Source organism: Luteipulveratus mongoliensis (genome assembly GCF_001190945.1).
In the GTDB taxonomy this organism is placed as follows: domain Bacteria; phylum Actinomycetota; class Actinomycetes; order Actinomycetales; family Dermatophilaceae; genus Luteipulveratus; species Luteipulveratus mongoliensis.
Genome location: NZ_CP011112.1, coordinates 5,216,582 through 5,274,252 on the forward strand (window position 1 = coordinate 5,216,582; position 57,671 = coordinate 5,274,252).

At 68.2% G+C, this 57,671-nt stretch carries 50 protein-coding genes (1 of these 50 cut by a window edge); 26 read left to right on the top strand and 24 right to left on the bottom strand.

Going from position 1 to position 57,671, the window contains the following annotated elements:
* On the bottom strand, positions 1-1,124 hold the 5' portion of the coding sequence (locus tag VV02_RS24855) for an ABC transporter substrate-binding protein (RefSeq protein WP_052596039.1). Its footprint begins 427 nt before the window's first position; 1,124 of the gene's 1,551 nt are visible here — the first part of the coding sequence; its start codon is at positions 1,122-1,124; its stop codon lies off the left edge, out of view.
* Between the two features lie 241 nt (positions 1,125-1,365).
* Positions 1,366-2,706 (bottom strand): HNH endonuclease signature motif containing protein, encoded by a 1,341-nt coding sequence (locus VV02_RS24860; RefSeq protein ID WP_169787753.1) that lies wholly within the window; start codon positions 2,704-2,706, stop codon positions 1,366-1,368.
* 284 nt (positions 2,707-2,990) lie between these two features.
* On the opposite strand from VV02_RS24860, the gene VV02_RS24865 reads away from it, so the two are divergent.
* The 7 genes from VV02_RS24865 (at position 2,991) to VV02_RS24895 (ending at position 11,946) form a co-directional block, all read left to right on the top strand.
* Positions 2,991-3,614: a DUF6318 family protein gene (locus tag VV02_RS24865; protein ID WP_052596042.1), complete on the top strand. Its 624-nt coding sequence runs from the start codon at positions 2,991-2,993 to the stop codon at positions 3,612-3,614.
* A gap of 161 nt (positions 3,615-3,775) precedes the next feature.
* Positions 3,776-4,528 (top strand): hypothetical protein, encoded by a 753-nt coding sequence (locus VV02_RS24870; protein WP_157063556.1) that lies wholly within the window; start codon positions 3,776-3,778, stop codon positions 4,526-4,528.
* A gap of 153 nt (positions 4,529-4,681) precedes the next feature.
* The gene (locus VV02_RS24875) at positions 4,682-6,586 is read left to right on the top strand and encodes a lysophospholipid acyltransferase (protein ID WP_052596046.1); all 1,905 of its coding nucleotides are present in this window, start codon (positions 4,682-4,684) and stop codon (positions 6,584-6,586) included.
* Complete coding sequence (locus tag VV02_RS24880) at positions 6,583-8,019, top strand: HAD-IB family hydrolase (protein ID WP_052596048.1); 1,437 nt, start codon at positions 6,583-6,585, stop codon at positions 8,017-8,019. The genes VV02_RS24875 and VV02_RS24880 overlap by 4 nt, the downstream gene beginning before the upstream one ends.
* Complete coding sequence (locus VV02_RS24885) at positions 8,019-9,035, top strand: NAD(P)H-dependent glycerol-3-phosphate dehydrogenase (RefSeq protein ID WP_052596050.1); 1,017 nt, start codon at positions 8,019-8,021, stop codon at positions 9,033-9,035. Before VV02_RS24880 ends, VV02_RS24885 begins: the two co-directional genes overlap by 1 nt.
* The gene (locus VV02_RS24890) at positions 9,032-10,459 is read left to right on the top strand and encodes a wax ester/triacylglycerol synthase domain-containing protein (RefSeq protein ID WP_169787754.1); all 1,428 of its coding nucleotides are present in this window, start codon (positions 9,032-9,034) and stop codon (positions 10,457-10,459) included. Before VV02_RS24885 ends, VV02_RS24890 begins: the two co-directional genes overlap by 4 nt.
* Positions 10,460-10,542: 83 nt before the next feature.
* Complete coding sequence (locus tag VV02_RS24895; protein WP_218917473.1) at positions 10,543-11,946, top strand: amidase; 1,404 nt, start codon at positions 10,543-10,545, stop codon at positions 11,944-11,946.
* A 21-nt stretch (positions 11,947-11,967) separates the two neighbouring features.
* Here the strand turns inward: VV02_RS24895 and VV02_RS24900 are convergent, their stop codons facing one another.
* Entirely contained in the window at positions 11,968-13,314 is a 1,347-nt protein-coding gene (locus tag VV02_RS24900) for a bifunctional metallophosphatase/5'-nucleotidase (protein ID WP_052596053.1), read from the bottom strand.
* Between the two features lie 115 nt (positions 13,315-13,429).
* On the bottom strand, positions 13,430-14,773 hold the full coding sequence (locus tag VV02_RS24905; protein ID WP_052596054.1) for a bifunctional metallophosphatase/5'-nucleotidase: 1,344 nt from the start codon (positions 14,771-14,773) through the stop codon (positions 13,430-13,432).
* Positions 14,774-14,927: 154 nt separating this feature from the next.
* Between VV02_RS24905 and VV02_RS24910 the strand changes: the two genes are divergently transcribed.
* Complete coding sequence (locus VV02_RS24910) at positions 14,928-16,781, top strand: acyl-CoA dehydrogenase (RefSeq protein ID WP_052596056.1); 1,854 nt, start codon at positions 14,928-14,930, stop codon at positions 16,779-16,781.
* A gap of 87 nt (positions 16,782-16,868) precedes the next feature.
* A complete protein-coding gene (locus VV02_RS24915) occupies positions 16,869-18,266 on the top strand; it encodes a hypothetical protein (protein ID WP_052596058.1) in 1,398 nt (465 codons plus the stop codon).
* Here VV02_RS24915 and VV02_RS24920 read toward each other — a convergent pair.
* Genes VV02_RS24920 through VV02_RS24930 form a run of 3 tightly spaced genes read right to left on the bottom strand, consistent with a single transcriptional unit; the run spans position 18,263 to position 21,215 of the window.
* Complete coding sequence (locus tag VV02_RS24920; protein ID WP_052596059.1) at positions 18,263-19,093, bottom strand: ABC transporter ATP-binding protein; 831 nt, start codon at positions 19,091-19,093, stop codon at positions 18,263-18,265. The two genes, VV02_RS24915 and VV02_RS24920, sit on opposite strands and share 4 nt — an antisense overlap.
* Positions 19,090-20,127 (bottom strand): FecCD family ABC transporter permease, encoded by a 1,038-nt coding sequence (locus VV02_RS24925; RefSeq protein WP_157063557.1) that lies wholly within the window; start codon positions 20,125-20,127, stop codon positions 19,090-19,092. The genes VV02_RS24920 and VV02_RS24925 overlap by 4 nt, the downstream gene beginning before the upstream one ends.
* 41 nt (positions 20,128-20,168) lie before the next feature.
* Complete coding sequence (locus VV02_RS24930; RefSeq protein WP_052596063.1) at positions 20,169-21,215, bottom strand: FecCD family ABC transporter permease; 1,047 nt, start codon at positions 21,213-21,215, stop codon at positions 20,169-20,171.
* Positions 21,216-21,319: 104 nt separating this feature from the next.
* Between VV02_RS24930 and VV02_RS24935 the strand changes: the two genes are divergently transcribed.
* Both VV02_RS24935 and VV02_RS24940 read left to right on the top strand, forming a co-directional pair.
* On the top strand, positions 21,320-22,393 hold the full coding sequence (locus VV02_RS24935) for an iron-siderophore ABC transporter substrate-binding protein (RefSeq protein ID WP_052596065.1): 1,074 nt from the start codon (positions 21,320-21,322) through the stop codon (positions 22,391-22,393).
* Positions 22,394-22,483: 90 nt separating this feature from the next.
* Positions 22,484-23,857, top strand: a complete 1,374-nt coding sequence (locus VV02_RS24940) for an alkaline phosphatase PhoX (protein WP_052596067.1) — start codon at positions 22,484-22,486, stop codon at positions 23,855-23,857.
* A 77-nt stretch (positions 23,858-23,934) separates the two neighbouring features.
* Here the strand turns inward: VV02_RS24940 and VV02_RS24945 are convergent, their stop codons facing one another.
* From VV02_RS24945 to VV02_RS24955, 3 genes are read right to left on the bottom strand one after another with little or no spacing between them, the layout of a single operon-like run.
* Positions 23,935-25,479: an AMP-binding protein gene (locus VV02_RS24945; protein ID WP_052596069.1), complete on the bottom strand. Its 1,545-nt coding sequence runs from the start codon at positions 25,477-25,479 to the stop codon at positions 23,935-23,937.
* Between the two features lie 3 nt (positions 25,480-25,482).
* Entirely contained in the window at positions 25,483-26,610 is a 1,128-nt protein-coding gene (locus VV02_RS24950) for a DUF5938 domain-containing protein (RefSeq protein WP_052596071.1), read from the bottom strand.
* A 9-nt stretch (positions 26,611-26,619) separates the two neighbouring features.
* Positions 26,620-27,414: an SDR family NAD(P)-dependent oxidoreductase gene (locus VV02_RS24955; RefSeq protein ID WP_052597544.1), complete on the bottom strand. Its 795-nt coding sequence runs from the start codon at positions 27,412-27,414 to the stop codon at positions 26,620-26,622.
* A gap of 154 nt (positions 27,415-27,568) precedes the next feature.
* Here VV02_RS24955 and VV02_RS24960 point away from each other — a divergent pair, with 154 nt between their 5' ends.
* Entirely contained in the window at positions 27,569-28,195 is a 627-nt protein-coding gene (locus VV02_RS24960; protein WP_052596073.1) for a TetR/AcrR family transcriptional regulator, read from the top strand.
* Positions 28,196-28,314: 119 nt separating this feature from the next.
* Here the strand turns inward: VV02_RS24960 and aroQ are convergent, their stop codons facing one another.
* On the bottom strand, positions 28,315-28,752 hold the full coding sequence (gene aroQ / locus VV02_RS24965) for a type II 3-dehydroquinate dehydratase (protein ID WP_052596075.1): 438 nt from the start codon (positions 28,750-28,752) through the stop codon (positions 28,315-28,317).
* 86 nt (positions 28,753-28,838) lie between these two features.
* Here aroQ and VV02_RS24970 point away from each other — a divergent pair, with 86 nt between their 5' ends.
* Together VV02_RS24970 and VV02_RS24975 are read left to right on the top strand one after the other, a co-directional pair.
* Entirely contained in the window at positions 28,839-29,090 is a 252-nt protein-coding gene (locus VV02_RS24970) for a type II toxin-antitoxin system Phd/YefM family antitoxin (protein WP_052596077.1), read from the top strand.
* Positions 29,087-29,347, top strand: a complete 261-nt coding sequence (locus VV02_RS24975) for a Txe/YoeB family addiction module toxin (protein WP_052596079.1) — start codon at positions 29,087-29,089, stop codon at positions 29,345-29,347. The genes VV02_RS24970 and VV02_RS24975 overlap by 4 nt, the downstream gene beginning before the upstream one ends.
* Positions 29,348-29,350: 3 nt before the next feature.
* Here VV02_RS24975 and VV02_RS24980 read toward each other — a convergent pair whose 3' ends face one another.
* Both VV02_RS24980 and VV02_RS24985 read right to left on the bottom strand, forming a co-directional pair.
* Entirely contained in the window at positions 29,351-29,821 is a 471-nt protein-coding gene (locus VV02_RS24980) for a group II truncated hemoglobin (RefSeq protein WP_052596080.1), read from the bottom strand.
* Positions 29,818-30,339: a hypothetical protein gene (locus tag VV02_RS24985; protein ID WP_052596082.1), complete on the bottom strand. Its 522-nt coding sequence runs from the start codon at positions 30,337-30,339 to the stop codon at positions 29,818-29,820. The genes VV02_RS24980 and VV02_RS24985 overlap by 4 nt, the downstream gene beginning before the upstream one ends.
* Before the next feature lie 99 nt (positions 30,340-30,438).
* On the opposite strand from VV02_RS24985, the gene VV02_RS24990 reads away from it, so the two are divergent.
* Positions 30,439-32,883 (top strand): phosphoketolase family protein, encoded by a 2,445-nt coding sequence (locus VV02_RS24990; protein WP_052596084.1) that lies wholly within the window; start codon positions 30,439-30,441, stop codon positions 32,881-32,883.
* Positions 32,880-33,698, top strand: coding sequence for a pentapeptide repeat-containing protein (locus tag VV02_RS24995; RefSeq protein ID WP_083450418.1), 819 nt, complete (start codon positions 32,880-32,882; stop codon positions 33,696-33,698). The genes VV02_RS24990 and VV02_RS24995 overlap by 4 nt, the downstream gene beginning before the upstream one ends.
* Positions 33,699-33,990: 292 nt before the next feature.
* Here VV02_RS24995 and VV02_RS25000 read toward each other — a convergent pair whose 3' ends face one another.
* Positions 33,991-35,199, bottom strand: a complete 1,209-nt coding sequence (locus tag VV02_RS25000; protein ID WP_052596087.1) for an acetate kinase — start codon at positions 35,197-35,199, stop codon at positions 33,991-33,993.
* On the bottom strand, positions 35,196-37,274 hold the full coding sequence (pta, locus tag VV02_RS25005) for a phosphate acetyltransferase (protein ID WP_052596089.1): 2,079 nt from the start codon (positions 37,272-37,274) through the stop codon (positions 35,196-35,198). Before pta ends, VV02_RS25000 begins: the two co-directional genes overlap by 4 nt.
* A gap of 92 nt (positions 37,275-37,366) precedes the next feature.
* Between pta and VV02_RS25010 the strand changes: the two genes are divergently transcribed.
* Complete coding sequence (locus tag VV02_RS25010; RefSeq protein ID WP_052596091.1) at positions 37,367-37,726, top strand: DUF427 domain-containing protein; 360 nt, start codon at positions 37,367-37,369, stop codon at positions 37,724-37,726.
* Positions 37,727-37,751: 25 nt separating this feature from the next.
* Here VV02_RS25010 and VV02_RS25015 read toward each other — a convergent pair whose 3' ends face one another.
* A complete protein-coding gene (locus VV02_RS25015; protein ID WP_052596093.1) occupies positions 37,752-39,011 on the bottom strand; it encodes an SPFH domain-containing protein in 1,260 nt (419 codons plus the stop codon).
* On the bottom strand, positions 39,004-39,441 hold the full coding sequence (locus VV02_RS25020) for an NfeD family protein (RefSeq protein WP_052596095.1): 438 nt from the start codon (positions 39,439-39,441) through the stop codon (positions 39,004-39,006). The genes VV02_RS25015 and VV02_RS25020 overlap by 8 nt, the downstream gene beginning before the upstream one ends.
* Before the next feature lie 79 nt (positions 39,442-39,520).
* On the opposite strand from VV02_RS25020, the gene VV02_RS25025 reads away from it, so the two are divergent.
* On the top strand, positions 39,521-41,377 hold the full coding sequence (locus tag VV02_RS25025) for an NHL domain-containing thioredoxin family protein (RefSeq protein ID WP_425412291.1): 1,857 nt from the start codon (positions 39,521-39,523) through the stop codon (positions 41,375-41,377).
* A 221-nt stretch (positions 41,378-41,598) separates the two neighbouring features.
* Here the strand turns inward: VV02_RS25025 and VV02_RS25030 are convergent, their stop codons facing one another.
* Positions 41,599-42,411 carry a carbon-nitrogen family hydrolase gene (locus tag VV02_RS25030; protein WP_052596097.1) on the bottom strand — a complete coding sequence of 271 codons (813 nt, stop codon included), beginning with the start codon at positions 42,409-42,411 and terminating at the stop codon, positions 41,599-41,601.
* A 2-nt stretch (positions 42,412-42,413) separates the two neighbouring features.
* Positions 42,414-44,417: a bifunctional copper resistance protein CopD/cytochrome c oxidase assembly protein gene (locus tag VV02_RS25035; RefSeq protein WP_245633186.1), complete on the bottom strand. Its 2,004-nt coding sequence runs from the start codon at positions 44,415-44,417 to the stop codon at positions 42,414-42,416.
* A 94-nt stretch (positions 44,418-44,511) separates the two neighbouring features.
* Here VV02_RS25035 and VV02_RS25040 point away from each other — a divergent pair, with 94 nt between their 5' ends.
* Positions 44,512-45,372, top strand: coding sequence for a maleylpyruvate isomerase family mycothiol-dependent enzyme (locus VV02_RS25040; protein ID WP_052596099.1), 861 nt, complete (start codon positions 44,512-44,514; stop codon positions 45,370-45,372).
* Between the two features lie 7 nt (positions 45,373-45,379).
* Here VV02_RS25040 and VV02_RS25045 read toward each other — a convergent pair whose 3' ends face one another.
* Positions 45,380-45,949 (bottom strand): dihydrofolate reductase family protein, encoded by a 570-nt coding sequence (locus VV02_RS25045; protein WP_052596101.1) that lies wholly within the window; start codon positions 45,947-45,949, stop codon positions 45,380-45,382.
* Between the two features lie 195 nt (positions 45,950-46,144).
* On the opposite strand from VV02_RS25045, the gene VV02_RS25050 reads away from it, so the two are divergent.
* Positions 46,145-46,642, top strand: coding sequence for a MarR family winged helix-turn-helix transcriptional regulator (locus VV02_RS25050; protein WP_052596103.1), 498 nt, complete (start codon positions 46,145-46,147; stop codon positions 46,640-46,642).
* Positions 46,639-48,447, top strand: a complete 1,809-nt coding sequence (locus tag VV02_RS25055) for an MDR family MFS transporter (RefSeq protein ID WP_083450420.1) — start codon at positions 46,639-46,641, stop codon at positions 48,445-48,447. Before VV02_RS25050 ends, VV02_RS25055 begins: the two co-directional genes overlap by 4 nt.
* A 59-nt stretch (positions 48,448-48,506) precedes the next feature.
* Here the strand turns inward: VV02_RS25055 and VV02_RS25060 are convergent, their stop codons facing one another.
* Complete coding sequence (locus tag VV02_RS25060; protein ID WP_052596105.1) at positions 48,507-50,270, bottom strand: hypothetical protein; 1,764 nt, start codon at positions 50,268-50,270, stop codon at positions 48,507-48,509.
* 191 nt (positions 50,271-50,461) lie between these two features.
* Between VV02_RS25060 and VV02_RS25065 the strand changes: the two genes are divergently transcribed.
* Positions 50,462-51,055, top strand: coding sequence for a hypothetical protein (locus tag VV02_RS25065; RefSeq protein ID WP_052596107.1), 594 nt, complete (start codon positions 50,462-50,464; stop codon positions 51,053-51,055).
* Between the two features lie 57 nt (positions 51,056-51,112).
* Here the strand turns inward: VV02_RS25065 and VV02_RS25070 are convergent, their stop codons facing one another.
* The gene (locus tag VV02_RS25070) at positions 51,113-52,033 is read right to left on the bottom strand and encodes an SGNH/GDSL hydrolase family protein (protein WP_245633236.1); all 921 of its coding nucleotides are present in this window, start codon (positions 52,031-52,033) and stop codon (positions 51,113-51,115) included.
* Between the two features lie 5 nt (positions 52,034-52,038).
* On the bottom strand, positions 52,039-52,491 hold the full coding sequence (locus VV02_RS25075) for a winged helix-turn-helix transcriptional regulator (protein ID WP_052596110.1): 453 nt from the start codon (positions 52,489-52,491) through the stop codon (positions 52,039-52,041).
* Between the two features lie 112 nt (positions 52,492-52,603).
* On the opposite strand from VV02_RS25075, the gene VV02_RS25080 reads away from it, so the two are divergent.
* The 3 genes from VV02_RS25080 (at position 52,604) to VV02_RS25090 (ending at position 55,132) form a co-directional block, all read left to right on the top strand.
* Entirely contained in the window at positions 52,604-52,987 is a 384-nt protein-coding gene (locus VV02_RS25080) for a TIGR03618 family F420-dependent PPOX class oxidoreductase (protein WP_052596112.1), read from the top strand.
* Between the two features lie 39 nt (positions 52,988-53,026).
* Positions 53,027-53,551 (top strand): pyridoxamine 5'-phosphate oxidase family protein, encoded by a 525-nt coding sequence (locus VV02_RS25085; RefSeq protein WP_052596114.1) that lies wholly within the window; start codon positions 53,027-53,029, stop codon positions 53,549-53,551.
* Between the two features lie 66 nt (positions 53,552-53,617).
* Positions 53,618-55,132: an SDR family NAD(P)-dependent oxidoreductase gene (locus tag VV02_RS25090; RefSeq protein WP_052597550.1), complete on the top strand. Its 1,515-nt coding sequence runs from the start codon at positions 53,618-53,620 to the stop codon at positions 55,130-55,132.
* A gap of 4 nt (positions 55,133-55,136) precedes the next feature.
* Here the strand turns inward: VV02_RS25090 and VV02_RS25095 are convergent, their stop codons facing one another.
* Positions 55,137-55,688, bottom strand: coding sequence for a Uma2 family endonuclease (locus tag VV02_RS25095; protein WP_052596115.1), 552 nt, complete (start codon positions 55,686-55,688; stop codon positions 55,137-55,139).
* Between the two features lie 240 nt (positions 55,689-55,928).
* Here VV02_RS25095 and VV02_RS25100 point away from each other — a divergent pair, with 240 nt between their 5' ends.
* The gene (locus VV02_RS25100; protein WP_169787755.1) at positions 55,929-57,473 is read left to right on the top strand and encodes a carboxylesterase/lipase family protein; all 1,545 of its coding nucleotides are present in this window, start codon (positions 55,929-55,931) and stop codon (positions 57,471-57,473) included.
* The last annotated feature ends 198 nt before the right edge of the window (positions 57,474-57,671 follow it).

Sequence of the window (57,671 nt, forward strand, 5' to 3'; positions counted from 1 at the left end):
GCGGGGAGACGCAAGCGGATCGTCGTACCGGCCTTGCCTGACTGCTTGAGCAGGTCCTTGGCCTTCTGCTGGTCGTAGGGCGTCACCTTGGTGAGGTCCTCGTACCAAGGATCGGTCGGCGGGACCATCGAGCCGATCTGCTCACCATGGCCGGCCCAGCAGGTGTCGATGAGGCCCTTGTGGTTGATGCCGTAGCGGACCGCCTGACGAACTCGCTTGTCGTTGAACGGTGCTCGCGCGTTGTTCATCGACAGGACGATCTCGCCGTTAGTCGTGCCTTCGATGATCTGGTACTTGTCGGGCGAGAACTGCGACAGCGACTCGGGCGCCTGCACGGTGCTGACGACGTTGATCGTCTTGGAGAGCAGCGCGTTGTTGAGGGACGTCGGGTCCTTGAAGTACTTCAGCGTCACCGTCTTGAAGTGCGGCTTGGTGCCCCAGTACTTCTCGTTGCGGGTCAGCACGATCGAGTCGCCGCGCGCCCACTTGGTGAACGTGTAGGGGCCGGAGCCGATCGGCTTGTTGGCGAGGTCGCCGCCGGCCTTGGGGAAGATCGCGCCGATGCGAGTCGTCATGTCGAACAGCCAGTTGTTGCTGGGCTGCTTGAGGAGGACCTGGACCTTCGTCGGGCTGAGCGCCTTCACGGACGCGACGGGGTCCATCTTCGCCTTGAGACCGATGGTCCACTTCGTCTTGACCTGGTTGATCGAGTAGACGACGTCGTCCGCGGTGAGGGGCGTTCCGTTGGAGAAGGTGGCGTTGGCCGGCAGGTCGAACGTGTAGGTCTTGCGGTCCTTCTCGACCGACCGCTTGGTCGCGAGTCCGTTGACGACTTTCCCGTTCTGGTCCTGCTTGACGAGCGTCTCGTAGATGTTGCCCAGCTCGGCCTGCGGGATCGCGGCGCCATCATTCTTGGTGAAGTCGAGGCTGGCCGGCTCAGCGATGAGGCCGATGGTGATGCCGTCGTTGCTCGGTCCGCTCGGCGCGCTCGACCCTGGCGCACCTGATCCGCTGGTGGTCGGCGCGCTGCCCGTCTGGTCGTCCTTGGTGGAGCCGGCCGAACATCCGGCCACCAGGCTGACGCCCAGCACTGCCACCACAACTCGGGTACGACGGAGGGACATCGAGACTCCTTGTCACGGGCGACGCCACCTCGCGCCGCATCGAAAGCCAAGCATGGCGTACGCCGCCCGGTCGCGCAGCGCGTCGCGGGTCACACTTTGGAAAACCTGAGTCAGCCCCCGGCCGGGTCGCCGCTGCGGCGCGGGCCTGGGCGGCGCGGGCCTGGGCGGGGCGGGGCTGGGCGGCGCGGGCCCGGGCATGCGACTGAGCCCGCCACGTTCGGCGGGCTGAGGGGCGGCGGCGTCAGGTATGGCCAACGGCTTGGTCCAGCCGCCAAACAACACCGGTCGGGCTGATGGCCGCGGTCAGGTCGCGGCGGTGGACGAGCGTGTGGTGCCGCTGACACAGCAACGCCGCGTTGGCCAGGTCTGTGCGGCCGCCGCGCGACCACCAGACCACGTGGTGCGCGTCGCACCACTGCGCCGGGATCGTGCACCCTGGGAAGGTGCAGCCCTGATCTCGCTGCCACAGCGTCCGCCGCTGCGCCGGGGTGAACAACCGCACCTCGCGACCCACATCAAGCACCTCACCGGCCGAGCCGAGGACCATCGGCACGATCCCCGCATCACACGCCATCCGGCGTACGACCTGCGCTGACAGCACCTCGCCGGTCGCGGTCGTGCCGGCCCCAGCGCGCGCGGCAACCCCTGCCCCGGCTCCCACCCGAACCCCGGCTCGGCCGAGATCCTCGGCCAGCTCTTCCCACGGCAGCGTGACCACGACCTGCGCCTTAGCGGCCTTCGGCTGCTCGCCCGGCGCGGAGACGCCTCGTCGCACGACCTCGATGAGAGCGTCCGCACGACGCGTGGCGGCAGGGCGCGGGTCGGGTTCGCCGTCGGGACCCGGCACCGGTGCGGACAAGCCGGCGATCGCAGCGTCGATGGTCGCGGCACCTTCGGGATCAAGAAGCACTCGATACTCCGCCAGACCCGCCGGCCCTGCCTGCTTGAACAAGGCCCGACCACGCCCGGCAGCATCCTGCTCCGCATCGAGATCGCGCTCCGGCTTCAACAGCTGACCGGCACGACCGATCGCGACCCGCAGCTCGCGCGGTGTCAGGCCCGCGCGCTCAGGAGTCTCAGCAGCAGCCCCCACCAGGATGTCGACCGTCTCCGCGAGCGGCGCCGGCTCGGCCACGGGCGCGACGTCGGTCACGAACCGCACCAGCTGATCAGCCTTGCCCAGACCCACCGCGCCCGCGACGAACGCCTCCCACACCGGCCGCGCTGCCGTCCGGTCTGCAGCAGCCGCGACCCGGTTGACCCGCGAGACGTGCGACGGATCCGGGGGCAACCCGACCCGCGCCTCGACACCGCGGCGCTGAACGGTGGCCACCCAGTCCACGACCCCGAAGCCGTGCTCCCGATGCAGACCCCGGCCGATGCCCTCACGCAGCACCGCGACCTCGACCCGGTCCAGCACGGCACGCGCTGCACCCGTGAGCGCCAGCAGTTCCTCGACCTGGACTCCCGACAACGACCACAGCCCGTCGCCGTCGATCACATCCAAGGACTCGACCGCAGCCTGGGCAGCACTGACCATCGCCTCTCCTCGAGGCTGCTGATCAGTCGGTTGAACGGCCATGCATCGAACGTACATTCGACCACCGACAACCTCCTCCAAGCCACCAGTCACCAGCAGCACCAACGGCTTCCGACGTCGAGAGGTCAGGCGGCGCGAGCCGACAATCTCGTCGGAGGCGGCTCCTGTGGACAACGGCACAGCGTGCGCGGGGCCACCAAGATGGGCGCATGCGCATCGCCCCGTTCCGTGAGCCGACCGACATTGGTCCGACTCGCAATGCCCCATGCGTGCGGACGGCTCGGCATACTCACGTCGGCATTGCCCGAACCACAGGGGGAACATCCATGCAGGCCAGCCCTTTCCGCGCGACCGCGACCAGCGTTGCGCTGGCTGCACTCGTCGGTACGACGCTCCTCACCGGTTGCGACGACTCCGGTTCGGAGGGTGGCAGCACTCCCACGTCGTCTGCGAGCTCGACGACGTCCGCGCCCTCGTCACCTCCGGCCAGCAGTACGTCCGCCTCACCGACCTCGTCCGCACTCGGCCCCGGACTGCCCGGCGTCCCCGCCAATGCCCGTGCCAACACCGAAGCCGCCGCCATCGCCTTCACCAAGCACTACATCAACCAGGTCAATCACACTCGGATGGCACCAAAGACTGGGGTCATCGAGCCATTCGGGCTGCCCGGCTGCAAATCGTGCACCGCCTTCGCCGGAAGCATCCAGTACCTCAAGGAGAACGGAGAAAGGTACTCGGCTCCACTTCTCCTGGTGTCACGCGCTACCCGGATCACCGGCGAAAGCGGAATGGTCATCCAAGTCGGATTCAACGCGACGACCGTTCCCGTGATCGGCCGCGACGGCACAACGTCACGCACCCAGCGCGCATCTGCCGACTACGTAGCCGTCTACTTCCTCAGGTGGGCAGCCGACGGCTGGCGAGTCAAAGAAATAAAGGAAGCGGCGTGAGGCCCACCACGGTTTCGCTTACGGCACTTGCCGGATCAGTAGCGCTCTCAGCTGTTCTATTGACGAGTCCTGCCCGCGCTGACACGCCGCCACCACCATCTGACTGTGGGCAGGCATGTCAGGGCAACGGAGGCCAATACAACGGGTTGCCACCGACGTACGTGTACAAGACCAAAGGGCCGTGGCCCGGCGGCAAGGGCAGTAAAGGCGGCGGGCAACCGGTCCCGTACGAGTACACGACCCCGATGGCCTGTCCGCGCAGCAGCCCGGACAACCCGAACGACTACGGCTGCGGCAGCGCGCTCACCATGTGCATGCAGCAGGTCCACGCGACCGGCCCGTACTCCCGCGTCTATCGCCGCCTGCTCGGCCCGGACGACACCAAGGGCCCGTGGGAGCTCGTCGGTTCGACGTGCTGGCCGGAGAAGGTCCCGGGCACGCCGGCCAAACCCCGCCTGACCATCGCGATGATCAAAGCCGCGTGGACGCACACGCCCTTCGCCAAACCGACGCTCTCGATCCAGCCGGTCGGCAATCGGACCCTCGTGACTCTCCCGACCTATTTCCAGGTGACGTGGCCGGCGACGGGCAATCAGCCCGACGAGGTCCGCACCGTCACGCTGGTCGGACAGCGCGTCGACATCAAGCCGACGTTCAAAAAGGTGACCTATACGTTCGGCGACGGCACCTCGGCGACCACCACCTCACTCGGCGGGCCCTACCCGACCGGCGACATCAAGCACGCCTACAACAACCCGGGTTCGGTGAGCGTCAGCACGACAGCGACGTACGGCGGGCAGTTCCGTATCGGCGGACAAGGTGAGTGGGTCGACGTACCTGGCACGCTGCCGATCGCCGGACCCGCGCAGCAGCTGCAGATCGTGACCGCGACCAACCGTCTCGTCAACGAGTGAGGTCCACGGTCTCGATACGGGCCTCCGCAAGCTCCGGCCCTACTCGACCGGCGGGAGAGTCCGCCGCAGACGGCCAACCCATTGACCGTTACCGGTGAGTCAACAAGACTGTCCGCACCGTGACGCTCTGCACACGGCGTACCAGGAGGTCCCATGCGAGTCGTACCCGAGTCCGCTGCGATCACTGGTGCCCTGGACCGTGTCCATGCGCGCGGCGTGCTGCAGCACGCCGGCCTGATCGGAGAGAGTCTGACGCCGCTCGCCTCGGACTCCCGTGAGGTCGCCGAGCTGCTCGTCGATCCGGCGTACGACGACACGATGTCCGCCCTCGCGGCCAAGCTCGGGCAGGACGAGACTCGCGTCCGCGAAGAGGCCGCCCAGTACCTCCGCGAGATGTCCGCGACGCACAGCGACCGGGCCAGCGAGAGCTTCCGCAAGTTCGGCCAGTGGATGATGCGTGCGCACGACGTCTTCGTGGACGACGACTCGATCAGCCGGCTGCGCTCGTTGGACCGCCAGTCGTCGCTGCTGTTCTTGTTCTCCCACCGCTCCTACCTCGACGGCGCGATGGTGCCCGAGGTCCTGGCATCGCGCGGCATCTCACCGGCGTTCACGTTCGCGGGCGCCAACCTCAACTTCTTCCCGATGGGCTCGGTGGTCAGCCGCTCCGGGGGCATCTTCATCCGCCGCGACACGCATGACCTGCCGGTCTACCGCGGCGCGCTGCGGGCGTACATCGGTCAGCTCGTCCGCAACCGCGCCAACCTGGCCTGGTCGATCGAGGGCGGCCGCACCCGGACCGGCAAGCTGCGACCACCGGTCTTCGGGATCATGCGCTACGTCGTGGACGCCGTGGACGCCCTCGACCAGGCCAGCGACGGGACCGGCGCGGAGGCGCACGGTGACGCGCTCGTCGTACCCGTCTCGATCGTCTACGACCAGCTGCACGAGGTCGCCCGGATGACGACCGAGGCCCGCGGCGGCAATAAGCGTCCCGAGGACCTGCGCTGGCTCGTCCAGTTCGCCCGCGATCAGCGGCAGCGACTCGGCCGCGCCTACCTCGACTTCGGTGAGCCGTTCTCGCTGCGCGACCGGCTGGGTGAGCTGAGCGCCGGCGAGGCGCCCCACCTGGTCGAACGCATCGCCCTCGACACCTGCCACCGCATCAACCGCGCGACGCCGGTGACCGCGACCGCCATCGTCAGTCTGGCCATGCTCGGCGTCGATCGGGCGCTCAGCCTGGGCGAGGTCATGGAGACCATCGAGCCGCTCGTCGGATACCTCGACAGCCGTGAGTGGCCGGTCGCCGGGGCGGCCAATCTCACCGATCGGTCGACCGTACGTCGGGCGCTCCAGGAGCTCGTCGCCTCCGACGTGCTCACGTGTTACGAGGGCGGCACCGAGACGGTGTGGCGCATCGGCCGGGACACCCACCTGATCGCCGCGTTCTATCGCAACACCGCGATCCACGTGCTGGTCGAGCGCGCCATCGGCGAACTCGCGCTGCTGGCAGCGGCCGAGAAGGGCACCGATCCCGGCCCGACCGTGCGCGAGGAAGCGCTGCGGCTGCGCGAGCTGCTGAAGTTCGACTTCTTCTTCTCCAGCCGTGGTGAGTTCGGGGACGAGCTCGAGGCCGAGCTGCGCCGCTTCGACTCCCACGCCGACGCCAAGGTCGAGGTCGATCCCGGAGACCTGCGCCAGCTGCTGCAGCGCTCGAGCCCGCACGTCGCACACCTGGTCCTGCGTCCCTTCCTGGACGCCTACCACGTCGTGGCCGACCGCCTCGTCACGTGGGAGGACCAGGGATTCGATGAAAAGAGATTCCTCGACGAGTGCTTACGAGTGGGTCGCCAGTGGGCGCTCCAGCGGCGAGTAGCGAGCGACGAGTCGATCTCGCTCGAGCTGTTCCGCACCGCGCTGCGGCTCGCGGCGCACCGCGACCTGCTCGAGTCCGACTCACCTCATCTGACCAAGCGGCGCGAGGACTTCCTCGTCGAGATCCGCGAAGCCGCACGACGTGCAGGAGTCGTTGCCGAGATGGCCCGGACCCACCGATGAGCACACCCGAAGACGTCGTCGAGGCGGTTCTGGCCGGCCCCAAGGGTGCCGATATCGGTGCCTTCTTTGACCTGGACGGCACCATCGTCGCGGGCTACACGGCGACCGCGTTCTGGAACGACCGGGTGCGCAACCGAGAGGTCGGCCTCGGCGAGATGGCGACCACGATCGTCGCGGCGATCGACGGCGCGCTCCTCGGCGGGGATCCCACCAAGATGGGCGACGTCAGCGTGGAGAGCCTGCGCGGCCACAGCGAGGACGAGCTCGTCGAGTTCGGTGAGCGGCTGTTCGTCCAGAAGACCGCGGCGACCATCAGGACGCAGTCTCGTGACCTCATCCGGGCGCACCTGCGGATGGGCCACACGGTCGTCGTCGCGTCGGCCGCGACACGCTTCCAGATCGGGCCGATCGCGCACGACCTCGGCATCACCAACATCCTGTGCACCGAGGTCGAGGTCGAGGACGGCATCTTCACCGGACAGCTCGCCGGCCCGATGCTGTGGGGCGAGCCCAAGGCCCGGGCTGTCCGAAAGTTCGCGCGTGACAATGGTATTGACCTGCCGGCGAGCTACGCCTACGCCAACGGCGACGAGGACATCGCCTTCCTCTCCTCCGTCGGCCAACCGCATGCCCTCAACCCGCAGCGCGGACTGCGTGAGGCCGCCACCCAGCAGAAGTGGACGATCCTGGAGATGCGCGAGCCGAAGCGCGCAGGTCTCCGTGCCCTGGCCAGTACGACGGCCGCCATGGCCGGCGCCGGCACCGGACTCGGCGTGGGCGCAGCCCTCGGAATCCTCCACGGGGACAAGCGATTCGGCGTCAACACCGGGCTCTCGCTCGCCGCCGATACAGCGCTGGCCGTGAGTGGCGTACGGCTGAATGTCATCGGTGAGCCCAACCTGTGGAACGCCCGGCCGGCCATCTTCATCGCCAATCACCAGAGCTCGTTGGACGTGCTCGTCGTCGGCTCACTGCTGCGTCGCGACTACACCATGGTCGGCAAGAAGGAAGCGCGTTACGACCCGCGCGCCCTCCTCGGAGGTCTGCTGATCGACCCGGTGTACATCGACCGGTCCAACCCCGAGACAGCGATCGACGCCCTCAGCCAGCTGCGCGACCGTGTCCAGTCGGGCACCTCGATCGTGGTGTTCCCCGAGGGCACCCGCGCGGCGACGCCCGAGCTCGGCCCCTTCAAGAAGGGCGCCTTCCACATGGCCATGCAGGCGGGCGTACCGATCGTCCCGATCGTGCTGCGCAACACGGGTGAGCTCATGTGGCGACGCTCCAAGCTGGTCAATCCGGGCGTGGTCGACGTGTGCGTCCTCGACCCGATCCCCACTGACGGCTGGACACCTGAGGACATCACCGACGTCACCGAGCAGGTGCGCCAGCAGTTCGTCGACACCCTCGAAGAGTGGCCTGAGGAGGCGTGATGGCAAGCAGAAACCCGCGCGTGACCGTGCTCGGAGGCGGCTCCTGGGGCACCACGATCGGCTCTCTCGCCGCGCGCAACACCGAGACGGTGCTCTGGGCGCGCAACGAGGAGACCGTCACCGACATCAACGAGCGCAGCCGCAATTCCCGCTATCTGCAGGACATTCCGGTCACCAAGACATTGCGTGCAACCACCGACCTGGAGGAAGCGGTGGCCGAGGCGGACGTGCTCGTGCTCGGAGTGCCCTCGCAGCACAGCCGCGGTGTCCTCGAGCAGGTGACCAAGCACGTACGTCCCTGGGTTCCGGTCGTCAGTCTGGTCAAGGGTCTCGAGCAGGGATCCAGCAAACGGATGACCGCCATCGTCGAGGAGGTCATGCCGGGCCATCCGGCCGGCGTACTCGCAGGACCCAACATCGCGCGCGAGGTCCTGCAGGGATACGCGGCCGCCGCGACGATTGCGATGCCCGAGCACCGGCAGGCCGAGATGCTCCAGGAACTGTTCCGTACCAACCTCTTTCGCGTCTACACGACCACGGACGTCACGGGCGTCGAGTACGCCGGGTCGCTCAAGAACGTCTACGCCATCGCGGTCGGAGTCGGTGACGGACTGGAGGCCGGCGACAACACCCGCGCCATGGTCATCACCCGCGCGCTGCGCGAGATGACCCGCCTCGGGGTGAGCCTCGGTGGCGACGCGATGACGTTCAACGGACTGGCCGGGATGGGCGACCTGATCGCCACCTGCACGAGCCCGTTCAGTCGCAACCGGACGGTGGGCGTCGGTCTGGCACAAGGCAAGTCGCTCGATCAGATCGCGGCCGAGATGAACCAGGTCGCCGAAGGCGTCAAGACCGTCGCGACCGTCATGAAGCTCGCCGCCGAGCAGGGCATCGACCTGCCGATCGCCCGCGAGATGGACGCGGTCCTCAACCACGGCCAGCCCGTCAAGGAGACCTATCGGGGACTGCTCCGCCAGGCTCCTGGTCACGAGGTTCACGGAGACGAATGGTGAGCACCCCTTTCTCCAACAACGAAGAAGCCTGGGCCGGCGCGTCCGCGTGGGGCGCCGCCGACCGGATGAACGAGATCGAGGCGCTCATGTGGCGCGCCGAACGTCACCCGCGGCTGTCCTCGACGATCACCTCGGTGCTGCTGTACGACGTCGTCCCCGACTGGGACCGCTTCTACGCCGCGCATGAGTGGGCGGCGCAGCTGCTGCCGCGCTGTCGCCAACGAGTGCTCGAACCCGCCGTACCCGTGGGCACGCCCGCCTGGGTGATCGACGACGACTTCGACCTCAGCAACCACGTCCGGCGCGAACACCTCGCCGGCCCGGGCTCCATGAGCCAGCTGCTCGACCTGGCCGCGTCCATCGCCATCGAGCCGTTCGACCGGACCAAACCCTTGTGGCAGGGCACGCTCGTCGAGGGTTTCGACGGCGGCCGGGCGGCCTACATCCTCAAGCTGCACCACTCGTTGACCGACGGCATCGGCGGCATCCAGCTGATGTCTCTCGTGCAGAGCCGCACCCGCGAGCACACCGAGGACAAGCCCGCCGGTGAGCCGCCCCACGAGGCCAGTGCGGACGCCAACCGCCTCGCCGCGGCCGAGGTCAGCGAGCAGGCCCGTCGACTGCCCGGTCTCATGCGCCGATCCGTCGGCCTCGGCGTACGCGCCGCCCTCCGCCCACAGGGCGCGCTCGCCGACGCCACCCGCTTCGGTGCTTCACTGCGTCGTACGCTCTCGCCGCCGCCCGCAGCGCCCTCGCCTCTGCTGCGCGACCGCGAAGGCACGTCTTGGAAGTTCGGCGTCCTGGAGTGCGAGGTTGCTGCCCTCCGCGCGGCCGGCAAGGCGGCCCGCGGCTCGATGAACGACGCCTACATCGCGGCGCTCCTCGGTGGGCTACGGCGCTATCACGAGCACCACGGTCAACCGATCGACGGTCTGCCGATGGTGATGCCGGTCAGCCTGCGCAAGGCGGATGACCCGATGGGTGGCAACAAGTTCGCCGGCGCCTACTTCGCTGCACCGATCGGGATCGCCGACCCGGCCGAGCGCATCGCCACGATCCGCGGCCTCGTGCTGTCGCTGCGGATCGAGCCCGCTCTCGACACGCTGTCGCTGGCCGCGCCGGTGCTCAACCGCGCCCCGTCAGCGCTCGGCGGTCTGCTGTTCGAACGCATCGGCAGCGCGGCAGACCTCTCGGCGTCCAACATCCCCGGAGTGCCCTATCCGACCTACATGGCGGGCGCCAAGGTCGAGCGGTTCTTCCCGTTCGGACCGCTCCCCGGGGTCGCGATCATGGCGGCGATGGTGTCGCACAACGGCACCTGCTGCATCGGCCTCAACCTCGACGGCGACGCGGTCAAGGACCCGGACATCCTGGTCGACTGCCTCCGACAAGGACTCGACGAAGTCCTTGCCCTCGCTGGTTGAGCCGGGCGAGCGCCCTGGCGCGAGTCCGAGTCGAAACCCGGTGACCGGCGGGGAGACTCGGTCGCGCGCGTCATGATGGACGGGTGACTGACGAACGACTCGCCTGGCTGTCCGCAACCGAGATGTCGCAGGGGTACGCCGCTCGCGACTTCTCCCCGACCGAGGTGCACGACGCGGTCCAGTCGGTCATCGCTCGTCGCGAACCCACCCTCAACGCCTTCTGGCAGCACGACGCCGTGGCCTCGAAGGCGGCCGCAGGCGAGTCCGCGCAGCGCTGGGCGGACGGTGCCGCCCGCGGGCCGCTCGACGGAGTGCCGGTCACGCTGAAGGAGAACATCGCGCGCCGCGGCGTCCCCATGCCCGCCGGCAATGCCGGTGTAACGCCGGTCGAGCCCACCCAGAACGCGCCCATCACCGACCGCCTCGAAGAGGCAGGCGCCATCATCCTGGGCTCCACCGTGATGCCCGACTGGGGCATGCTCTCCTCCGGTGTCTCCAGCCGGCACGGCATCACCCGCAGCCCGCTCAACCCGGCCTGGACGACCGGCGGTTCGAGCTCGGGGGCCGGCGCTGCCGCGGCCGGTGGCTACGGCCCACTGCACGTGGGCACCGACATCGGCGGCTCGATCCGCTTGCCTGGCACCTGGCTCGGCCTCGCCACCCTCAAGCCGAGCGACGGTCGCGTACCCCTCGACAACCCCTACCTCGGGCGTGCAGCGGGCCCTCTCACCCGCACGATCGACGATGCAGCCGCCCTCATGCGCGTCATCTCGCAGCCCGACCCGCGCGACTGGGCCAGCCTTCCGCCCCTCGAATCAGACTGGCAGACAACAGGTTTCGACCCGTGCCGCGCGCGTGTGGCCGTCCTCGCCGACGCCGGCTGCGGCATCCCGACCGACACCCAGGTGCGGCAAGCCATCGACAACGCCGCCGACGCGTTCAGGGAGGCCGGTGCGACCGTCGTACGGCTCGATCCGTGGATGACGCCCGAGCTGCTGGCCGACCTAGACCTGTTCTGGCGAGCGCGGTCGTACGTCGACTTCGCGGCTCTCGACGAGAGCGCGAGGTCCCGAGTCCTCCCGTTCATCCAACGCTGGGTCACCTCCGCGAAGGACACGCCGGGCACCCGACTGATGGAGTGCTACGGCTCGATCAACCGCATCCGCGAGCGCACGGTCGCCGCGACGCAGCCGTTCGACGTCGTGCTCTCGCCGGTCGCGCCGATGGCGGCGTTCCCCGCAGAGTGGCCGATGCCATGGGGCGAGACCGACGAGGGCATGGCCCACATCGGGTTCACCGCGCCCTACAACATGTCGGGTCAGCCGGCCGCGACCGTCAACGCCGGCTTCACCGACGACGGGCGACCCATCGGCCTACAGCTGAGCGGGCGCCGGTTCGACGACGTCGGCGCCCTGGCCGCCGCCAGCTGGTACGAGCAGCACCGCCCCGCAGGTGCAACGGTCGACTGGCGTTCGTACGACAGCTGATTCGGCTGCGTACGCGCGCCGTCAGCTCACGGGGTAGGTCGCTGTGAGGTACTCCTCCAAGAACTCCGGGATGATCGTGGGCACCAGGATGGTCAGGTCGTCCGGGTCTTCACCGACCAGGCGGCCGTAGGTGCTCAGCTCGACATCGGTGCCGACGACGCGATAGCTGCGGTCGTCGACCAGCGGCTCGCCGCCAACCGTGATGACCTCGCCATCGACCGCTGCGCCGGCCAGGTGCAGCCGCCCGAACGGTCGCCCACGGAAGATGCGGGTCACGGTGCTGATGTAGTCCTTGGAGACGGCCTTCGTCAGCATCGCGCGCACCTGCGCCCCGGTCAGGGTGGCGGTCGTCGGGTTGCCTGGTGACGACGTGGCCGCCCAGACCTGACCGCGGGTGACCGTGCCGTCGTCCAACGGTCCCTCGCACTGCGCGGCGAGGACGGCAGCGAAGTCACCTGGCGTGTGTGCGAGCAGCGCCTCGGCGACGAGCGCGGCGACCTCGGAGTGTCCGGTCTCGGAGAATCCGTAGCCCCTGGGCAGCTGAGCCACCGGCTCGACGAGCCAGGCGTCCAGGTCGCGCTCGCACCTGTCGACGGTCGTCAGCACGGCAGGGTCGACGGGCGTCTCTTCCGGCACCGCATCCGCGTTCATCGAACGGATACTGACCTGGCCGTTGGCGATGTCGAGGACGACGCGGCCCAGATGCTCGCCGAACTGCCCGGCCTGGGCGATCGGCACGCCATGCTCACGGTCACCGTCGGGCAAGAGCGTGTGCGAGTGTCCGCCCACGATGACGTCCACAGCACCGACGAGCTCGGCCGCCACCTCACGATCCTCATCGATCCCGCAATGGCTGAGCAGGATCACGACGTCGGCCCCATCAGCACGCAGCTGTTGCGCCTCGGCGAGAACCGCCTCGGCCGTACCGAGACGCACGAGCCCGAAGGCGGCGTACGACGGAATCCAGGCGGTCGCCCCGATGACTCCGATCGACAGCTCCCCTGCCTTGAGCATGGCCGACGGCGATGCGCCGACCGGAACCTCACCATCGAGGCTGACATTGCACACCAGGGGCGAGCTGCCCAGCCCGTCGGCGTATCGCGGCAGCAAGCCGGGGCCGTAACGCAGCATGCCGCCGTTGCCGACGACAGCCGCGTCGACCGCGCACGCCTGCAGCACTCGCCACCCGGCCGCGCCGTACGACAACGCCGACACCCGGACGCTCGCTTCTTCGACGTCCCCGCCGTCGAGGAGCAGCACCGGATGATCGGCCTGCTTCCGTATCCCGTTCGCCTGCGTGCTCAGCCGCGCCAATGCGTCGTAGCGGCCGTGGATGTCGTTCCAATGAAGTAGCTCGAGCGTGCTCACGCAGGTGTCCCCTCTGACCCCGATGTCGATGGTGCGACCGTACTCGGACGCGAAGGGTCAGACGGGCAATCTCAGCAATACCGTTGCAGCACAAGGGTATTCACCGAGAGACGACTCAGGGGTAGGTCGCCCGCAGGTAGGCCTCGAGGAACTCCGGCACGATCGTCGGCGTGTGGATGACCAGGTCGTCCGGAATTTGCCCCACGAGACGGCCCCAGCGCCCGAGCTCGACGTCGGTCGAGACGACGCGGTAGATGCGCTGGTCGTCCAACGGCTCGTCCCTCACCATGACCGTCTCGCCCGCGACCTCCGCACTGGCCAGGTGGAGCTGGCCGTACGGCCGCCCACGGAACACGTCCGACCGGGTCATCGCGTACTCCTGGGACCGGCCCTTGAGGAGCACGGACCGCAGATGCGAGCCCAGCATGGTCGCCGTCGTCGGGTTGGCCGGCGACGAGGTCGCCGCCCACACGTCTCCGCGCGTCACTCGCCCGGACGGCAGCCCGGCGGTGCAGCGCGCGGCGAGCACCATGGACAGGTCGCCGGGGATGTACTCGAGCAGCGCGTGTGCGACCAGCTGAGCGACCTCGGAGTGGCCGGTCTCGGAGTGCCCGAACGCCCTCGGCAGGGTCGCGACCGGCTCCGCCAACCAGGCCTCGAGGTCGCGCTCACACTCCTGTACGACCGCGAGCACCTCCGGGTCCTGCGGTGCTTCCTCCGACACCCGCTCCACCGCGATCGACGGCACCGAGACGCGACCTGCGTCATCGACGTCGAGCCGAATCCGGCCGAGGTGCTCGGCGTACTGACCGGCCTGCGCGACGGGCACCCCGTGGTCGCGGTCGCCCTCCGGGAGCACGAGATGCGTCCGGCCGCCGACGATGACGTCGACCACGCCGGTCAGTCGTGACGCCGCTTCGCGATCCTTCTCGACGCCGCAGTGGCTGAGGAGTACGACGACATCCGCACCTCGCGAGCGCAGGCCCTCGGCCTCCTCGCGGACCACGCCCTCGGTGGCGTGTCGCTCGAGCCCGAAGTCGCCGTACGCCGGCAGCCACCCGGTCACCCCGATCACGCCGACCTTCAACTCGCCGGCCTGCAGCATCCGCGAGCGCGCCGCACCCTGCGGGACGTCGCCGTGCATGGTGACGTTGGCGAGCAGGAGCGGACTGCCGAGCGACTCGGCGTAGCGCGGCAGCAGCATCGGGCCGTAGCGCAGCAGTCCGCCGTTGCCGGTGACAGCGACATCGACGCCGCAGGCGCGCAGCACCCGCCAGCCGGAGACGCCGTACGACAGGGCCGAGACCCGGACCGTCGCCTCTTCGATGTCCCCGCAGTCAAGCAGCAGGGTCGCGTGATCTGCGCGCGAGCGCAGCGTCTTGGCGTAGGCGCTGAGCCGCGCCAACGAGTCGTAGCGGCCGTGGACGTCGTTCCAGTGCAGCAGCTCGAGCGTGGGCAATGGACCCCCTCCATATGGTTCCCGCGGAGCACGCTACCTGCCGCGCCTGGCTGACAGTGGACTCCGAATCGTGAACCCTGGTTTGCCTCCGCTACTCGCAAGTAGGAGAATGTATTACTAGCGAGTAACTTAGGGATTTGGAAGGGGCCACAGCATGGGTCACTACAAGAGCAACGTCCGCGACCTCGAGTTCAACCTGTTCGAGGTCTTCGGCCGCGGGGCCGTCCTGGGCCAGGGCCCGTACGAGGACGTCGACGCCGACACAGCGCGCGAGATGCTGAAGCAGGTCGCGGTGCTGGCGGAGAACGACCTCGCCGCCTCGTTCGACGACGCCGACCGCAACCCGCCGGTCTTCGACCCTGAGACGCACTCGGTGAAGATCCCCGAGAGCTTCAAGAAGAGCTACGCCGCGTACCGCGAGTCCGGATTCTGGAACGTCGACGTCCCGGCCGAGCTCGACGGCACCGTCGTACCGCCCTCGCTGAAGTGGGCCATGAACGAGATGGTCCTGGGCGCGAACCCGGCCATCGCGATGTACGCCGCGTCGTACTCCTTCGCCAAGCTCCTCTACGTCCTCGGCACCGACGAGCAGAAGAAGCTCGCCCGATGGATCATCGAGAAGGACTGGCACTGCACGATGGTCCTGACCGAGCCGGATGCCGGCTCGGACGTCGGCGCCGGCCGCACCAAGGCCAGCCAGAACGACGACGGCACCTGGAACGTGCAGGGCGTCAAGCGCTTCATCACCTCGGCCGAGTCCGACATGGTCGACAACGTCGTCCACTTCGTGCTGGCTCGCCCCGACGGCGCAGTCGCCGGCACCAAGGGCCTGTCGCTGTTCGTGATCCCGAAGTTCCACGTCGACCTCGAGACCGGTGAGCTGGGCGAGCGCAACGGTGCCTACGTCACCAACGTCGAGCACAAGATGGGCCTGAAGGTCTCCACCACCTGTGAGGTCACCTTCGGCGAGAAGGAGCCGGCTACCGGCACGCTGTTCGGCGGCGAGCACAACGGCATCGCCCAGATGTTCCGCGTCATCGAGCACGCGCGAATGCTGGTTGGTACCAAGGCAATTGCCACGCTCTCGACCGGCTACCTCAACGCGCTCGACTACGCCAAGCAGCGCGTGCAGGGCGCCGACATGACCACGCCGGCCAAGGACGCACCGCGTGTCACGATCACCCACCACCCAGACGTACGTCGTTCGCTGATGACCCAGAAGGCGTACGCCGAGGGTCTGCGCGCGCTCGTCATCTTCACCGCGACGCAGCAGGACACGGTCGACACGGAGCAGCTCAAGACCGGTGTCGAGGACATCGCGAACGACTCGCCCGCCGCGCTGGCGAACCGGGTCAACGACCTGCTCCTCCCGATCGTCAAGGGTGTCGGCTCCGAGCGCGCCTGGGTGCTGCTCGGCACCGAGTCGCTGCAGACGTTCGGTGGCTCCGGCTTCCTGCAGGAGTACCCGATCGAGCAGTACGTGCGCGACGCCAAGATCGACACGCTGTACGAGGGCACGACCGCGATCCAGTCCCTGGACTTCTTCTTCCGCAAGATCATCAAGGACCAGGGCCAGGCCATCGGCTGGCTCGCCCAGCAGATCGCCGAGACGGTCAAGAACGGCGGCACCGACGACACGCTGGCCGGCGAGCGCGAGCTGCTCGGCCAGGCCGTCGACAACTTCCAGGGCATCCTGGAGGTCATGGGTGGGCACGCCATGGGCGCGCTGGAGGACCCGAAGGAGGCCTACAAGGTCGGCCTCAACTCGGTCCGCCTGCTGCTCGGTGCGGGTGACGTCGTCATCGGCTGGCTGCTGCTGCGCCAGGCCGAGGTCGCGCAGGCTCGCCTCGACGCGGGCGACGCCGGCAAGGACGAGGCGTTCTACACCGGCAAGGTCGCCGCGGCGAAGTTCTTCGCCCAGACCGTGCTGCCGCGCCTCGCGTCCGACCGCGCCATCGCCGAGAGCGTCAACCTCGAGCTGATGGAGCTGGACGAGTCCGCGTTCTGAACTCCTGACGTACGCCCTGGCTAGGGTCCTGGGGAGCGCGCGGCCGAACGCGCGCGTCCCAGGACCATGTGCGCAGACAGGACTCCGATGACGCTCAGCCGTCGGCAGCTCGGCATCGCCGCGGCCGCTGTCGGAGCCAGCCTGGTCACGGGCTGCTCGAAGTCACCGGAGGACAAGGTCGCCGATGGCAAGAAGTGGCTCCGCCGGCTGAAGGGCGTGGCCGCTCTCACCACTGCTCCGTATGAGGAGGACTCGAAGGACGAGCGGATCGTGCTGACGATGTCCCGGGGGCTCTCCGACAAGGACGTGCGCGCGCTCACGCGTGAGATCGGCAAGGGCTACGACCGTCGGTTCGCCGACACCGAGCACGAGTCGTCCCCGGTCGAGCTCGACATCAACGGCTTTCGCGGTCGGTTCCATCCGGCGACGACGATGCAGACGACCGAGGACGTCGAGCGGGCGCTGTGGCTGCGCCGCGACGGACGAGCGACCTCCGCGGAGTACGGCGACTACCCCGACGTGGTGGTCAAGGCGCCGGATGCGGTCGTCGCGGCAGTCGCGCTCGGCTTCGACACGGCCACTCAAGGCGGTGGACGAGAGCGGTACGCGGTGGAATCACCGTCGCGTGCGACTCGCATCGAGTGGACGCACAGCCCGTCGCTCGGCTTCCGGCTCGATCGGCCTGCCGTGCAGCACCTGGCCGACCTGCAGAAGCGCTACCCGCACACGACTGGCTGGTACGAGGGGCCCGAGCTCAAGGCCGCAATTCACTTCAGCCCCAAGGACATTGGCCTCGACACCTTGCGCGCCTCGCTACCTCGCCTGGTGAACGGCGCCCTGCTGAGCGGGCCGGAGATCGGCTGGGGACCGGCGCGCGCACCGTACAGCCTGTTCTCACGAGCGTTCACCGGCCGAGCGCGCACATTGCTCGACGCACTCGTCACGGTGCCTGGCGTCACCGAGCTGCGCGCGGAAGACAACTCGAACAAGGTGGAGATCGACAGGATCACGGTACGTGACCGGGCCGGCTACCTCGGCGCGGTGGCTGCGGTGCGCAAGCACTGGGGTGATGACTACATGTTGATCGACCTGGTTCGCCGCCCGCCCAAATATGTCGGGCAGCAAGGGGAGGCCGTGTTCAGCACTCACGCGCGGGCCAAGCCTGAGGGCGAGAAGGTGTTCACCGCTGCTGCCGACGCACCGCACGTGACGCAGGTCCAGCTCGCGGAGGTCCGTGGCTCGTTGTCGGTGGAGGCGGCGATCCCGGACGCCGAGCTGACAGCAGTGCTGCGCGCTTTCGCCGCACTGCCGCCGACCTACGAAGACATCGTGCTCCACGAGAGCCTCGAACCCGACGGCGGAAGGCTGCGCCGGATAGGACGACTGTCGAAGCGGAAGTTCGTCGCCGAAGCCGACCCCTCGGGCCGCGCAGACGCCGCACTCATCGCCCGGGTCGAACGGGCGTGGGTGCAGGCGAGCCGTTAACGCTTCGCCGGCTCAACCAGCGAGTTGGACGCCGACGCCTTGGACGCGATCGGCACGATGATCGGTGAGCCGGAGCTCGGGTCCGGCAGCACCACTGCGGCCAGTCCGAAGACTCGATGGAGCAGCTCGACAGTCAGCACGTCCTCAGGCGGGCCTTGCGCGACGATGCGGCCGTCCTGCATGACCACGATCAGGTCGCTGTAGCGAGCGGCCAGGTTGAGGTCGTGCAGCACCATCGCCACCGTCCGGCCGCGCTCCTGGTTGAGGCGGGTCACCAGGTTGAGGACGTCCACCTGGTGCGCCAGGTCGAGGTAGGTCGTGGGCTCGTCGAGCAGCGCGAGATCGGTGTGCTGCGCGAGCGTCATCGCGATCCAGGCCCGCTGCCGCTGCCCACCTGAGAGGGACTCGAGCGGACGGTCCTTGAGGTCACGCACCGAGGTCCAGTCCAGGGCCTCATCGACCGTCGCCTCATCGTCCGGGGACCACTGCCGGAACCACTTCTGGTGCGGGTGTCGACCACGCGCGACCAGGTCGCGCACCAGGAGCCCCTCGGGCGCGACCGGAGTCTGCGGCAGCAGCGAGAGCCGGCGGGCCACCTCGCGGGTCGGCTGGTCACCGATCGGCTCGTCGTCGAGAAGGACCTGCCCGCTCGTCGTCGGGAGCAGACGGGCGAGCGCTCGCAGCAGGGTCGACTTGCCGCAGCCGTTGGGCCCGATGATCGAGGTGACCTTGCCGTCCGGGATCTGCAGGGTGAGGTCATGGACCACGGCGCGGTCGTCGTACGCCACGGTGATGGACTCGGCGCGGAGCCGGGACGTCGTCGTCATGCCGACACCTTTCGGTTGTAGCGCAGCAGCAGAAGGATGAAGTACGGCGCCCCGATCAACGAGGTCACGATCCCGGCCGCGAGCGGCTTGGGCAGCAGTGCTCGGGACACGACGTCGGCCAGCACGACCAGCGTGGCGCCGACCAGGAGCGAACCGATCAGCGGCGGTCGCGCCGTCCGAGTCAGCCGCCGGGCCATCTGCGGAGCGACGAACGCCACGAAGCCCAACGGACCGACCGCGGACACCGCCACCGCAGCCAGGCAGACGGCGGACAGCAGGATCACCACCTGAGCCGGCTGCAGTCGTACGCCCAGGCCGGCGGCGCTGTCATCGCCGAGCTGCAGAGCATGAAGGGTCGGACCGAGGATCAGCACGATCGGGACGAAGACGACGAGCGCGAGCAAGATCGGCACCGCCTCGATCCAGCCGCGGTTGTTGAGCGATCCGGTGAGCCAGATCTGCGCGGTGGCGGCCGACTGCAGCCGCGCGGTCACCAGCAGCCAGGACGTCACCGCGGTGAGCGCGGAGCCGACGCCGATCCCGATCAGCACCAGCCGTTGGCCATCGATGCCGTTGCGCCAGGACAGGATGTAGAGCGTCAGGGCAGTGACCATGGCGCCCGCGAATGCGCAGATCGGCAGGCCCGCCCGGTCGAACCATCCGGTGGCCAGCGCGCCCTCAGAGCTGCCGCGTACGACGATGAACGCGACCGCTCCGGCGGCCGCTCCCCCGTTGATGCCGATGATGTCCGGACTGGCCAACGGGTTGCGGGCGAACGTCTGGACCAAGGCACCGGACAGTCCGAGTGCGGCGCCGGAGAGCACAGCGACCGTGGTCTGCGGCAGGCGCAGGTCGTAGACGACGAAGTCGCTCTCAGCCGTCCCGTGACCGGTCAACGACGCGAGGACGTCCAGCGGCGGGACGATCACATCGCCCATGGACAGGTCAGCAGCAACGGCCACGATCAGGACGATGACGGCGACGCTGGCGACCACAGCCGCTCGAGGATGCAGCCGCCAGGACGTGGCGCCCACGCGAGCTGCCGGGAGCGTACGGGCACGCGTCACCAGGTCTGTCACAACGCCACCGCCTTGCGCCGACGTACGAGGACGACGAAGGCCGGTCCACCGATCAGTGCCATCACGATGCCGACCTGGAGCTCTCGGCCGCCGGCCACGACGCGACCCACGATGTCGGCAGCCGTCAGGATCAACGCACCGATGAGGCCGGCGTACGGGACGAGCCATCGGTAGTCGAGACCGGCGACGTACCGCGCGACGTGTGGCACGACCAGACCGACGAACACGATCGGTCCGCAGGCCGCGACGGCCGCTCCGCTCAGCAGCATGATCGCGCTGATGCCCATCGCCTTCTGCCGGGCGGGGCTCATCCCCAACGACACCGCGACGTCGTCACCGAGCTGGAGCAGGTTGATGCCGGGAGCGGACGCGGCGGCGAGCACCAGCCCGACGACGATGAACGGCAGCACCTGCCACAAGACGTCCAGCCCGCGCCCGGCCGCCGACCCGACGGCCCAGAAGCGGTAGTCGTCCAGCGTCGACACGTCCGAGGTCACGATCGCACTCGTCAACGCAGCGGCCAGCGCGCTGACCGCAGAACCCGCGAGCACCAGCGTCGTCGGGTTCGGCCCGCCGCGCGTCGAGCCGATCGCGAAGACCAACCACGCCGCGAGGCCGGCACCGGCCATGGCGAACCAGGTGTACGCGAGGGCGCTGCTGATGCCGAAGCTGAAGATGCCGATCACGACGGCCAGCGATGCCCCGGCCTCGACACCCAGCAGGCCGGGGTCGGCGAGCGGGTTGCGGGTGTGACCTTGCATGAGCGCGCCGGCCACCCCGAGTGCCGCTCCGACGACGATCAGCAGCAGCGTCCGCGGCAGTCGCAGACCGTGAATGATCGCGGCCGCCTCCGAGCCGTCGGAGTCGACGAGGACGGAGACCACCCGCCCGGGAGCGAGCAGCTTGTTGCCGATCATCAGGCTGAGGAGGGCGACGATGACGACGGCGAGCGCCAGCCACGCAAGGCCGGTCAGCGAACCCTGACGCTGACGCCGGCCGTGCTCAGGGGTCGCCGGAGAAGCCTCGACGGTGCTGGCGGACATCAGTGGTGAATACCTCGACCGGTGGGACGTGCACGGAACAGAGCCCGTACGATTTTAGGGCAGCCTAACCTTAGGCCAGCTGCTCGCTCGTCCGTAGGAGACCCATGGAAACCACCCGTCGCACGTTCCTGCTCAGCGCCTCCGCGCTCTCCGTCGGCGGGCTGCTGTCCGCTTGTCGGGCGACGGACGAAGGCACGTCAGGCCCGTCCTCCCAGGCGGCCGCCACCGCCACGGAGGCCAAGGCGTTCCCCGTCACGATCAAGCACAAGTTCGGCTCGACCACGCTCACGAAGGCGCCGACGCGCGTCGTCTGCGTCGGGCTCGTCGAGCAGGACATGCTGCTCGCCCTGGGCATCGTGCCGGTGGCCGTCACCGAGTGGCTCAAGGCCGCCCCGCACGAGATCTACCCGTGGGTGCAGTCGAAGCTCGGCTCGGCAACTCCGCCGGTCGTCCTGCCCTCCGCTGACGGCATCGCCGTCGAGAAGATCGCCGCGCTCAAGCCGGATCTGATCATCGGGCAGTACGCCGGTGTCACCGCTGCGGAGTACGACAAGCTCAGCAAGATCGCACCGACCGTCGCGCAGCCCAAGGAGTACGTCGACTACGGCGTCCCGTGGGACGTCAACGCGCGCAACGTCGGACTGGCCGTCGGGCAGCCGGCTCGCGCGGAGCAGCTGATCCGCGCCGTCCGGACGAGGTTCGCCTCCGAGCGCGCGTCTCACCCGCAGTTCGCGGGCAAGTCGGCCGCGGTCGTGACGGCGTACGACGGCATCTACATCTACGGACCGCAGGACCCGCGCTCTCAGGTCTTGAAGGAGCTGGGCTTCTCGTTCCCGGAGAAGTTCAAGACGATCGGCGGCAGCAAGGAGTTCGGCGGCACCATCAGCACCGAGCGGACCCGCGAGCTCGAGCTCGACGCGATCGTCTGGCTGGACGATGCGGCCAAGGTGGACAAGACCACCGGCGGCCTCTGGAAGCAGACCCGCACCCAGCGCGAGGGACGCGCGATCTACGTCCCGTACGAGGAGAAGCAGGGGACGCCCGCGGCGACGTACGCCTCCGCCCTCACCATCGTGACGCCGCTGAGCCTGCCGTACCTCCTGGACACCTATGTGCCACAGCTGGCCGCCGCCGTCGACGGCAAGACCAGCACGCCGGTCCCGGCGCCGAGGGGTTGATCCATTCCGGCCACCTGTTGTTCACCGTCCGTTAACGTCGAGGGCTCCGACCGCGGCCGGACCGGCTGCGCGCGACCGGAGGAGCCAACGATGTCTCTGTCCCGCCGTACCTTCCTCGTCACCACCGGAGCGACAGGCCTGTCCCTCGCGCTGACCGGACGAGCCGAAGCGCTGCACTCCGTCCAGGCCGGGCCGTCGACGGGCTACGGCCCGCTGGTGCCCGACCCGGCCGGAGTCCTCGACCTCCCCAAGGGCTTCCGCTACCAGGTCCTGTCGCGCGAAGGCGACCGGCTGCTGTCTGGTCAGGGCGTCGTACCCGGCAGCCACGACGGCATGGGCAGCTTCGACGCCCGGCGGGGAGCCAAGCACAGTCGTACGCACCTGGTCCGCAACCACGAGAACTATCCCGACGCGGTCCACACCGTCCCGACGGACGGGCTGCGGACGACGTACGACCCGGGCGCCGGCGGCGGGACGACCAACCTCGTCCTCGACGCGTCCTTGCGCCCGCGCGAGGAGTACGTCAGCCTCGGCGGCACCGCGATCAACTGCTCGGGCGGCCACACGCCGTGGCACACCTGGTTGACCTGCGAGGAGACCGAGGGCCGGGCCGGCACCAACGGTTACACCAAGGACCACGGCTGGATCTTCGAGGTCGACCCGTTCGACAACCGCCGCAACGCCGACCCGGTGCCGCTCAAGGACATGGGCCGGTTCATGCACGAGGCGGTTGCGGTCGACCCGCGCAAGGGCGTGGTCTACGAGACGGAGGATGCCTTCTCGGGGGCGCCGCTCGGCTCGTTCTACCGGTTCCTGCCCGAGCGGCCGTGCGGCGGTCACGGCAGCCTCCGGGCCGGCGGCACGTTGCAGGCGATGCACGCGCCGGGGTTGTCGGACATGTCCCTGGTGCGCGAGCCCGGGACGACGTTCAAGGGTGTCGAGTGGTTCGACGTGCCGGACCCGACCGCGGCGACGACGCCAGTGCGCGCGCAGGACTATGCGAAGCCGATCGTGCGCGGCCAGAAGCTCGAGGGCTGCTGGTGGGGCGACGTCGACGGCTGCGTCTACTTCGTCTCCTCGTTCGCCCGTCCCAAGGACGGCTCTGCAGCGACACACGACGGCCAGGTCTGGAAGTACGACCCACGCCGCCGCGAGCTCACGCTCGAGATCATCTTCAACGGCACCGACGCCGACGACACGTACGAGTGCCCGGACAACATCTGTATGTCGCCCTACGGCGGTCTGATGATGTGCGAGGACTCCAGCGGCGAGAACTACCTGCTCGGGACGACGCGCGACGGTGAGCCGTTCACGTTCGCGCGCAACCGGCAGGAGCTGTCGCCGGGTGAGACGGGCGAGCTGTCCGGTGTGTCGTTCTCGGCCGATGGGAAGACGTTGTTCTTCAACGTCTACACACCTGGTACGACATTCGCCGTCACCGGCCCCTGGCGTCGCCACGGCTGACCCACTGGCCCTTGGCCAGATAACTGCGTCTCCTGAATCTGACCGGCTTGCAAGTACGTCGGATTCAGGAGACGCAGTTATCTGGCGTGGTGACGCAGGGTGTCCTTGATGTCGGCCTTCAGTACCTTGCCCACCTTCGAACGGGGCAGGTCGGACCAGATCTCGACCTGCTTCGGCGCCTTGACCGACCCGATTCGCTCCTTCACGAAGGTGATCAGGTCCCGGGTGTCGATGCCGTGATGATCAGGCAGGAGCTGCGCAACCGCGACGACGCGTTCACCCCACTTGTCGTCGGGCAGGCCGATCACGGCGCAGTCCTGGACACCGGGATGCTGCATCAGCGCCTGCTCGACCTCCGTCGAGTACACGTTGAACCCTCCGCTGATGATCATGTCCTTGGCCCGGTCGACGATGAAGAGGCAGTTGTTCTCGTCGAGGTAGCCGATGTCGCCGGTGTGGTGCCAGCCGTAGCGGCTCGCCTCGGCCGTCGCTGCGTCGTTCTTGTAGTAGCCCGCCATCACCAGCGATGACCGGATCACGATCTCGCCGCGCTCACTCGAACCGAGAATCTGCCCGTCGTCGTCCATCACCGCCACGGTCACCAGCGGTGACGGTTGTCCGGCCGACGAAAGGCGTTCAGTAGCAACGGTTCCGTCCGCGTTGAAGTGGTCCGCGGGCGCCATCGTGGAGATCATCATCGGCGCCTCGGTCTGGCCGAACAGCTGTGCCATGACCGGTCCGATGCGATCGAGCGCCTCCGCGAGCCGGGTGGCGGACATCGGCGCGGCGCCGTACCAAAAGCATTGCAACGACGAGAGATTCGCGGTCGCCAGGCCCTTCGCGCTGAGCACCATGTAGATCAAGGTCGGCGGCAGGAAGGTGTGCGTCACCCGGTGCTGTCCGACCAGCTCGAGGAACTGGTCGACATCCGGTTTTCGCATGACCACGATCTCGCCGCCCAGCGCCAGGATCGGGAAACACAGCACACCCGCTGCGTGCGTGAGCGGTGCGAGCGCCAGATAGACCGGCCGGCCGTGGAACGGATAGCTCATGAGCGTGATGGCCGACATGGTCTCCAGATTCGTACCGGTGAGCATGACCCCCTTGGGACGGCCGGTCGTACCGCCGGTCCCGACGATCATGGCGAGGTCGTCGACCGCCTCGTGGTCCAGCCGGCCCTGACCCTCGCCTGCCGCAAGGAATTGCGCCCAGGTCAGACAGCCGTCGACCGTCGCATCGAGACAGACCCACGTACGTATGCGGGGCAGGGCGTCGCGGATCTGCGCCACCAGCGGCGCGAAGGCTGCCTGGAAGATCATCAGCTCGCAGTCGAACAGTTCCAGCAGATCCTGGTTCTCGGCAGCCTCGTTGCGAGGATTGACCGGGCACCAGACCAGACCCGCACGCGAGATCCCGAAGACACTCGCGAACGCGATCGGATCGTTGGCGGACAGGATCGCGACGGACCCGCCGTCATCGACACCGACCGCCCTCAGCGCGCCGGCGACCTGACGAGAGACCTGCTGGACGTCGGCGTACGACAGGGTCTCGCCGTCCGTCGTGAGGCACGGCCGGTCCGGTCCGAGCGATGCGCCCTTGTCGAGGTAGTCGACCAGACGCATCGCTCAGTCCTGAACGGTGAGAACGGGTTCGGACACCAGGCCGAAGGTCCGCAGCACACCGAGCAGCTCTCGGTGCCCGAAAGCCTGGCACCCGGACGCGAAGCCGATTCGCTTCGGCGGCTGCTGCAGGAGGGCGTACGCCGCATAGGCCTGGAGGAGCCCGGTCTGCTTGTAGTTGCTGTTGCCGTGGATGACGCAGTGGGCCCGTCCGAGTGGGCCCGAGGCGTGCACCGAGTCCAGCGACTTGTTGATGCGTGGGTTCTCACGGGGTGGCATCTGATCCATGACCTGCCGGGCGGTCGCGGTGAGTGCGGCGTCTCGATCGGCGTCGTTCATGTCCTTCGTCGCCTCCAACGCAGCCGCCACGATCTGCGGTACGCCGTTCATGAGGGCCGCGTTGAACACGCCGCCCTGCGCCTTGACGTTGGCCACCCGCGGGTCACGCCGGAACCACACCGGGTGGGACGTACCACCCCAGGGCAGCGACAACGCGAGCTCGTGCTGCCCAGGCACGACCAGCGAGACGAGACCCTGCTCGGGATCGAAGGGGACGTACGCGTTCTGCTCCAGGTAGTGCGCGGCCGAGGTGGCGGCGTTGACGAGAATCGTGCGCGTCGAGGCAATCGTCGGGCTCCCGCCCCAGAAGACGGCGATGTCGAGCGTGTCGAGTCCGGGCTTCTCCAGCGCGATCTGCGCCGCGATCTCACCGGTCGTGTACATCTGGGCAAGACCGGGTGAGAGCAGCAAGTTCTGCTCGGCGAAGTCGGCGCCGTACTTCTCGTCGCAGGTGATTAGCCAGTCCTGCTCGCCGGTGGTGTCGGCGTAGTGGGTGCCGGCCGCAAGGCAGGCCTCGACCACGGCCGGGCCGAGCTCGGAGAACGGCCCCACGGTGTTGAGGACGACCGATGCGCCTCGGAAGAGCGCGGTCAGCGACTCGACGTCATGATCCACCGTCTGGATCTCGTAGTCGGCGGTCTCGATCCCGGCCACGTGGGCCTCCATCGAGTCCTTCAGCTTTTCCTCGCTGCGCCCGGCCGCGACGAACGGCACGTTGTACTCGCGCAGGTACTCACACACCAGTCGGCCGGTGTAGCCGGAGGCGCCGTAGACGATGACGGGCTTCTCACTCATGCCGTGTCCTCACATTCCCATTCCGCCGTCGACGGGAAGCCCGGCGCCGGTGATGAATCGAGCCTGGTCAGAGGCGAGGAAGACGACCGCGTCGGCCATGTCCTCCACCGTCCCGAGTCGTCCACCCGGGGTCAGCTCGACCACGGCGTTGACCGCATCGCCGGCCGAGGGAAACAGGCCGAGCTCGGCCACGTCGTTGGCCAGACCGGCACCCATCGCGGTCGGCACGAGACCCGGGTAGACGCAGTTCACGCGTACGCCGTAGCCGAGCTTGCCCGACTCCATCGCCGCCACTCTGGTGAGTCGGTCCACCGCTGACTTGGTCGCGGAGTAGACCGCGATGCCCGGGAAGGCGATCGTCGCCGCCACCGAGGCGATGTTGATGATGGATCCGCCGGCGCCTGCGGCACCGTCCGGTCGCATCGCACGCAGCCCGTGCTTGATGCCCAGGGTGGTGCCCAGCACGTTGACCTCGAGCATGCGCCGGATGTCCTCGGCCTTGACGTCGACCAGCAGGGAGGTGATCTCGATGCCCGCGTTGTTGACCAGGATGTCGAGACCGCCGAGCCGGTCGACGGCCACGCCGATCGCGCTCTCCCAGCTGGCGTCGTCCGAGACGTCGAGGTGCACGAACCCGTGCCCCTCGCCGAGATCCTTGGCCGTCGTCGCACCGGCCTCGTCCTGCACATCCGCGATCACCACCTGCGCCCCGGCGGCGGCCAACGCCCTTGCCATGCCTTCGCCGAGCCCTTGAGCTCCGCCGGTGACCAGGGCCTTCCGGCCCCTGAGGTCCATCGATGCCATGTCCGCTCCTTCGTCGCGCCCGGCCGCCACGTTGCGGCCCGCAAGACGTGTGAGCAGGTTCACAGGTGGCCTTGACACTTGTCAAGACCACCTGTCCAGACCAGTCGTCAAGACGGTCTCGCCGAGGAAGGAGGCAGCGCCGTACACTCGCGCCATGTCCACCACGACGGCACCGCAGGACGGTGCACCGTCGCCGGATCGCTACGACGCCCGGCGAGACGAGCTGGCCGAATCGGCCCTGCAAACCCTCGGCGAACGCGGCTATGCGCGCACGAGCCTGCGAGAGATCGCCGCCAACTCACCGTTCAGCCACGGCGTCGTGCACTACTACTTCCGCGACAAGACCGAGCTAATCGTGCACGGCGTCCAGACCTACAAGGCGCGCTGCGTCACCAGGTACGACGACGTGGTCGCGTCCGCGAGCAGTGCCGATGACCTGGCTCGCGCCTTCGGCGACAAGCTGGTCGAGACCATGACCGACGAGGCCCCGATGCACCGTCTCTGGTACGACCTGCGGACCCAGAGCATGTTCGAGGAGCGGCTGCGCCCGGCAGTGCTCGCCATCGACGCGAGCCTGGAGCAGATGATCTGGCGCGTGGTCTCCCGCTACGCCGAGCTCTCGGGTCGCTCGGTGGCCGTGAGCTCAGCGTCGGCGTACGCCATGCTGGACGGCGTCTTCGAGCGCGCCCTGCTGCGTCACCTATGCGGCGACCCCGAGGCCGGGCCTTGGCTGAAGGCGCAGGCCAGCGACGCACTGCCGATGTTGTTCGGCGACGCCTGACCCACTGGCCCCACGCCAGATAACTGCGTCTCCTGAATCTGACCGGCTTGCAAGTACGTCGGACTCGGGAGACGCAGTTATCTGGCGGTGGGACTGCCTTCGGGCGCCGGGGACGGAGCCTACGAGGTCAGGGCGACCAGGCGGCGTACGGCCAGCTCGTAACCCTGGACCCCACACCCGACGATCACGCCTGAGGCGAGATCGGACAGGTAGGAGTTGTGCCGAAACGCTTCTCGCGCATGGACATTCGAGATGTGCACCTCGACGAACGGTGCGTCCAGTGTCGCGAGCGCGTCGCGAATCGCGACGGAGGTGTGGGTGTAGGCGGCGGCGTTGATGATGATGCCGTCGACGCCCTCAGCGGCCAGTCGCTGGATCTCGTCGACGAGCGCACCCTCGTGGTTCGACTGGAACCACGTGAGCTCGCAGCCGAGCTCCTTCGCGACCGTGGCGCAGGAGTCCTCGATCGCGGCAAGGGTCGTGCTGCCGTACGTCTCGGGCTCGCGCTGGCCGAGCAGGTTGAGGTTGGGCCCGTTGAGGACGGCGAACGACGACATGCGGCCAAGTATGGCCGGGAGTGAGGCGCCGTTGCAGATGCCGCGCTCACGGGCGTACAATTTTCTGTACGCGAGGAGGTGCGGCTATGAGGACGATGAGCTACTCAGAGTCACGGGCAAAGTACGCCGAGACCCTGAGCTCGGTGACCGACGACCGCGAGGAGGTGATCATCACGCGCGCCGGACACGAAGACGTCGTGATGGTCTCGCTGGACGACTACGAGTCACTGAAGGAGACCGCCTACCTGCTGCGCAGCCCGGCGAACGCTCGCCGCCTCCTTGCGTCGATCGATCGGCTGGAGAGTGGATCGGGCACCGAGCAGGATCTCGTGGAGTGAAGCTCGTCTGGGATGAGTCTGCCTGGGACGACTACATCGAGTGGCAGTCACAGGACCGCAAGGTCCTCAAGCGGATCAACCTGCTGATCAAGGACGTTGCCCGCAACGGCAACGAAGGCATCGGCAAACCTGAGGCCCTGAAACACGGCTTCTCCGGATATTGGTCGCGACGCATCACCGACGAGCATCGCCTCATCTACAAGATCGAGGGCGGCGAGATCCGCATTGCCGCCTGTCGTTACCACTACGACCGTTGATCGTCAGGGTTGATAGGGCGGTGCGACGCCCCAGCCCCAGCGCGGGACGGGCGCCTCGCCTACGACGTCGGCCCCGGGTTGGGAGTTCGACATCGCCAGGCGGGTGCCCCACTCGATGTAGCCGACGAACGCGGCGCGGAACTCCGGGTCGGCCGGCAAGCCAGCCTCGTCCGCACTGTCGAGGAGCAAGTCCACCCACCGTCGACGCTGCGGCTCGGTGATGCCCTTGTCGATGTGGTGCGCCAGCATCTGCGGGTAGCCGCCGAGCTCATCGGTGTAGCGGGCCGGCCCGCCGAACACCTCACCGAGCCAGATCGCGACGTGCTGCGGATGATCCGGGCTCATGTGCGCGAAGAGCGGCCCGATCACGTCGTCCTTGAGGACCTTGTCGTAGAAGACGCCGGTGAGGCGCTCGAGCGCCTCACCGCCACCTGCCCAGTCGTACAGCGTGGGTGTCGTCGACTCCTCGGTCACGACGCCTGGCCACTCGCCCGGAAGGCCGGGCCCGACCGGCGTACGTCGTGCACGGCTGACAGCGCGTCCTGCAGCTCCTTGATCCAGTCGGCCTCGTGCTCGGCGACCAGACGGACCGACCAGGCAAGCGCCTCGGAGCGCGAGCGCGCGACGCCGGCGTCGACCAACGTGTCAAGCACCTGCCGCTCGGGCTGACGCAGCCGCGTCATCACCGGGATCGACATGTTGGTGAAGATCTGTTGGGTCTCACCGCACTGCGCACCCCAGGCCACCTTGCGGCCGTAGCGACGCTCGGCCTCGTCCGCGATCCGCATCCGCTGCTGGCGGGTGTCCTCACGGAATCGCTTGATCCGGCCCGCCTCCGCGCCTCGCGTGGCAGCGTCGTCCTCGTCCTGTACGTCGGGGGCCGGCAGTGCGCCGACCACGACGATCTCGTCCCGGTCCACAGAGACCTCGGGCTCACCCTCGAACCACTCGTCGGGGAGCCGCCCGACGAGCCAACCGCTCACTTCGCTCATGTGTTGATTACACGCTTACATGATTACGGAGTCAAGACCTTTCCGCTCGCGGGACCTTTTGCCCTCGACCCGGTTGCGATCCGCGGGCAGGGTGGACCCATGACGCCTTCGCGTACGAGGACGAAGCCCAAGCCCCTGTCGAAGTCCGAGCTCGCCGGCCTCAACGCCTGGTTCCGCGCGGCCAACTACGTCTCGGTCGGGCAGATCTACCTGCTCGACAACGCACTGCTGGAGCGTGACCTGACTGCGGAGGACATCAAGCCTCGGCTGCTCGGGCACTGGGGTACGACCCCTGGCCTCAACCTCATCTACACCCACCTCAACCGGCTGATCCGTCAGCGTGACGTCGACGCGATCTTCCTCGCCGGCCCGGGTCACGGTGGCCCCGCAGCCGTGGCGAATGCGTACCTCGAGGGCACGTACAGCGAGGTCTACCCGAGCATCGGCGATGACGGCGATGGCTTGAAGGCGCTGTTTCGCCAGTTCTCGTTCCCCGGTGGCATCCCGTCGCACGTCGCACCGGAGACGCCCGGATCCATCCACGAGGGCGGCGAGCTCGGCTACGTCCTGTCGCACGCATACGGCGCGGCCATGGACAACCCGGACCTCGTGGTCGCAGCGGTCGTCGGTGACGGCGAGTTCGAGACCGGGCCCCTCGCGACCTCATGGCACGCCAACAAGTTCGTCGACCCGACGGTGGACGGCGTGGTGCTGCCGATCCTCCACCTCAACGGCTACAAGATCGCCAATCCGACTGTGCCTGCTCGCATTCCGCGGCCTGAGCTGATCAGCCTGCTTGAGGGCTACGGGCACGAGGTCATCACGGTCGAAGGCGATGACCCGGCCGACGTGCACCAGCAGATGGCCGCCGCGATGGATCAGGCGCACGACCTCATCCGGGCCATCCAGGACGAGGCACGTGCGGGCAAGAGGTCGCTCCGTCGCAAGCAGCCGGAGCGTCCTCGGTGGCCGATGATCCTGCTCGTCACGCCGAAAGGCTGGACCGGACCCGACAAGGTCGACGGCGTCCAGGTCGAAGGCACGTGGCGCGCCCATCAGGTGCCGCTGTCCGAGACCCGGACTAACGACAAGCACCGCGCGCAGCTCCAGACGTGGCTGGAGTCGTACGACCCGGGCTCGCTCTTCGACGACGAGGGGCGACTCGTGGAGTCGGTGCGCGCGCTGGCTCCCGTCGGCACCAGGCGGATGAGCGCCAACCCGCACGCCAACGGTGGCCTGCTCCGAAAGCCGTTGACGATCAAGGACTTCCGCGAGTACGCCGTCCCGGTGAAGGCGCCCGGCGGATCGGTGAACGAGGCGACCAAGGTCTTCGGCGCGATGGTCGCTGACATCGTGCGCGACAACCCGGAGTCGTTCAGGTTGTTCGGTCCGGACGAGACGGAGTCCAACCGGCTGGGTGCGGTCTACGACGCGACCACCAAGGTCTTCGCCGGCGAGATCCTCCCGGTCGACGAGCACCTCGCGCACAGCGGCCGCGTCATGGAGATGCTGTCGGAGCACACCTGCCAGGGCTGGCTCGAGGGCTACCTCCTGACCGGACGGCACGGGTTGTTCTCCTGCTACGAGGCGTTCATCCACATCGTCGACTCGATGTTCAACCAGCACGCGAAGTGGCTCAACACCACCCGCGAGCTCGACTGGCGTCCGCCCGTGTCATCGCTCAACTACCTTCTGACCTCGCATGTCTGGCGACAGGATCACAACGGGTTCTCCCACCAGGATCCCGGCTTCATCGACCACGTGGTCAACAAGAAGGCCGAGGTCGTCCGGGTCTACCTGCCGCCGGACACCAACACGCTGCTGTCGACGATGGCTCATTGTCTGGCCAGCAAGCACTACGTCAACGTCGTGGTCGCGGGCAAGCAGCCGCAGTTCGACTGGCTCGACGCGGAGCAGGCCGCCGACCACTGTGCCCGCGGTGTCGGCATCTGGGACTGGGCGGGCAACGACGAGGGCGACCCCGAGGTCGTCATCGCCTCGGCTGGCGACATCCCCACCCTCGAAGCGCTCGCGGCCACTGCGATGCTGCGAGAACACCTGCCAGAGCTGCGGATTCGCTTCATCAACGTCGTCGACCTGATGCGGCTCCAGGACGAGCGCGAGCATCCGCACGGCCTGTCCGACCGCGACTTCGACACACTCTTCACCACGGACAAGCCAGTCATCTTCGCCTACCACGGCTACCCGTGGCTCATTCACCGACTGACCTACCGGCGCACCAACCACGACAACCTGCACGTGCGCGGCTACAAGGAGGAGGGCACGACCACCACACCGTTCGACATGGTGATGATGAACGACATCGACCGCTACCACCTGGTCATCGACGTCATCGACCGCGTGCCCGGGCTCGGTAGCCGCGCGGCTCAGCTGCGACAGAACATGGTCGACGCCCGGCGGCGCGCTAAGGAGTGGACCCGTGAGCACGGCGACGACATCCCCGAGGTCAAGGACTGGAAGTGGGCTGAGGAGGTCGACGGCGACCCGGCGGCGACCAGCGGCACCAGCGCCGACTTCGCGTGAGTGACACTCGGGAGCTGAGTGCCGACTGCTCGCAGTGCTTCGGGTTGTGCTGTGTCGTGCCGGCATTCGCGGCGTCCGTCGACTTCGCGATCGACAAGCCGGCGCGTACTCCGTGCCCGAACCTCGCCGCCGACTTCCGCTGCGGCGTGCACTCGCGACTGCCCGACCTGGGCTTTCGCGGGTGCACGGTGTACGACTGCTTCGGCGCTGGGCAGCGGGTGTCACAGGAGACCTTCGAGGACGGGGTGGACTGGCGATCGGGGTCGGCTCCTCAGATGTACGACGCGTTTCCGGTCATGCGGGATCTGCACGAGCTTCTTTGGTACGTCACGGAATCGGTCCTGTTGCTACCTTCGGGCACGCTCCGTGCGGCCCTGAAGGCAGAGCGTGCTCGGCTGGACCGGCTCGGTGACGGGCCTCCTGCTGAGGTGGTCGCGCTCGACGTCGCTCAGCTGCGTGGCGAGGTGAATCCTCTGCTCCAGCAGGCGAGCTCAGTGCTGCGCGCCGCAGTACGTCGCGACGGCGCCGACCACAGAGGCGCCGATCTGCTGGGCGCCGACCTCCGGCGTACGGACCTGCGGGGCGCGAGTCTGCGTGGGGCGTTGCTCGTTGCAGCGGACCTGAGGGGCGTCGACCTGAGTGGCGCTGATGTCACGGGTGCCGACCTGAGAGACGCCGACCTACGTGGCGCGGACCTGCGCGGCACCTTGTATCTCCTTCAGTCCCAGCTCAACTCGGCTCGTGGCGACGCCACCACTCGGCTACCTGAGCGGTGCGGCAGACCCGCCCACTGGCCAGACTCGCTGGTCGAGTAGGCGAGGAACGAGCCGTATCGAGACCTGGAGCGCGCGGTCACCTGGTCTCGATACGCCTCCGCTAGCGCTCCGGCTACTCGACCAGCGAGGTATCGCTGGTCGAGTAGGCGAGGAACGAGCCGTATCGAGACCCGGTGCGCGCGGTCACCTGGTCTCGATACGCCTCCGCTGGCGCTCCGGCTACTCGACCAGCGAGGTATCGCTGGTCGAGTAGGCGAGGCGCTAGCCGAGCCGTATCGAGACCCGGTGCGCGCGGTCAGTTGGTCTCGATACGCCTCCGCTGGCGCTCCGGCTACTCGACCAGCGTGTGGATGGCGGCGAGGGACTGGCGGGCTATGGCCAGCTCTTCGTTCGTGGGGACGACCAGCACGGTCACGTCGGAGGAGTCAGTTGAGATGATGCGAGCCTGGCGACTCTTGGCCTTGTTGCGCCGGCCGTCGATGCGAATCCCCAGGCGCTCCAGGCCTTTCAAGGCACCAGCACGGACGACCGCGCTGTTCTCGCCGACCCCAGCGGTGAAGGTGATCACGTCCGCGCCGCCGAGGACAGCGAGGTACGCACCGACGTACTTTCGCAGCCGATGCAGATAGACATCGAGGGCGAGCCGCGCCTTCTCATCACCCTCGTCAGCAGCCGTGGTGAGGTCACGGAAGTCGCTGATCCCAGCGATGCCTTGGACACCGGACTTCTTGTTGAGCAGCGCGTCGAGCGCGCTCACATCCAGGCCGGCGACGCGGTGCAGGTGGAGGAGTACGCCAGGGTCGACGTCTCCCCCGCGCGTCCCCATCACGAGTCCCTCGAGCGGCGTCAGGCCCATCGAGGTGTCGACCGGCAGCCCGCCACGGATCGCCGACGCCGACGCGCCGTTGCCGAGATGCAGCACGATCTGGTCGATCTCGGTGACGTCGCGACCGAGGAAGCTAGCGGCCTCCTGGGAGACGTACTCGTGCGAGGTGCCGTGGAAGCCATAGCGCCGGATCGCGTGCTTCTCGGCCAGACGGTGGTCGATCGCATAGGTCGACGCAGCAGGCGGCAGCTCCGAGAAGAACGCCGTGTCAAAGACCGCGACCTGAGGAAGCTCGGGAAAGGCCTTGGCAGCGTTACGGATTCCGTCGGCGTTGGCCGGGTTGTGCAGCGGAGCGAGCTTGGCCGCCCGATCGATCTCGGCGAGCACCGCTCGGTCCACCACGGTCGGCTCAGTGAGCTTGCGGCCGCCATGGACGACCCGATGTCCGACAGCCACCAGGCCACACGAGGCGAGGTCGACACCACGCTCAGCCAACGTCGTACGCATCAGCTCGAGAGCGGCTGCCTGGTCGGGCACCTTCGCCTTCGCCTCGTGCTCCTCGCCATCCACGGTCAGGGAGATCGTTGATCCGGATGCGCCAACCCGCTCGATCAGACCCTTGGCCGACGCTTCCCCTGACGACGGGTCGACCACCTGGAACTTCAGCGACGACGACCCGGCGTTGAGGACGAGGACGCGCTGAGGCGTGGTCATGATCTTCCCTGGGCCTGGATGGCAGTGATGGCGACCGTGCTGATGATGTCGTCGACGAGCGCTCCACGCGACAGGTCGTTGACGGGCTTGTTGAGGCCTTGCAGCACCGGCCCGACTGCGATGGCGCCCGCACTTCGCTGCACCGCCTTGTAGGTGTTGTTACCCGTGTTGAGGTCCGGGAAGATCAGCACGGTTGCGCGTCCGGCCACATCCGAGTCGGGCATCTTGGTGCGCGCGACGCTCGGGTCGACGGCGGCGTCGTACTGAATCGGCCCTTCTACCAACAGATCTGGGCGTCGCTGGCGTACGAGATCGGTTGCCTCGCGCACCTTGTCGACATCCGCTCCGGCACCGGACGTGCCTGTGGAGTACGACAGCATGGCGATGCGCGGGGCTGTCCCGAACTGCTCAGCCGTCGCAGCGGACGAGATGGCGATGTCGGCGAGCTCGGTGGCGGTGGGGTCGGGGTTGACGGCGCAGTCGCCGTAGACGAGGACGCGGTCGGCCAGGCACATCAGGAACACGCTCGACACGATCGAAGTGCCCGGCACGGTCTTGATGATCTCGAACGATGGTTTGATCGTGTGCGCCGTCGTGTGGGTGGCACCGGACACCATGCCGTCGGCCTCGCCGAGGTGGACCATCAATGTGCCGAAGTAGGAGACGTCAGTGATGACCTCGCGTGCCTTCTCGACAGTCATCCCCTTGTGGGCGCGCAGCTCGGCGTAGACCGTGGCGTAGCGCTCGACGTATGCCGGATCGGTCGGCGAGATGATCGTGGCGTCGGCGATGTCGACGCCGGCCGCGGACGCCTTGGCGCGCAGCGTGGTCTCGTCGCCGAGCAGGATGAGATCGGCAACCCCTTGTCGCAGAAGGGAATCCGCGGCTTGGAGGATGCGCGGATCATCGCCCTCGGGCAGCACGATCCGGCGGCGGTCGCTACGGGCCCGCTCCAGGAGGCGGTGGCCGAACATCAGCGGAGTCACCGCGGTCGCCTCGGCCACGTCGATGGCCTGCAGGAGGGCTGCGCCATCGACCGCCTCTGCGAAGGTGCGCAACGCGGTCTGCCGCTTCACCTTGCTGCCCGACGACAGCGCGCCCTTCGTGGCCGCGAGACGAGTAGTGGTGTCGAAGGTGCCGAGCTCCGTGAGGATCAGCGGCAGGTCGAGCTGTGCGCCGTCGATGAGCTGCATGATCGACTCCGGCGGGTGGTAGCCGCCGGTCAGCACCACCGAGGACAGGGCCGGGAACGTGCCCGACTGGTGCGCGAGAACCAGACCCGGCAGCACGTCGTACCGATCACCGGGGGCGATGACCGTGACGTCCTCGACCAGCCGAGTCAGCACGTTGGGCATGGACATGGCCGCGATGACGAAGCCGCGCGCCTCACGGTCCAGCCATTCCTCGTTGCCGCGCAGCAGTCGACCATCGCACGCGGCCATGATGCTGCGCACTGTGGGCGCGACGAGCAACGGAACCTCGGGGAGCACCCCGAGCAGCGGCGCACCGCCGGCCTCCGGCAACGACGACAGACGGGCGCGTACGTCCTCGAGGAGCTCAGGATTCACGCGATTGGCGACCAGAGCGACAGGCAGGGCGTGCTCCTCCCGCAGCTGGTCGCAGGCGGACTCGGTCGCGACGACGAGGTCGTCGACGCTGCGGTCCTTGCCCTGAACGACGAGGACGACGGGGCTGCCGAGGTTGGCGGCGATGCGGGCGTTGAGTGCAGCTTCGGTGCCGCTGGCGACGTCAGTGAAGTCGCTGCCCAGGACGACGACGACGTCTCGGCGCGCGGCCAGCCGGTGGAAGCGGTCGACGATCTCGCCCAGCGCTTCCGGCTCGTTGTCGTGCAGCCGGTCGTAGGTGACGCCGATCGACTCCTCGTACGTCTGGTCCACACCCGCGTGCGAGGCCAGGAGGTCGATGACGGGGTCGTGGTGATCGTCGGTCGCCGTGACGGCCCGAAACACCCCGACACTGCTCGCCTCACGCGACAGCAGGTCGAGCAGTCCGAGCGCGATGGTCGACTTGCCGGTCTCACCCTCGGTCGAGGTGATGTAGACGCTGCGCGACATGCGCCCAGGTTAAGGCGCGGGGCGAGCCGGAATCAGGGCGGCGGGTCCGGGGTTGTCGAGGAGGACGTCCCTACCGATCAGAGGAGCTCGTGATGCCTGAGACCAAAACGACCCATAGCGTCAGTGTGGAGCAGGGCACAGCGCACGTGACCGTCGTGATCGACGGCGTGACCGTCGCGGACAGCACTCGACCCCTCCTCGTGCACGAGACGGGCTACCCCGTCCGCTACTACCTGCCGCCGGAAGACGTCCGGCTCGACACGTTCCGAGCAACGCAGACACACACGACCTGCCCCTACAAGGGTGAGGCGTCGTACTGGACCTTCTCCGACGACGAGGGCAACGAGCGCGCCGACGTCGCGTGGGCGTACCCCGAGCCACTCGAGGCCGTCGCTCCGATCAAGGACCACATCTCGTTCTACGACACCGTCGCCGAGGTACGCGTCAGCTGACCTGCCGTACGACCGCCGGTCGCCGTCAGGACGACGTCTCGTCCTCGGGCGATGCTCCGGTCGCAGGAGGTTCCGGGGTGGGCTGCGGCGTCGCGGCCGGCGGTGACGCAAGCGTGAGCGGCGGCTCGGCGCCGGGATCGGCCATCGGCCGAGGGCGCGGTGCGGTGAGTGGAGCCTCATCGACGGGCATCTGCGCCGCGGCCTCGGCCTTGCGGACAGCGTCCAGCGCGGCATCCGCCGTCGTCGATGCGAACCAGTCCTTCACGTCCTCATCGACATCGCCCGGCTTGGGAGCGTCGGCGTCGGGTTCGCCTGCCTCGTAACGGAATACGCCGTCGTCGCCCTTCTTGCCGAATGCCTGAGCCATCTCCTGCAGCGACTTGCCGAAGTCGTTCGGGATCATCCACACCTTGTTGGCATCGCCGCGAGCCATGGTCGGCAAGGTCTGGAGGTACTGGTAGGCGAGCAGCTCGGGTGTGGGCTTGCCCTGCTTGATCGCGGCGAAGGTCTTCTCGATCGCCTTGGCCTGGCCCTGAGCCCGCAAGAACTGGGATGCGCGCTCACCCTCGGCCCGCAGGATCGCCGACTGCCGCTCGCCCTCGGCGGTCAGGATCGCCGCCTGCTTCGCGCCTTCGGCTGTCAGCACGGCGGCCTGCTTCTGGCCCTCGGCGGTCTTGATGGCCGATTCCCGCGCGCCCTCTGCGGTCAGGATCACCGCGCGCTTGTCACGGTCGGCGCGCATCTGCTTCTCCATCGAGTCCTGGATGGAGGGCGGCGGGTCGATGGCCTTGAGCTCGACGCGAGCCACGCGGATTCCCCACTTGCCGGTCGCCTCGTCGAGGACGCCGCGCAGCTGGGTGTTGATCGCGTCGCGGCTGGTGAGGGCCTGCTCAAGGTTCATGCCACCGACGACGTTGCGCAGGGTGGTGGTCGTGAGCTGCTCGACCGCGACGATGTAGTTGGCGATCTCGTAGACCGCGGCCTTGGGGTCGGTGACCTGGAAGTAGACGACCGTGTCGATCGAGACCGTCAGGTTGTCCTCGGTGATGACCGGCTGCGGCGGGAACGACACGACCTGCTCGCGCAGATCGACGCGCGCACGGATGCGGTCGATGAACGGGACGAGCCAGGTGACGCCGGCCTCCGTCGTACGGTTGTAACGACCCAGCCGCTCGATCACGGCGGCTTGGGCCTGCGGGATGACCTTGATCGCCTGGATGACCGCGATGACCACCAGGAGGGCCAGGACCCCCATCGCAATGAGACCTACTGGGACGTCATCCATGGAATTCCCCTGTCACATAGACGGTTGCGCCACGGATCTCGGTGACCGTGACCTCTGTGCCGACCTCGATCGGCGGCTCACCTTCGACTGTGCGGGCCGACCACACCTCACCGCGGACCTTCACCTCGCCGGCGTTCTCGTTCACGACGACCAGCACGGTCGCCGGCGCACCGAGGACGCGACGCATTCCGACGTCTGGCGGCTCGAGCCGGTTGAGGTGACGCAGGAGCGGCGGTCGGACCACCACGACCAGCAGCACGCTGATCAGCGCGAACACGATGAACGGCAGCCAGTGGTTGTCCGGCAGGGCCGCCGCTGTAGCAGCTCCGCCGAGCGCGCCGCCCGCAAGCATCAGCAGCACGAACTCGGCGCCCAGCAGCTCCGCAGCTGCCAGGCCGAGCGCCGCGATGAACCACAGCAAGGCCGACATGATTCGACACTACGCCGCGCGCCTGTCGTGAGCCTGGACGTCGCGCTCCGGAAGCAATCGGCACGCCGCCGGGTTGGCTATGGGTGTGAGCGACACGATCCGTAGCCGAGTCCGCGTACGCGCCCCTCGCCTGGAGGGGCGCGGCTGGCTCAACACCGGCGGCCGCGACGTCAGCCTCGAAGACCTGCGCGGCAAGGTCGTGGTGCTCGACTTCTGGACGTTCTGCTGCGTCAACTGCCTGCACGTCCTCGATGAGCTGCGGCCGTTGGAGGAGAAGTACGCCGACCAGCTGGTGCTCATCGGTGTGCACTCGCCGAAGTTCGAGCACGAGGCCGACCCGGACGCGCTCGTCGCCGCGGTCGAGCGGTACGCCGTCCATCACCCGGTCCTCGACGACCCGTCCCTGAAGACCTGGCAGGCGTACACCGCCCGCGCCTGGCCGACGCTCGTCGTCATCGATCCCGAGGGTTACGTGGTCGCGCAGATGTCCGGCGAGGGCCACGCGCACGGGCTGTCCGTGCTGGTCGAGGAGCTGTTGGCCGAGCACGATGCGAAGGGCACCTTGCGAGCCGGGGACGGGCCGTACGTCGCGCCCCCGCCTCCCTCGAGTGCGCTCCGGTTCCCGGGCAAGTTGGTAGCCGTGGGTGACGGGTCCGTGCTGGTGTCCGACACTGCGCACCATCAGGTGGTGCACCTCGAGGAGGACCTGTCGACGGTGCGGGCGCGCTACGGCGGGCCTGAGGTTTTCAACGAGCCGCAGGGGTTGCTCGTCCTGCCGACTGACGTCGCCGAACGGCTCGGCTACGACGTCGTCGTCGCTGACAGCGTCAACCACCAGATCAAGGGAATCCGCCTGGCGGACGGTGCAATTCGCGCACTTGCCGGCACCGGTCAGCAGCTGCGAGAGCGGTCCGGGAGCGGGCCGGCGCTGAAGCAAGACCTCTCGACGCCGTGGGACGTCGCGTGGTGGATCGACCGCGTCGTCATCGCCATGGCGGGCACCCATCAGCTGTGGGCGCTGCACCTCGCGCCCGACTCGGCTGACAGCACGGTCGCGGTCCTGGCTGGTACGTCCGCTGAGGGCATTCGCGACGGCGCCGCCGATGAGGCCTGGTTTGCTCAGCCGTCGGGGCTGACCGCTTCCGCAGATGGGCAGCGGGTCTGGGTCGCCGACTCTGAGACGTCGGCCCTGCGGTCGATCACCTTGACGGACAACGGTTTTGAGGTCACCACCCACGTTGGTCAGGGGCTCTTCGACTTCGGTCACGTGGACGGGCTTTCCTCGAAGGCGCTGCTCCAGCATCCGCTCGGCGTCACCGAGCTGCCGGACGGGTCCGTCGCGATCAGTGACACCTACAACGGCGCAATCCGCCGCTTCGACCCTCACACCGGAGAGGTGACCACGCTGGCGACGGACCTGGCCGAGCCGAGCGACGCCCTGGCGATCGACGACTCAACCGACGAAGGGGTACACCTAGCCGTCGTGGAATCGGCTGCACACCGGATCACGCGCGTCGCCGTGCCCGCTGATGCGCAGCAGGTCGACGGGCAGGCGCACCAGATGCAACGTCCGCCCACCGCGCTCGCGAACGGCGCCGTGGATCTGGTGGTCGCGTTCGAGCCGCCGACGGGACAGAAGCTCGACAAGCGGTGGGGCGACCCGACGCAGCTGATGGTGTCGTCCACGCCTGAGTCGCTGATCCGCGAAGGCGCAGGCACCGCAACGGGACTCACGCGCACGCTCGACCTGGATCCGGCCGTCGAGTCAGGCACGCTGCACATCTCGGTGCGAGCCGCTGCGTGCGATGGCGATCCAGTGACGGGTGAGGTGCCCGAGCACGCCGCCTGTCATCTGTACCAGCAGGACTGGGGCATTCCGGTCGCGCTGAAGGACGACGCTCCAACCGAGCTCAGACTCGACCTCCGCGGCGTCTGACTCACCTCGCCGGTCGAGTAGGCGAGCCCCAAGGGCGAGCCGTATCGAGACCAGCTGCGCGCGGGCACCTGGTCTCGATACGCCTCCGCTAGCGCTCCGGCTACTCGACCAGCGGTGGGTCGGGCGTGTCGCGGTCAGGTCGCAAGGGGTCTGTGGAGAAGTACAACCTTGTTGCGGATATCTACAACGAGGTTGTACATGTCCCCGATACCCCACCGCCCTCAGCGAGACGACCGCTGGTTGAGGCGGCGGTCGGCGAGGACGGGGAAGGTCTCGCGCGCGTCAGCCACCAGCCGGTCGGGGATGTCGACGGACAGCACCTCCTGGCCCTCGCCGGCTTCGGCCAAGTTCTCGCCGCCCGGTCCGATGACGGCGCTGTGGCCGCCCATCTCGGTACGCGCATGCGTACCAGCTGTGTTGCACGCGATCACCAGCGCCTGGTCCTCGATCGCACGCGCTCGCAGCAGCAGCCGCCAGTGCTCCACCCGAGCCATCGGCCACGCGGCTGGGATCACGAATGCCGTTGCGCCCTGGTCGATCTGGGCACGGTAGAGCTCCGGGAACCGCAGGTCGTAGCACGTCGAAAGAGCAGCCCGAGACCCGTCGGGCAGATCGATCAGCGCGAGGTCCGCGCCGGCCTCCATGAGCTTCGGCTCACCACCCGCGAAGCCAAAACGATGAATCTTGCGGTACGTCGTCACCAGCTCACCCTGGGCGTCGAACACCAAAGAGGTGTTCCAGAGATCCTTGCCTTCCGGACCGGTCTCCCCCGAAGGTCGCTCGACGATCGAGCCGCCGTGCAGGACGGCACCGATCTCAGCCGCGACCTGCGAAAGCGCTTGTGCCACAGCGCCGTTCGTGGTCTGCGCCTTCTCCGACCACGCGCGGTAGTCGAACCCGCCCATCGGCCACAGTTCGGGCAGCACCACGAGGTCGTGGCCCGCCTGCTCGCGCACGAGTCCGACGACGCGGGAGGTGCGCTCCTCGACCGACTCGGAGTCGTCGTACGACAGCTGGATCAACGCAACACGCATGGTCACTCCTTGGGCTGAGTCCGTCGGGCTTGAGAGGCGAGGTACTCGTTGTACGCCTTGAGCTCGGCGTCGTCGTCACGATCAGCTTGTCGTGCCTGACGTTTGCCCTCGGCCGTGTCCTGCCGCAACCAGTCTGCCGTCACCAGCAACGCGAGGATCAGGGTCGGCAGCTCACCGGTGCCCCAGGCGACACCGCCGGCGGCGCGCTGGTCCTCGAGGGGGTCCGGCACCCACGGCAGCTGGAGGGCGGTGAAGAAGTCAGGCGCCAGCAGACCCGTGCCGGTCATCAGCGCGACGCCGAAGAACGCGTGCGCCGCGACCGTGATCAGCAGCACCAGCAAGCGAATGGGCGCAGGCCACTTGCGCGGTCCGGGGTCGATCCCGACCAGCACCCACGCGAACAGATAGCCGGTCAGCAGGAAGTGCACGATCATCAGCACGTGGCCGGTGTGCGTCTCCAACGCCCTGCCGAACAGCGGCGAGTAGTAGAAGACGATGAGGCTGGCGAAGAACAGCACCGCGGCTACGACGGGGTTGCCCAGCGCGCTGAGCACCCGCGAATGGACGGCTGCCAGCAGCAGCTCGCGCGGGCCCAGCGTCGAGTCCTTGCGGATCGGCAGCGCACGCAGAGCAAGAGTGACCGGAGCGCCCAGCACCAACAGCATCGGCACGATCATCGAGATGGCCATGTGCTCGACCATGTGCACCGAGAACATCACGTGCCCGTAGATGCCCACGGCGCTGTCGACGGCGTACAGGAAGATCAGCCAGCCGAGCACCCAGGTGATGACGCGCTGGATCGGCCAGGCGTCGCCACGCTTGCGCAACCGCCAGACCCAGGACAGGTAGAGCCCGATCGCCACGACGGCGACAGACGTGAACAGCCACTCGGTGCGCCACATCGTCCAGAAGGCCGACGGCTCGAAGTCGGGCGGCGTCGGATAGCCCGTGCGTTGCAGAGCCGGATCGGCCGACTGCACGAGCTCGTTGACCGGCGGCTGGGATCGTGAGAGCGCCGCGCCGAGGCCGATCGCGGCGCCCATGAGGCCGACCTCGACGCTCGCGAGGCGGGCGAACAGGGCCTTGGACGGCACGTCGGCCGGCTGCGCGTGCAACCGCGCGACGACCCGCTCGCGCTGCAGGTAGCCGAACCCGCCGAGCACGACGAGCAGTGCGCTCTTGAGGATGACGAGCGCGCCGTACTCGGTGGTCAGCCCGTCCCAGCCACCCAGTCGGATGGCCGCGTTGAGGATGCCGGAGAGCGCCACCATGACGTAGCACCAGATGGCCACGCGTGAGTAGCGCTGAACGGTGATCGCGGCGGCCTTGCCGAGGCGCGGCCACATCACCAGGAGCGCGAGCAGCCCACCGACCCAGACGGTCACGCCGACCAGGTGCACGGCGAGCGAGTTGACCGCCGCGTCGTGGCTGCTGCTGCCGGCCGAGTGACCGGCGAGGGCGAGCGGGAGCATCGCGAAGACCGCCAGGCCGAACAGCCACGCCTGGGTGTTGCGGGTGCGATCCACCACTGCGACAAGGCCGACCACGAGCGCGATGACGGCAGAGACGGCCGGCGCCCGCAGCACCTCCAGGTCCCAGGTGCCGGTCCACGCCGCCGACCAGAAGCCGGACGAGCCGATCGAGGTGCCGGCGATGTCGGCGTACACGAGCACGCACCCGAGGACCGCCGCGCACCCCCAGGTGAGTCCGGCGTACGCCGCCATCCGGCCCGCGCGCTCCCGGCGGTGGGTGGACGCGGCCTCGGGCATGAGGAGGCCGCCGTGCAGCAGGCTGCCGATGGTGAGCGCCGCGGCGCCGTCCTGGACGACGCGGACGATGGGCAGAGCCCAGCGGACGAACACGCCGGGGTCGCTCAGCTCCAGGGCATTGGTCGCGCCGGTGATCGTGACTCCGACGTACGCGCCGATCACTCCGCACGCGAGCGCGGCAGCGATCCAGCGAGGCTGAAGCCGAGATCTCGGCGCGGTGCTGCTCTCACTGCTCACCCCGACACCCTAAGGACGTTCCCTGTTCGTCCGCCCATGGGCCGTGATTGCTGGTTCGGCAGGCGGGTGTCAGTGGTCTCAGTAGAGTCGAGACATGGCCACGCATCCCCCTCCACCGGAGCAGCTTTCGGAGCTGGTGGAGGCATACGCACAGACCGCCCAGGCAGTGCTCGACCTCGCTGCGACGTGCTCAGAGGAGGACTTCGCGCAGCCGTCCTCATGTCCTGGCTGGACCGTCAAGGACCACGTCTCACACGTCTCCGGCCTGGAGTCCGCGCTTGACGGACAGGTCGATCCGGACGTCGAGGTGCCCGACTATCCCTGGCTCCGGCACGACATGGGTCGCCACATGGAGCAGGCCGTCGAGGTACGCCGCCTGTGGAGTGGCGAGGAGGTCGTCGCCGAGCTGAAGCGCGTCATCCCGCGGCGGCTGGAGTTCCTGCACTCCAGCGGACTGTCGCTGGACTCGGTCATCCCGGGGCCGTTCGCCCCGATGCCGGCCTCGGTCATGCTGCCGATCCGCATCATCGACATCTGGTGCCACGAGCAGGACCTCCGGCAGGCGCTCGACCGCCCCGGCAACCTTGACTCACCCGGCGCCGCGCTGTTCGTGACGCGCGTGATGGCGGCGCTGCCGGGACGCGCGGTCGACGAGGCCGGCGTACCCGTCGGAGCCGCCGTGATCCTCGAGTCGACAGGGCCGGTCACCGCACGCGAGGGCATCCGCGTGGTCGAGAACGAGGACGGTACGCCTGCGGCCGAGCCACTCTTCGCCGGCGGCTCGGGCGACGGCGTGAGTCACGTCGGCGAGCAGGTCACCACGATCCGGATGTCCACTGAGGCGCTGACGCGTCGTGGCGCCGGACGGATCGCAACGGACGACCTGCACTACACCGCCGAGGGCGACGAGCAGCTCGCTCACCGGCTGCTCGACGCCCTCGCGATCACACCATGAGCTGCCGCTACTTCGTGATCTCGTAGCGCAGCAGCAGGACGCCGTCCTTCGAGGGAGTCGCTTCGAGCAGCTTCAGGTCGTTGCGGTCCTCGAAGACGCGCGTTCCCTTGCCACGTGATGCCGGGGTGACGAGCAGGTTGACCTCGTCGACGAGGCCGGCCTCCAACAGGGAGCGCATCAGCGTGAGGCTCCCCCACAGCCAGATGTCTTTGCCGTCCTGCTCCTTGAGCTCCCGGATCGTGGCGGCAGCGTCGGGCGTCACGGTCGCGGCGGGGAAGTCACCCCAGGGCGCCTCCTCCAGCTTCGACGAGGCGACGAACTTGGTGAGCTTGTTGAGCCTCGCACCGTACTCGCCCTGGTCCTCGGCCTGCGGCCAGTAGTCCTTGGACTGGGCGTAGGTGTTCGCGCCAAGAATCAACGTGTCGACCGAGCCGACGACGCGCATGATGCTGTTCTGGAAAGGGTCGTCTGTGACGGCGTCATCGAACGGTGCTCCGGACACAAAGCTGAGTCCGCCGTCCTCCTCCGCGGCGATGTTGTCGACGGTGACCCACTGCTGGACGATGAGCTTTCGCATGTCGGAATCTCCTGTTTCGTGGTGTGACTGCTGTCGTGGCTGACCCTGGGACGGAGCCGCCCGACAGATCTCGACATCGGTGGCGCGGTGATTTTGAGCGACCTGCGCGCAATGCCCCTCGACGCGCCCCGCCTTGCCAGCGCCCAGCGCCCGGGTACATAGTTGTGTGACGCAATCAACTTGGTGGAGGGGTGAATGGCGGCCGACCTGGACAGCGCCGATGAGATCGCGACGGACATGGTCCACGTGATCAAGGCGATGGCCACCCTCCGGCAGCACCCGAGCAGCGGCCTGCTGGGGGTGGAGCGATCGGCGTACCCCGTGCTCTTCACCCTCACCCAGGACTCCATGCGGGTGTCCACGCTCGCCGAGCACGTGGGCAACGACGTCTCCACCGTCAGCCGCCAGGTGTCCGGCCTGGTCGACGCGGACCTGGTCGAACGGCTGCCCGATCCTGACGATCGCCGGGCCCATCTCGTCGGACTCACTGAGCAAGGTCACGAGGTCGTACGCCAGGCCCGCGCCCGCCGCGCCGAGTGGTTCCAGCGGCTGCTCGAGGACTGGAGTCCCGACGAAGTTGCGGCGCTCCGTACGTCCCTCAACCACTTGCGTACGACCGCTCAGGACCACCGCCGTCGGCTCGACGAGCCAACGGCCAGCCCCGCCCCTACGACGATCAAGGAGACCCCGTGACCACGGCCTCGCCCGAGAGCGCAACGCCGTCCGGTGAGCTCAGCCACCGCCAGATCCTCACCATCCTCATCGGACTGATGATGGGGATGTTCCTCGCTGCGCTCGACCAGACCATTGTCGGTACGGCGATCCGGACCATCTCCGATGACCTGCACGGCCTCAAGCTGCAGGCCTGGGTGACGACGGCGTACCTCATCACCTCAACGATCACGACCCCGATCTACGGCAAGCTCGGCGACCTCTACGGCCGCAAAAAGCTGTTCCTCTTCGCGATCACGGTCTTCATCATCGGCTCCGCGCTGTGCTCGTTCGCCTCGTCGATGTACATGCTCGCGGCCTTCCGCGCGGTGCAGGGCCTCGGTGCCGGCGGCCTGATGACGTTGGTACTGGCCATCATTGGCGACCTGGTGCCTCCACGAGAGCGCGCTCGTTACACCGGCTACTTCATGGCGGTGTTCGGCACGAGCAGCGTGCTCGGGCCGGTCGTCGGCGGCTTCTTCGCACAGGCTGACTCGATCTTCGCGATCGCCGGCTGGCGCTGGGTCTTCCTCGTCAACGTGCCGCTCGGCATCCTCGCGCTCTTCGTCGTCAACCACACGCTGCACCTGGAGCACACTCGCCGAGACGCCCGGATCGACTGGTGGGGCGCGGTCTGCCTGGTCGTCGGCCTCGTGCCGTTGCTGACCGTGGCCGAGCAAGGTCGCGAGTGGGGCTGGGGCTCGGGCCGTTCGGTCGCGGCTTACGTCATCGGCGCGATCGGCATCGTCGCGTTCATCCTGGTCGAGCGCGCGATGGGTGCGGATGCGTTGATTCCGTTGCGGATCTTCAAGATTCGAGCAGCGTCCGTCACGATCGTGGCGAGTGTGATCGTCGGTATGGCGATGTTCGGCGGCATCGTCGTCCTCCCGCAGTACATGCAGATCGTGCACGGTGCGTCGCCGATGAAGTCCGGTTTCATGATGCTGCCGATGGTGGCCGGGCTGATGATCGCCGGCATCATCGCGGGACAGTTCTCCAGTCGGACCGGCCGGATCCGAGGGCTGCCGATCCTCGGAACAGCAATCGGCACAGTCGGACTCGTGCTGCTGTGGCTCTTCGTCGGCGCCGACACCAACCTGGCGCTCGTGATGACGTTCATGTTCATACTCGGGTTCGGCCTCGGCAACTGCATGCAGCCACTGACGATGATCGTGCAGAACGCGGTGCCCCCGCAGGAGATCGGCGTTGCGACCAGCGCCGCGACGTTCTTCCGGCAGACGGGCGGCACGCTCGGTGTCGCGATCTTCCTGTCCATCCTGTTCAGCACGGTGGGCGACAACATCGGCACCGCTTTCAAGGAGGAGTCGACGACCGCGGCGTTCCGCCAGGCGGCGAGCGACCCTGCGGTGCTTGCGAATCCGCTCAACAAGGGAGTCATCGACGCACTCAGCGGGACGTCGAGCAGCCAGAGCGCACTCGGCGGTGTGCTCGACGACTCCTCGGTGATCAACAAGATGAACTCGGTCATCGCGCACCCGTTCAAGGTCGGGTTCGCCGACTCGATGGACCTGGTGTTCTTGTGTGCCGCGTGCGTGATGCTGGTCGGCTTCCTCGTGCTGCTGCTCATGCCGCACGTCGAGCTGCGTTCGCAGTCGGCCAGCCAGGCCGTCCGCGAGGCCTCGGAGGAGCACCAGCGCGGGGTCAAGGACGACTTCGCGCTGATGGGCGCCGAGGTCAGCGCCGGGCATCTCCTCGATGAGCTGCCCGACGAGCGCAGCTCACACGAAGGCGACGCCGAGGACGACGACAGGCGGCCGCGCACCTGAGTCCCGTTGTCGGCCCAGCACGTCATGGCGGCGCTGACCCCAACTTTCGCCGGTTGGGGTCAGCGCTGGATCAGTACCTCGACGTCGACCGTCTGCGGGCCGATGACGAACGTGAAGGGAAGCACCGCGGTCGGGTGCGGCGGCACCGGGTGCCGGTTCCAGGCTTCGCCACGCACGCGATCGCGGATGATGACCTTGACGGCATCGGTCGGTGCGTTCCTGAGCCGACGGTGGTCGTCGTCTTGCGGAAGCCCTCCCCAGAGGACGTCGAAATAGACCTGGTGACCGTCGACCGTAAGTCCAGCGGTGACCGCCGAACCCAGGCTGAACCAGGCCAGGCGACCCGGCACTTCGACGGCGACCGCACGCCCCTGCAGACCCTCGCTAGCAATCCTCGATCGGACCGCCGTCGTGACGCGCGCCGCGCGATCGACATCGCCGTCGTAGTTGCCCATGGCCGCTCCCGACAGAAAGGAGGGCGACACGAGCATCAGGACGAGCGCGATGCCAACCCCCGCTGCCGCTGGGGCAACGGGCACGCCTCGCACCGACGCCGTCACGTAGCGGACACCCACGCGATAGAGCCACCATGCCACCAAGCCGGTGACCAGCAAGGCTGCGGCGATGGCGAACACGGAGTACGCGATCTGAAGCTCCTCCCTCACACTCGAGGCCATCCAGATCACCGGGAGGCTGCTCAGCAGCCCCAGTGCAACACCTGGGCGGACGGGCGCGAGTCGACAGCGCCGGACGTACGCCCGTGGCAGCACCAGCGTCAGCACCGCCAGCACCACGACCAGCACGCTCAGGCTTAGCTGCAGCGCACTGGCATGGGTGTACACATTGGTCACTGGATTGTCGGCCAAGGGTACAAAGCACGACAGCACGAACCCGAGCCCCAGCTCCAGCCCGACCTTGGGTTTGCCCTCGTCGCTGGTTCCCAGTGCAAGCAGCTCATGGACGTTGTTAGGCGTGATGACCATCGTCTCGATCAGGACAGGGAGCCAGCACAACACGACTACCGCACAGGTGATCCAGCCCCTGCGGCGCCAGGCCGCCTGCCGCGTTGAGGGCCGATAACCGGGAATCGGCCAGTACGCCTCCCGTTTGCGACGCCAGCGGACGAGGCCGATGACCGTGAGTGAAGCGGTCACCAGCCCGACGACGGGCAAGAAGAGGATGTGGCCCTGCGCCACGTAGCTCGCGCAGACGACGTACGGGACCATGGCGGTGAGCTGACCAAGAACGAGCCGCCACGCAAGGAACAGCACAGCGAGCAAACCGACCGTGGGCTGCCACACGTTCCAGGGCAGCACGATGTGTTCGCCGAACAACCGCTCCATCGCGAGGACGACCGTCGCCGCAACGACGGCTGCGCCCCATCCCGCTGCTCGGTGGGCCGCAACGATCGCAGTCGCTGCGAAGCCGGCCGTCACCAGCAGAGACGTCACCAAGAGCGACCCGAGCCACCAGCCCGTGAGGGCGAAGAGAGGCGCGAGGACGTAGAACTGCATGGGCCCGGGGTGATGCGCCGCGACCCCCGGCGCGCTCAGTCCGCTCGTGGAGCGCATACCGCTCAACGGCGGGTGACTGCTCCAGACGTCGCGCGCACGGACCGCCATGATCGCTTCGTCGCCTTGCGGGAGCCAGCCGTCCAGCAGGAACCGGGCGGTGAAGAACACCAACGGTGCCGTCACCAGCGCGACCAGGAGCCAGACCCGGATCGGCACGCCCCGCCAGCTCCGAGTGCTCAACTCGACCCACCTGGGCCGACGATCGGCCAGGCGAGCGGCACCGGCAGGCGCGGTCAGCTCACGGGTCATGCGTCCCCCTCATTCCCAGGAGGACTCCCCATCCTCGCGCTGATAGAACCACGCAGGCCCGCCCCGAGGTAGCAGAACGCCGATCAAGAATCGGCAAAGTTGCCGCGTGACTCATCCCATATTGAAGGTTCAACGAACTCGCAGTTAGGTTCGCCTTCACCATCGTGAGGTTTGCCTTACTCAGGAGAGTCATGACCAACACCCAGGTCGACGAGACCACGCTCAGCCCGGCCGCAACCAAGGTCCCGGGGCGCGCCCTACCCTTCGCCTCCGCCCAGTTCTGGGTCTGGCCGGCGCTGCGCATCGCCGTCGGACTGGTCTTTCTGTGGACCTTCCTCGACAAGCTGCTAGCGCTCGGGTACTCCACCGGACGCAACCCCGAGACCGATGTCGTCGACCGCTTCGGGCCGAAGGCCTGGATCCACGGCAACTCTCCGACCAAGGGCTTCCTGTCCCAGGGCACGGACAGCCCGTTCTCGTCGGCCTACGAGTCGATGGCCGGGGTCTCGATCTTCGACTGGCTGTTCATGCTCGGCATGGGTGGCGTCGGCGTCGCGGTCATCCTCGGCGTCGCCACCCGAATCGCCACGATCTCCGGCGTGCTGCTGATGCTCAGCCTGCGCCTCGCGCTCCTCGTGCCCGAGACCAACCCGATCGTCGATCAGCACGTCGTCTACGGCTTGCTCCTCGTCGGGCTCGCTGCCCTCCCGGCCGCGCGCCGCTTCAGCCTCGCCACCTGGTGGGACCGGCTGCCGATCGTGCAGCGCTTCGCGTTCCTGCGCTGACGACCCGACCCGAACGTCCTGGGCTCCGCGCGCTCGACCGCGCGATGTCCAGGACGTTCAACCGGTCTGTACGCGATCGCGCAGCATCCGGGCGACCGCCGCCTGCTCGCGGGCGAACGGATGCATCGTCGCCGCCTCCGCGTGGACGTCGGTGCCGTTGACCCACGGCTCGGCTGAGCAGATGCCGTGCCCGGCGGAGGCCGTCTGCACGTCGACGTACTCGACGCCGGCGTCGCGCGCGGCACCTTGGACCGCCCAGTTGAGTCGGCTGAACACTGCGGCCGTGTAGGCGTAGTCGCCGCGTGCCCACTTCAGCCGTTGCGGACAGAAGTCCGTCGCGGTCGAGAGCGCCGGATAGCCCACCGCGATGATGCGGGCCGACGGCGCCCGGGTCCGGATCGCGCGGATCAGGCCCGTGAGCCGGGTGCGCGTCCGACCGAGCGCGGCCAGCAGCCCATCTGACCCTCCGTCGCCGAACGCATCGCGACACGGGCTGCCCTGAGGGTCCTCCGCAGCGATGGCCGCACAACCGTTGACCATCCGCCCGAACACCCGCTCGTCGTTGGCGCCGAGCGAGATCGTGACGAGCGACGTGCCGGCCGTCACCGCATCGAGCTGCGGAGGGCGCCCGCCACGCGACCCGCTGGTGGCCTCGCTCGTCGTGGCTCCTGCACACGAGACGTCCACCAGCTCGTAGCCATCAACCAGCCGGCTCAGCTGCTTGGGGTAGTTGTTCGAGGACTGGCTGCACGGATCGCCACGCTTGACCTGCGGCACGCGGGACGCCGAGGTGTAGGAGTCTCCGATCGCGACGTAGCGCCGCCTGGCATCTGACGGGCCGGCCCCTCCGGCCCCGGCCCCGCCTCCGGCCCCGGCCCCGCCTGCGCCCCCGCCGTCGTCGTCGCACGCCGCCACCGCGAGCGCCAAGGTGGCCGCGAGAGCGGCGGCGAGCGATCGGCGTACGAACGGGTTGCGCATCAGGGTCACGGCGCGGAGCCCGGTCCTGGAAGGACGTCGACGTCGCCGGCGTGCATCGGCTCGCCACAGTGTGCGCAGCGCAGATCGACGTGGCTGATCTCGCCGCAGGCGTGGTGCCGGTAGAGCACAGGCGGTCCGGCTTCTCCGGCCAGCCACTTGTCGCCCCAGGCGATCATCACCATCAGCAGGTCGACCAGCTCTGTCCCCCGCTCGGTGAGGACGTACTCATAGCGGGGGCGGCGGTCGTACGGGCGGCGCTCGAGCACGTCGTGCTCGACCAGGTGGTTGAGGCGCTCCGTGAGCACCTTGCGAGAGATCCCAAGGTCCGCCTGGATCTGCTCGAACCGGTCGAGCCCGACGAACACGTCTCGCAGGATCAGCGGCGACCAGGGCTCTCCGATGACATCGAGTGTCCGCGCGATCGAGCACGCCATCTCACCGAAGTTGGTCCGCTGCATGGCTCGACTCTAACAAATGGGATTCCCTTAAGGAACTCGACGTGCTACGTTGGCGACGTTCCCTTAAGGAACTTCGATGTGACTGACCGACAACGCCCGCTAGGAGACCGACATGCTGGACAACGACGTACGACGCGCCATCACCGGAACCAACATGGCCCACCTCGCCACCGTCCTCCCCGATGGCTCACCGCACTCGATCCCGCTGTGGGTCGACACCGAGGGCGAGCGAATCGTCTTCCTGACCGGCCCGCAGTCACGCAAGGCGCGCAACCTGCAGCGCGACCCGCGAGTGGCGCTGTCCGTCGCGCCGGCCGACAACCCGTACGAGCCGGTCATCGTGCGCGGCCGGGTCGTCGAGTGGATCGAGGGCGACGCCGCCTGGGCGATCATCGACCGGATCGCGATGAAGTACATCGGGCAGCCCTACTCGCGCGAGCAGGACCGCGTCGTCGGTGTGATCGAGCCCGAGCGGCAGACCGTCGGCGTCCGCTGAGCCGGTCCGATGTCGGCGGCCACGCCTACGGTGTGACAGGTGAAGGAGACAGCGGAGGAGATCGCCGGCCTGCAGGACCTGCTCGACCGGTCGCACACGTCCTCGACCGGCCACCTCAAGAACATCATCAACGACGAGCGAGTGCTGACCGCGCAGGACATCGTCGCGCTGATGACGGGCATGAAGGTGCTCAGCGTCGCGACCGTCACGGCGTCAGGCGAGCCGCGGATCAGCGCGATGGACGGGCACTTCCTGCACGGCACCTGGTCGTTCGGCACCAGCGCGGGCTCGGCCAAGGGCCGGCATATGGCGGCTCGGCCGACGGTCAGCGTCGCGCACGTCGACGGCGAGGAGGTCGCGCTGTTCAGCCATGGCCGGGCCGAGGAGCTGCTGTCCTCGGACGAGGACTTCGAGGAGACCCTCGCGCACTGGACCGCGCACTACGGGAGCTCACCGCTGAGCTGGGGAGACGACGTACGGCTCTACCGCTATCAGCCGACGTGGATGGTCGGCTACGCCATGGATCGTGAGGCGTTGCTGCGCGGCCGCGGCATCTCCGCCTGAGGACCCGCCTGCGGGCACCGCGACTTCGTGTTCGGCGGCACGCGCTGCGCCAACTACGCTGCTGCGGTGCAACAGGACCAGCCGAACGACGACGACACCGCAGCGCGGTTCTCTCCCGAGGACATCGCGACGACCGTGCGCGTGCTCGCCGAGCTGGACAAGCTCCCTGAGGACCACCCGGACCATGTCACGGTCAAGCGGGCCGCGTCCGGCATGTACAAGCGGCTCAAGAAGGGCCGCCGCAGCGCCAAGACCTGGGCCGAGCGCAAGGCCGACCGCGCGGTCATCGAGTCGACGGCGACAGGTTCGCCGATGCGCATCGACGACGAGACCCGAGGCATCCCGCTGGTGTCCACCGCCAAGGGAGCCCACGCGGGCGAGCTGATCAACCCGCAGGGCTGCTACATCTGCAAGACCGACTACACGCTCGTCGACGCGTTCTACCACGGCCTCTGCCCGGACTGCGCAGCCTTCTCCCACGCCAAGCGCGACCAGCGCACCGACCTCACCGGCAAGCGCGCCCTGCTCACGGGTGGGCGCGCGAAGATCGGGATGTACATCGCGCTGCGGCTGCTGCGGGACGGCGCCCACACGACCATCACCACGCGCTTCCCCAAGGACGCGATGCGCCGCTTCGCATCCCTCGAGGACAGCGCCGACTGGATCGACCGGCTCAAGATCGTCGGCATCGACCTGCGCGACCCGACCCAGGTCGTCGCGCTCGCCGACGAGGTCACCGCCGCTGGGCCGCTGGACATCCTGATCAACAACGCGGCTCAGACCGTACGCCGGTCGCCGGGTTCCTACAGCCAGCTCGTCGAGCTCGAATCCGCCCCACTGCCAAGCGATCTCACGCTTCCGGAGATGGTGACGTTCGACCGGATCAGCGAGGCGCACCCGGCCGCGATCGCGGGCGCGCTCGAGGATCACGCGGTGGCTCATCACGAGGGCGAGTCGGTCGAGCACGCGCTCGCGCAGAACGCCGCCTCGATGACCGCGCTGGCGTTGTCCGCCGGCCACGCGAGTCTTGAGGCGCACCAGGCAGGTACGGCGATCGACGCGGGCGGCCTGCTGCCGGACCTGCAGCGCAACAACTCCTGGACCCAGAAGGTCGAGGAGGTCAACCCGTTGGAGCTGCTCGAGGTGCAGCTCTGCAACTCGACCGCGCCGTTCATCCTCGTCTCCCGGCTGCGCCCCGCCATGCGGGCCGCCGTGCAGCACGGCGCGAGGCGCGCGTACGTCGTCAACGTCTCGGCGATGGAGGGCCAGTTCTCCCGCCGATACAAGGGCGCCGGCCACCCGCACACCAACATGGCCAAGGCGGCGCTCAACATGCTGACGCGCACCAGCTCCGAGGAGATGTTCGAGTCCGATCGGATCCTGATGACCGCGGTCGACACCGGCTGGATCACCGACGAGCGGCCGCACGACGAAAAGCTGCGGCTCGCCGCCGAAGGCTGGCACGCGCCACTCGACCTGGTCGATGGTGCCGCCCGGGTCTATGACCCGATCGTGCGCGGCGAGGCCGGCGAGGATCTCTACGGCTGCTTCGTGAAGGACTTCAAGCCCAGCCCCTGGTGACGCCTCAGTCGCTCACCAGTGCGGACGGGGTGATCGTGACCGCGAATGGGAGAGTGGCCTCGAACGCCTCGTCGCCGCGGACGTGCGCCACCTCGACGTACTCACGGTCCTGGAGGTCCCAGGCGATCAACGACGGCTCGACCGGGTCGATCACCCAGTACGACGGGCACCCGGCTGCCTCGTAGCGCGCCTTCTTGAGGTTCAGGTCGATCAGGCGAGTGCTCGGCGACAGGATCTCCACCGCCAGGACCGGCGAGGCCGCAAGATAGCGCTCGGTCAGGTCAGAGCGACGGGCGACCAGCACGTCAGGCTGCAGCACGGTGTCCTCGGCGAGACGGACATCCAGCGGCGCGACGAACACCTCGAGCTCGTCGGGGCACTCTGCATGGAGCGCGAGCCACAGCTGGGTCACCCCGCGCTGGTGGCGCCAGTGGGGCGCCGGCGTCACGACGAGCGCACCATCGATGAGCTCGTAGCGGTGACCGTCATCGGGGCGATCCTCCAGATCGCGCCAGGTGAGCGGTCGGCTCTGCGGCATGGTCGTCACAGCCACCATCGTGCCTCCTTCGCGTCATGCCGCCAAGGTTTGCGGCGGGCCGACGACTGCGCGACTCGGTGTCGGACCCTGTGGACAGGGACCGCGATCGCGCTGCAGGTGTGGACGACGTCGCTCAACGCTGGACGTAGGCGCACCTCGACGTACGACGGACGACCGCAGCTCGCGATCGGCCGATGCTCGAAGCATCCCGATCAGCCGAGCCGGCAGGAGCCGTCCATCATGCTCAGCCTCACCCGTATGCGTCTCGCGTCCCTCGCCGGCGCAGCCCTCGTCGCGAGCACCGCCCCGCCTGCGTTGGCGTCCGCCGCTGCGGGGCAAGGAGATTCCCCACCCGTCGTACGCACCGCAAGCGGACTCGCCCGTGGCGAGAAGGTCAGCGGAACGAACCTGTTCGAGGGCCTCCCCTATGCGAAGCCACCCGTGGGCACGCTCCGCTGGCGCAGCCCGCGCCCGCCGGAACCCTGGGCCGGCACACGTGACGCCACCACCCCTGGCTCCCCCTGCGTACAGGCTGCCCCCACACCTGGGCAGACCACCGGTAGCGAGGACTGTCTCTATCTCAATGTTCAAGCGCCTCAACGGATCTCGGGATCTGCACCCGTCATCGTGTTCCTGCACGGCGGTGGCTTCACCAGTGGTTCAGGCGATGTGTACGACGGCACCCGGCTCACGCGTGAGGGCGCGGTCGTGGTGACCGTGAACTACCGACTCGGTGCGCTCGGCTTCCTCGATCACCGTGCGTCGCGTGACCCCGCGTCGGGCAACTTCGGGCTCGCCGACCAGGCAGCAGCGCTCCGCTGGGTGCGCGCCAACATCGGTCGATTCGGTGGCAACCCGCGCAATGTGACGCTGTGGGGACAGTCGGCAGGCGGGTTCAGTGTGTGCGCGCAGATCGCCTCACCGCTCGCACGCGGGCTGTTCGACAAAGCCATCGTGCAGAGTGCGCCCTGCGGCAACCCGGCCCTGACCCGACCGCAGGCCCGAGCACGCGCGGCGTCGGTCACTCAGGCGGTGGGCTGCGTGGATGCCCCAGATGCCTTGGCATGCCTGCGATCTCGGCCGGCCGCACAGATTGTCGTGAGTAGTCCCCCGAATCCACCGCTCGCCCGCCGTGGCGTCGATCGGACCTGGCTGCCGGTCGCAGGTACGCCCGTCCTGCCCGTCCAGCCGCTCACGGCCCTCCGCCACGGTGCGGCCGACCGCATCGCACTCATCCAGGGCGGCACACGTGAGGAGATGCGCGGCTTCGTTGCGGGTCGATACGGAGCAGATCCGCTCACGGCCGAGCAGTTCCCCGGCGCAGTGCGCGATCTGTACGGCGCGGAAGCGGCAGCCGTGCTGCGCCGCTACCGCCTGGAGGACTACCCCGCCCCGGGCGCTGCGCTCGCGGCCATCCTCACCGACGAGGGTCGGTTCATCGGCGCCTGCCAGCAGCTGCCTGCGAACGACGCGTCGCGCGGTCGGGTCTACGCCTACGAGTTCGCCCAGCCCTCGAGTCAGCCAGGCGGCGACTTCCCGCTCGGCGCCTTCCACACCTCGGACCTGCGCTACCTGCTCGACAGCCGCGGAGGGGCGTACCCGCAGCCGCCCCTGACGCCTGAGGAGGCGCCGCTCGGTGAGGAGATGGTGCGGCACTGGACCACGTTCGCCAGCACCGGTCGTCCTGGAGCCGGCTGGCCGGCGTACCGCCCCGGCAAGGCACTGTCACTGAGCATCGGCGAGACCAAGACCGTCGACATCGCCGCCGAGCACCATTGCGACTTCTGGCGATCCGTGGGTTAGGGACAGCAGAAGGTCCTGGTCACCGTGCGCTCGAGCGCACTGTCAAGGCTCAGGACATCGGTAACACTCTTTCGGTCCAGGACATCGGTGACGGTGTCCTGGACCGGATGATGAGTTATGGGTAGAAGTGATGCTGAGCCGATCGGTCCTGAAGTAGCGGCGGCGGTAGCTGCGAAGCATCGAGGCGACTGTGTGAAC

Excerpts from the sequence above, each read along its gene's own strand:
- VV02_RS24860 (WP_169787753.1), bottom strand. The coding sequence starts at position 2,706 with ATGGCCGTTCAACCGACTGATCAGCAGCCTCGAGGAGAGGCGATGGTC.
- VV02_RS24865 (WP_052596042.1), top strand. The coding sequence starts at position 2,991 with ATGCAGGCCAGCCCTTTCCGCGCGACCGCGACCAGCGTTGCGCTGGCT.
- VV02_RS24875 (WP_052596046.1), top strand. The coding sequence starts at position 4,682 with ATGCGAGTCGTACCCGAGTCCGCTGCGATCACTGGTGCCCTGGACCGT.
- VV02_RS24880 (WP_052596048.1), top strand. The coding sequence starts at position 6,583 with ATGAGCACACCCGAAGACGTCGTCGAGGCGGTTCTGGCCGGCCCCAAG.
- VV02_RS24885 (WP_052596050.1), top strand. The coding sequence starts at position 8,019 with ATGGCAAGCAGAAACCCGCGCGTGACCGTGCTCGGAGGCGGCTCCTGG.
- VV02_RS24910 (WP_052596056.1), top strand. The coding sequence starts at position 14,928 with ATGGGTCACTACAAGAGCAACGTCCGCGACCTCGAGTTCAACCTGTTC.
- VV02_RS24915 (WP_052596058.1), top strand. The coding sequence starts at position 16,869 with ATGACGCTCAGCCGTCGGCAGCTCGGCATCGCCGCGGCCGCTGTCGGA.
- VV02_RS24920 (WP_052596059.1), bottom strand. The coding sequence starts at position 19,093 with ATGACGACGACGTCCCGGCTCCGCGCCGAGTCCATCACCGTGGCGTAC.
- VV02_RS24930 (WP_052596063.1), bottom strand. The coding sequence starts at position 21,215 with ATGTCCGCCAGCACCGTCGAGGCTTCTCCGGCGACCCCTGAGCACGGC.
- VV02_RS24935 (WP_052596065.1), top strand. The coding sequence starts at position 21,320 with ATGGAAACCACCCGTCGCACGTTCCTGCTCAGCGCCTCCGCGCTCTCC.
- VV02_RS24940 (WP_052596067.1), top strand. The coding sequence starts at position 22,484 with ATGTCTCTGTCCCGCCGTACCTTCCTCGTCACCACCGGAGCGACAGGC.
- VV02_RS24945 (WP_052596069.1), bottom strand. The coding sequence starts at position 25,479 with ATGCGTCTGGTCGACTACCTCGACAAGGGCGCATCGCTCGGACCGGAC.
- VV02_RS24950 (WP_052596071.1), bottom strand. The coding sequence starts at position 26,610 with ATGAGTGAGAAGCCCGTCATCGTCTACGGCGCCTCCGGCTACACCGGC.
- VV02_RS24955 (WP_052597544.1), bottom strand. The coding sequence starts at position 27,414 with ATGGCATCGATGGACCTCAGGGGCCGGAAGGCCCTGGTCACCGGCGGA.
- VV02_RS24960 (WP_052596073.1), top strand. The coding sequence starts at position 27,569 with ATGTCCACCACGACGGCACCGCAGGACGGTGCACCGTCGCCGGATCGC.
- aroQ (WP_052596075.1), bottom strand. The coding sequence starts at position 28,752 with ATGTCGTCGTTCGCCGTCCTCAACGGGCCCAACCTCAACCTGCTCGGC.
- VV02_RS24970 (WP_052596077.1), top strand. The coding sequence starts at position 28,839 with ATGAGGACGATGAGCTACTCAGAGTCACGGGCAAAGTACGCCGAGACC.
- VV02_RS24985 (WP_052596082.1), bottom strand. The coding sequence starts at position 30,339 with ATGAGCGAAGTGAGCGGTTGGCTCGTCGGGCGGCTCCCCGACGAGTGG.
- VV02_RS24990 (WP_052596084.1), top strand. The coding sequence starts at position 30,439 with ATGACGCCTTCGCGTACGAGGACGAAGCCCAAGCCCCTGTCGAAGTCC.
- VV02_RS25000 (WP_052596087.1), bottom strand. The coding sequence starts at position 35,199 with ATGACCACGCCTCAGCGCGTCCTCGTCCTCAACGCCGGGTCGTCGTCG.
- pta (WP_052596089.1), bottom strand. The coding sequence starts at position 37,274 with ATGTCGCGCAGCGTCTACATCACCTCGACCGAGGGTGAGACCGGCAAG.
- VV02_RS25010 (WP_052596091.1), top strand. The coding sequence starts at position 37,367 with ATGCCTGAGACCAAAACGACCCATAGCGTCAGTGTGGAGCAGGGCACA.
- VV02_RS25015 (WP_052596093.1), bottom strand. The coding sequence starts at position 39,011 with ATGGATGACGTCCCAGTAGGTCTCATTGCGATGGGGGTCCTGGCCCTC.
- VV02_RS25020 (WP_052596095.1), bottom strand. The coding sequence starts at position 39,441 with ATGTCGGCCTTGCTGTGGTTCATCGCGGCGCTCGGCCTGGCAGCTGCG.
- VV02_RS25025 (WP_425412291.1), top strand. The coding sequence starts at position 39,521 with ATGGGTGTGAGCGACACGATCCGTAGCCGAGTCCGCGTACGCGCCCCT.
- VV02_RS25030 (WP_052596097.1), bottom strand. The coding sequence starts at position 42,411 with ATGCGTGTTGCGTTGATCCAGCTGTCGTACGACGACTCCGAGTCGGTC.
- VV02_RS25040 (WP_052596099.1), top strand. The coding sequence starts at position 44,512 with ATGGCCACGCATCCCCCTCCACCGGAGCAGCTTTCGGAGCTGGTGGAG.
- VV02_RS25045 (WP_052596101.1), bottom strand. The coding sequence starts at position 45,949 with ATGCGAAAGCTCATCGTCCAGCAGTGGGTCACCGTCGACAACATCGCC.
- VV02_RS25050 (WP_052596103.1), top strand. The coding sequence starts at position 46,145 with ATGGCGGCCGACCTGGACAGCGCCGATGAGATCGCGACGGACATGGTC.
- VV02_RS25060 (WP_052596105.1), bottom strand. The coding sequence starts at position 50,270 with ATGACCCGTGAGCTGACCGCGCCTGCCGGTGCCGCTCGCCTGGCCGAT.
- VV02_RS25065 (WP_052596107.1), top strand. The coding sequence starts at position 50,462 with ATGACCAACACCCAGGTCGACGAGACCACGCTCAGCCCGGCCGCAACC.
- VV02_RS25070 (WP_245633236.1), bottom strand. The coding sequence starts at position 52,033 with ATGCGCAACCCGTTCGTACGCCGATCGCTCGCCGCCGCTCTCGCGGCC.
- VV02_RS25075 (WP_052596110.1), bottom strand. The coding sequence starts at position 52,491 with ATGCAGCGGACCAACTTCGGTGAGATGGCGTGCTCGATCGCGCGGACA.
- VV02_RS25080 (WP_052596112.1), top strand. The coding sequence starts at position 52,604 with ATGCTGGACAACGACGTACGACGCGCCATCACCGGAACCAACATGGCC.
- VV02_RS25095 (WP_052596115.1), bottom strand. The coding sequence starts at position 55,688 with ATGGTGGCTGTGACGACCATGCCGCAGAGCCGACCGCTCACCTGGCGC.
- VV02_RS25100 (WP_169787755.1), top strand. The coding sequence starts at position 55,929 with ATGCGTCTCGCGTCCCTCGCCGGCGCAGCCCTCGTCGCGAGCACCGCC.